Below are 48,417 nucleotides of genomic sequence, written 5' to 3'. Positions count from 1 at the left end.
CCGTGGGTCTTGGCGGGGCCCGGGGGGGCGCCCCCCGGGGGGGGGGGGGGGGGGCGGGGGGGGGGGGGCCCCCCCCCCCCCCCCGCGCCGCCGGCAATGGCTGCATTTACCACCGACTCGAACTGGATGGCTGCTGCCTCGTCGATCACCGTGCCCATGTCCATGGCGGGATCCAGCGGGTCGCCATACTTCACTTCCTGCGTCCTGGCCACGAGCAACTCGACAAAGCGGTCGGCCACGGATTCCTGCACCAGCATCCGTTTCACCGCCGTGCAGCGCTGGCCGGAATTCTTGTACGACCCGCCCGCAGCGAGCGTGGCGGCTTCCTCCAGATCGGCGTCCTCCATCACGATAATCGGATCGTTGCCGCCCAGCTCAAGCACCTGGCGCTTGTAGGCGGCCTTGCCAGCAATGTACTTGCCGATCGACACGCCGCCGGTGAAGGTGACAAGATCCACGTACTGGCTGGTCAGCAGTTCGTCGGCGATCTCGCGGGGGTCGCCGGTGACGACCGACAGCATCTGCGGCGGCAGGCCGGCCTCATAGAGGATATCGGCCAGCGCGAACGCGGCCAGCGGCGTCTTCTCGCTCGGCTTGAGGACCATGCGGTTATTGGTAGCCACCGCCGGCGCGACTTTATGAATGACCTGGTTGAGAGGGTGATTGAATGGCGTGATGGCCGAGATGGCGCCCAGCAGCGGTTCCTTGAGCGTATAGACCTTGCGGCTCTTGCCATGGGGCGTGAGATCGCACGAAAAGACCTGTCCGTCGTCAACCAGCGCCTGGTTGGCCGCGAACAGCAGCACGTCCGAAGCGCGGCCGACCTCGTAGAGCGTGTCCTTGAGCGACAGACCCGATTCCAGCGTGATCAGGGTCGCGATCTCTTCCTTGCGCTGCGCGATGATTTCGCCGGCGCGCATCAGGATGCGATAGCGCTCGTAGCGGGTCAGGGTCGAGCGGTACTGGTGGGCGATGCGCAGGGCCCGGCGCACGTCTTCAAGGTTGGCCTTCGGCACCGTGGCAATCACTTCCCCGGTGTAAGGATAGGTCACGTCGATCACGCGATCGCGATAGACCTTTTCGCCGGCAATGCGCAGCGCTTCATGGCGGATGCCGGGGGTGGCAGGCATGTTCATCTTTGTCTCCTTTTGATCTCGGTCGGCAGGCTTGATGTCCCCCGCCACTGCGCGAAGAGCGGGTCGGGACAGCAGGCAGGCATGCTGGGAAGGCGCCGTCAGGCGGCGTAATTCAACGCGAGGTCGAGAGCGTCGAAGTTGCGCAGGCGGCGGGCCGGCTTCAGTCCGACCATCACACGGTTGCACAGCAGCGGCACGACTTGCTCCGACATCCCGCCATGGGAGCGCAGCGGCGCATCCAGGCCGGACAGGTCGTGCCGGGACTTCGATGTGCCGATCACCACGTTCCGTCGCGAGACCGCGACGATGTCGCCGATGCGGTCGGGCGGCAGCCCGAAGCGCTCGGCGGCCTCCTGGCGTGTGAGCACGCTGTCCATGCCCTCGATGTCCGCGATCCGCGGAATCCAGCGCGCGGCGCTCTCGGCGTCCGGCGCATAGATGGTGGCGAACGAGCCCAATGCGCCGTGGTGGACCACATAGGGGTCGGTAATGGGCAGGATCACGCGCGCCGCGCCCTCCCCGTACCAGCCGTCAAGCTGGTCCTGCAGGTAGATGACGTTGGGCTCGCCGGTCGCGCCGTGCTTGTCGTTCATGCCGTGGTCGGCGGTCAGCACGATGGTGGCGCCCAGCGCGTCGAGCTGGCTCAGGTAGCCGTCCATCATCTGGTAGAACGCGTTGGCGGCCTTGCTGCCCGGGGCCGCCTTGTGCTGAACGTAGTCCGTGGTGGACAGATACATCAGGTCAGGCCGCTCGCGCTCCATGAGTTTGACGCCGGCGGCAAAGACGAATTCGGACAGCTCGGCACTGTAGACCGACGGTACTGGCATGCCCACCATTTCCACGACACCGGTGATGCCGTTTTCCTCCTGCGTGACCTGGTCGGCCTTCTCCGACGAAAAGCAAATGCCGCGCATGCCATGGCCGAGCAGCTTGCGCAGCTTGTCCTTGGCGGTGACCACTGCCACTTTCGCCCCGGCGTTCGCAAAGGCCGCCAGCACAGTGCCGGCGCGCAGGTACTTCGGATCGTTCATCATCACTTCGGCGCCCAGTTCGCGATCGAAGAAGTAATTGCCGCAGATGCCGTGGACCGACGGCAGTGCACCAGTGACGATGGACAGGTTGTTGGGGTTGGTGAATGAGGGAATCACGCAGTCGCCCAGCAGGCTCGTCCCGTGCTGCATGACGGACTGCAGGAAAGGCGCTACGCCTGCTTCGGTGGCGGCGTGGAGGTATTCCGGCGCGCAGCCGTCCACGCATACCACGACCACCGGGCGGTTCATCCAGCGGTAAGTCCTGCCATTGACTTCAATGCTTTCTGCCTTCGTCGTTCCCATTTCCAATCCCCTTGATGATGAGCCTCAGCTCATGGTTCCTTGTTACTGCCCGGATGCACCTTGCGGTGCGCCTTGAGCATGCGTACACGGCTGGCGGCCACGTGCGCGCGCAATGCGGCACCGGCGCGCCGGGCATCGCCCGAAACGATGGCGTCCATGATCGTGCGGTGTTCGTCGGCGGACACATCGAGCCCGCCGCCCTGGGTCAGCGCCTGCATGCGAAACAGGTGCAGTTCCTTGACCAGGCGGCGGTAGGTCTCGGTCAGCTTGTTGCTGCCCGCGTGTTCCAGCAGAAGTTCATGGAACCGCAGGTTCAGCGACGCGTACTCGGCCGCTTCCTTCTTGTTGGCGACCTCCTCCATGGCGCCCACCAGCTGCTTCAGTTCGCTCACCAGCGTGGCGTTGATGCGCTGCGCCACACGCTTGCCGATGATTTCCTCCAGGGCCTCGCGCAGTTCGTAGATTTCATCGGCCTCCTCGACCGAAATCTCGCGCACGAAGACCCCGCGGTTTTTCTCGTTGCGGACCAGCCCGGCTTCCTCCAGCGCCCGCAGCGCTTCGCGAATCGGACCCCGGCTCGTGCCATAGCGGGCAGCGATGTCGCTCTCGTTGATGCGCGTGCCCGGCGGCAATTCGCCGGTCATGATCAGGCGTTCGATCTCCTCCTGCACCAGCATTGGCAGCGAGCTTGAACGCAACAATTGGATGGCGTCGGTCATTCCCATGGCTCCATTAAAGTTTGCACATTGTAAATTGTCAACAGTTTTCAATCTTACGTTGACAGTCATCATCCTACGTTCTACATTGGTTTCATCTTACCGTAGGGCGTGTTACGGCACACTGCGGAAGGCAACAGGGCAGACACAGATCTGGCTAACAGGAAGGAGACAGAGCATGAAGATTTCCCTCGCCATGGCGCTTTGCGCCTCCGCGCTGGTAGTTCACGCGGGCAGCGCCTGCGCGCAGCAAAAGACCACGCTCACGGTCTATACCGCGCTGGAAACGGACGCGATGAAGCTCTACAAGGACGGTTTCGAGAAAGCCAACCCGGATATCGAAGTGCGCTGGGTACGCGATTCCACCGGAATCGTGACCGCCCGCCTGCTGGCCGAAAAGGCCAATCCGCAGGCTGACGTGGTTGCCGGACTGGCCGCCAGCAGCCTCGTGCTGCTGTCACAGGAAGGCATGCTGCAGGGCTACGAGCCCAAGGGCTTCCAGCAGCTGACCCCGAACTATTCCGATACCGCCCGGCCGCCGCAGTGGGTCGGCATGGACGTCTGGGCGGCCACGATCTGCTTCAACCGCGCAGAGGCGCAGAAGCTGGGCTTGCCCAAGCCGGAAAGCTGGAAGGACCTGGCCAAGCCGGTCTATAAGGGCCGCATCACGATGCCGCATCCGGCTTCCAGCGGCACCGGATACCTCGATGTGGCGGCCTGGCTGCAGATGTGGGGAGAAGCCGATGGCTGGAAGTACATGGACGGCCTGCACGAGAATATCGCCCAGTATGTGCATTCCGGTTCGAAGCCGTGCAAGCAGGCGGCTACGGGCGAATTCCCGATTGGCATCTCGTTCGAATTCCGGGGTCACCAGGTGCGCAAGTCCGGGGCCCCGGTCGACCTGATCTTCCCGACCGAGGGCCTGGGCTGGGACATCGAAGCCACCAGCATCATGAAGACAACCAGGAAGCTGCCGGAGGCAAAGCGCTTCGCCGACTGGATGGCCAGTCGAGACGCAAACCAGATCAGCGCCAACTGGTGGGCCGTAGTGGCCTACCCCGGCGTAGCCAAGCCATTGGACGGCATTCCTCCGAACTATGAGAGCCGCTTCGCCCGCAACGACTTCCAATGGGCGGCAAAGAATCGTTCGCGCATCCTGGCCGAGTGGAGCAAGCGCTACGACAGCAAGGCGGAAGCCAAGTAAGCCTCGTCCGCGGGCGCCTGGCGCGCCCCTTTTTCCACCACCGTAGTCATCACCACATTGTGGGGACACACATGGAAATGACCAGCGCCAAGTTCGTCGCCACGCGCGCCGGCCGCGTGCCCGCCCTCGAGATCCTGGGCGTGCGCAAGGAATTCGAAACATTCACCGCCCTGCGGCATATCGACCTGACCGTCTACCAGGGCGAGATGCTGTGCTTCCTCGGGCCGTCGGGGTGCGGCAAGACCACGCTGCTGCGCATCATCGCCGGGCTGGAGACGCAGACCGCCGGCACTATCCTCCAGCTCGGGCGCGACATTTCCTCCCTGCCTCCCGCCCGGCGCGACTATGGCATCGTGTTCCAGTCGTATGCCCTGTTCCCCAACCTGACGATTGCCGATAACGTGGCCTACGGTCTCGCTAACCGTCGCACCAATCGGACCGAGATTGCGCAGCGGGTGCAGGAACTGCTCGACCTGGTAGGCCTGCCGGCCTCCGGCCGCAAGTATCCCAGCCAGCTTTCCGGCGGCCAGCAGCAGCGCGTCGCGCTGGCCCGGGCGCTGGCAACCCGCCCCGGACTGCTGCTGCTCGACGAACCGCTGTCGGCGCTCGATGCCCTCGAACGCGTGCGCCTGCGCGGCGAGATCCGGCGCCTGCAGCAACAGGTGGGCGTGACCACCATCATGGTCACGCACGACCAGGAAGAGGCACTGTCCATGGCCGACCGGATCGTGGTCATGAACCACGGGGTCATCGAGCAGGTCGGCACACCGCTGGAGGTCTACGAACGCCCGGCCACGCCCTTTGTGGCGGACTTTGTCGGACGCGTGAACGTGCTGGCCGGCACTGCGCTGGGTGACCGGCGCTATCGCGTGGGCACGCTGGAGCTGACTTGCGAGGGCTGCAGCCGCGAGTTCGAGCCAGGCACGGCAATCAACCTCTACCTTCGCCCCGAGGACCGCCATATCGGCCAGTTCGGAGTCGACACACCGAACCAGCTGACCGTCAATATCGAAAAGGTCGAGTTCCTGGGCGACACCTGCATGGCCGAGGTGAGCTGCGAGCAGTTGGCGGGACAGCCGCTCTGCCTTCAGTTCACACTTGACCAGTTCCACGACCACGGCATCCGGGCCGGCCAGCCCCTGCGCATCGCGCTGCGCGCGAGCCGCATCCAGGCCTTCGCCGCGAGCGGAGCAAAACGATGAAAGAGATCGCGCTTCCTCAGACGCCCGAACCCACCCAGGCGGGCCGGCTGGCACGGTGGAACTGGGACGAAATCATCGCCCGTGCGGTGCTGGCCTGCGTGCTGCTGGCGCTGCTCTTCTTCCTGCTGGCACCGATGTGCGCCATCCTGGCCAATGCCGTATTCGATCGTGACGGCCATTTTGTCGGGCTCGCCCACTTCGCTGCCTACATCAGGACACCGTCGCTGATGCAGTCGGCACGCAACTCGGTGGTGTTGGCAGCCAGCGTGGTCGGCATCTCGGTGCCCCTGGCTTTCATCTTCGCCTATGCCCTGACACGCAGCACCCTGCCAGCGCCGCTGAAGGCGGTCTTCCGGCTGGTGGCACTGATCCCGCTGCTGGCGCCGTCGCTGCTTTCCGCCATCTCGTTCGTGCAGTGGTTCGGCAACCAGGGCGTGCTCAAGCCGCTGCTTGGCGGGGCATCGATCTACGGTGCGCGGGGCATCATCATCGCGGAGGTCTACAACACCTTTCCCCATGCGCTCATGATTCTGGTCACGGCGCTGTCGCTGGCGGACGGACGCCTCTACGAAGCTGCCAGCGCCCTCGGTGCCAGTACCCGGCGCAAGTTCTTTACCGTGACCCTGCCCTCCTGCAAGTACGGCCTGATCAGCGCGGCGACGGTGACCTTCACCTACGTCATCTCCGACTTCGGCGCACCCAAGGTGATCGGCGGCGACTTCAACGTGCTTTCCATCGACGTCTTCAAGCAGGTGATCGGCCAGCAGAATTTTTCGATGGGTGCCGTGGTGGGTGTGCTGCTGCTGGTGCCATCGGTGCTCTCTTTCATGATCGATACCGTGGTGCGCCGCAAGCTGCGCGCCCAGCTTACCGCGCGCTCGGTGCCCTACGTGCCCAAACCCAACGCCTGGGCCGACGCACTGCTGGGCAGTTACTGCACGCTGGTTTGCGCACTGTTGCTGGCAGTGGTGGGCATGGCCGTCTATACCTCGCTGATCAAGCTGTGGCCCTACGACCTGACGCTCAGCCTCCAGAACTACCGCATCGTGCTGTTCGAGAGCGACATGGCAGGCGCCTACAAGAACAGCCTGGTGCTTGCCACCGCTACGGCGCTGACCGGCTCGCTCATTGTCTTCACCGGCGCCTACCTGATCGAGAAGACCCGCAATCTCGGGCTGATGCGGCCGGTCATGCATTTCCTGGCGGTGCTGTCGATGGCCGTGCCGGGACTGGTGCTTGGCCTGGGCTATGTGATCTTCTTCAACCACCCCGCGAACCCCCTCAACTTCCTCTACAACACGATGGCCCTGGTGATGCAGTCGACCATCATTCACTACTACACATCCAGCCACCTGACAGCCATTACCGCGCTCAAGCAGATCGATGATGAATTCGAAGCGGTATCGGCTTCGCTCAAGGTCCCGCAATGGCGCACCTTCCTGCGTGTCACGCTGCCGGTATGCCTGCCGGCGGTGCTCGATATCGCCCGGTATTACTTCGTGGTGTCGATGGCCACGCTGTCCTGCGTGATCTTCCTCTACACGCCTGAAACCATCCTTGCCTCCGTTGCCATCATGCATATGGACGATGCCGGCGACATCGGTCCCGCAGCAGCCCTTGCCAGCCTGATCGTGCTGACCTCCACCGCTATCTGCCTGATCTATGCCCTGTGCACCCGCGTGCTGCTGCGACGCACGCAGGGCTGGCGCGAGCTGGCCCGCCACTGAGCGCTCCCATCCGACCTACCAGTATGCCCACAGACCGACCGCCTGAAACCCAACGTCAGGAGACACCCGTGACCGCTTCGACCTGCCCTATTCTGCTCACTCCCGGCCCCCTCACCACCTCGGACCGTACCCGCGCTGCCATGCTGCGTGACTGGGGCTCGTGGGACTCTGACTTCAACGCCATTACCGCCCGCATTCGCCAGCGGGTGCTGGCCATCGTCCACGGCGACGGCACGCACGAATGCGTACCCATGCAAGGTAGCGGAACGTTTTCCGTGGAGGCCGCCATCGGCACGCTGGTGCCGCGCGACGGCCATGTGCTCGTGCCCGTGAATGGCGCCTACTGCCTGCGCATCGCCAGGATATGCAAGACGCTTGGCCGGCGCCTGTCCACCATCGAGTATGCCGAGGACCGCCCCATGCGGGCCGCGGACATCGACCGCCTGCTGGCCGCGGACCGCTCCATCACCCACGTCGCGGTCGTGCACTGCGAGACCGGCACCGGCGTGCTCAACCCGCTCGATGAAATCGCCCAGGTCGTGGCAAAGCACGGGCGCGGATTGATCGTCGATGCGATGAGCTCGTTCGGCGCGATCGATATCGACGCGCGCACCACCCCGTTTGACGCCGTCATTGCCGCCTCCGGTAAATGCCTGGAGGGGGTGCCGGGCATGGGCTTCGTCATCGCCCGCCGCAGCGCGCTGGAATGCTGCGAAGGCAACAGCCACTCCCTGTCGCTCGACCTCTATGATCAGTGGAAATACATGGAAAGAACCACGCAGTGGCGCTTCACGCCGCCGACGCACGTGGTCGCGGCGCTTGACCAGGCGCTCCAGCAATATGTCGAAGAAGGCGGGCTCCCGGCGCGCGGCGCGCGTTACGCCCGCAACTGCCAGTTGCTGGTGGACGGCATGGAGGCGCTTGGCCTGAAGCCCTATCTGGAGCGCGAGGTGCAGTCACCGATCATCGTCACATTCCATGCGCCGACCGACCCCCGCTACGACTTCAAGACCTTCTATGAGGCCGTCAAGCAGCGCGGCTACATCCTGTATCCGGGCAAGCTGACCGAGATCGAAACCTTCCGCGTAGGGTGCATCGGCCATTTCGGAGACGCCGGCATCCCCGGTGCGGTGAAGGCCATCGCCGAAGTCCTGGCCGGGATGGGCATCGAGATCGGGCCGACCGTTGCCGCGTGACGGTTGAGCCGGGACGATTCGAAAGATCTTCGTGCCATGACATGGCAGAGCGCCGCCGGGGATTGTCCCCGGCAGCGTCTCCGATGCCTTACGACCAAGCTTGGGGGTGCCAAGCGCTCTGGCATGGCCAACGCCACCCTGTTTTGCGGCAGGCTCGTACAGGCCGCAGAAACGCATTCCTGCAGTCCGGCTCCCCATCTCACGCGTCGTTCATTTCCGGCCTGAAGACCTTGCGCACGATAGCAGCAAAGGGCTCGGCCAGTACGGTGCGAAAGCTCTTCTCGGCCGGATATGCGATCGCCACGGCCTGGGTGGCCACCGCCTCTCGTAGCGGACGGCAGACCAGCCGACGGCCATCCTGAGTGCGATCATGAGTGGGCCGCGTGGTCAGCAGGGAAACTCCAAGACCGTTGGCGACCAGCGACCGTACCAACTCAAGAGACGACGCCTCGTACGCAATCACCGGCGTCACACCGGCATCGCGGAACAGCGACAGAAAGTACTCCCGACTGTGCGGCAGATTGATGAGGACCAATGGTTCGCGGCCCAAAACCGAGAGCGTGAGGCGTGAGTTGGCCGCAAGGCGGTGGCGCCATGGCAGCAAGGCATAAGGCCTGAGGTTCACGACGGGCTCCAGCGTGACACCTGCGCGCGCAAGACCCAGGTCATACAGCAGGGCGACATCGATAGCGCCCCGCTCCAGCATGCGCGTAAGTTCTTCCGAGTCCCCTTCGTGCAGCTGTACTTCGATACGTGGATGCGCCAGCCGCAGCTGCGACAGGATGCCGGGCAACCAGCGTGGCGCCAGCGTGCTCAGGCATCCCACGCGCAGCAAGCCAGCCATATCGATGGCCCGCGGCCCCTCAAGTGCCATCGCCTGCATCAGCAGCGCGTGGGCCTCACGATGTCGGATAGCACCGGCAGCCGTTAGCGCCAGTCCCCGCGCATGCAGGCGGACGAAAAGCGACTCTCCCCACAAGGCTTCCAGCTCGGCAATTGCCTTGGAGACGGAAGGCTGCGAAACATTGAGCGATTCGGCCGCGCGGGCTGCGCCGCCGTATCGCGCCGCCGCGACGAAGTACTCAAGCTGCCTCAGGCTCAGATGGATCATTTTTTAGAATGCAGCGGATCATAAAAGAATATTTTTATTTTATTCAGAATTGCCCGAGCATGAGTGAAACATTGCCACCTGCGAGGAGCCATTTTGACCACCACACCCGCTTCACGGCCGCTTGACGGACTGCGTATCCTTGACTTCACCCGGGTCCTGGCCGGGCCGATAGCCACGGCCCTGCTGGCCGATCTGGGCGCTGAAGTCATCAAGATCGAACCGCCACAAGGGGACGACTATCGCACGATCGGCCCGATGAAAAACGGGGAGAGCGCGCTCTTCACGGTCATGAACCGCGGCAAGAAGAGCCTGGTGCTGGATCTGAAGACCTCCCAGGCCATACAGGTTGTCCGGGATCTGGCCGCTCGCGCCGATGTGGTCATCGAGAACTTTCGCCCCGGCGTTGCGGATCGGCTTGGGATCGGACCCGCTGTGCTGCGCGGCATCAACCCGGCGCTCGTCTACGTGAGCATCTCCGGTTTCGGCCATACCGGCCCCTTTGCCCATCGGCCTGCCTACGACATCGTGGTGCAGGCCATGAGCGGACTGATGGAGGCAACCGGTGACCCCGAAGGGCCGCCGACCCTTGTCGGGGAAGCCGTTTCGGACGTGGTCGCGGGCCTGTTTGCCTCCTGGAGCATGCTCGCAGCCTTGCTACAGGCGCGGCGTACCGGCGAGGGACAACACGTCGACGTGGCCATGTTCGACACGACGCTTTCATTTCTGGCCACGTCGGTCGCCCGGTATCTGTTCACCGGCCGCCCCGCTCGACGTGTCGGGAATCGCCACCCGCTGTCAGCCCCGTTCGGCGTGTATGGTGCCGCTGACGGCCATTTCGCGCTGGCGGTGCTCAACGAAAAGCTCTTCCTGACGCTGGCCCAGACGATGGGACAACCCGGCCTGACTCAGGATCCAAGGTTCGCCAGCGACGAATCGCGCTCGGCGCACGAAGCCGAGTTGCGCGAAATCATCGAGACATGGGCGACTGGATTGGGCACCGACGAGGTAATTCGGCGACTCGAACAAGCAGGCGTGCCCGCCGCGCCGATCTGGAATATCGAGCAGGCGCTGGAGTCTTCGCAGGCGCTCGCCCGCGGCCTGCTTACGCCTGTAGCGCATGACGCATTGCCCGGGCTTCGACTGCCAACACAGCCAGTGCGATTCAGCGGCGCCGCGCCCAATCGCGCGGAACGCGCCCCCCGGCTGGGAGAACACACCCAGGACGTCCTGGCTTCACTGGGCTTTGATGCCGCTCGGCTCGATCAACTGCAGGCGTCGGGCGCATTCGGGCCACTGAATTCCACTGCAAAGGAAATTTGAAATGACTTCCCTACGTTTGGGCATCTCTGCCGACGATCAGGCACTGGCCGACGCAATCGACCGCTACGCGCAGGAACAACTGGCACCACGCGCGCAAGACATTGACGAACTGGCATGCTCAGCCACCTGCCATGTCCCCGGGCTCGCCAGCCTGGGCGTGATGGGTATGAACATTCCAGAGCGCTTCGGCGGCCCCGGCGTTTCGCCGACAGCCATGCTGCTGTCACTCGTAGCGATCTCCAAGGCCTGCGCTGCAACGTCCTCGATGATAGGTGCCCACTATCTTGGCACGGATGCCATCCTCGTTGGCGGTAACGACGCCCAACGCGAACAGTGGCTCCCGGACTGCGCACGGGGCGTATCTCTTGCCGGTTTTGCACTGACCGAACCGCGCGGCGGATCTCACCCGGCCGACTTGCGCACCAAAGCCGTCCGCGATGGCGACGACTATGTCATCGATGGCGTGAAGCATTTCATTTCGAACGCGGGCGAAGCAAAGGTACTGGTGGTCTTTGCCAGGACGGACCCCGACGCGGGTGCTAGGGGTGTCAGCGCATTTATCGTGCCGACCGACACATTGGGTCTGCAGGTGTCCCCGCCGGAAAAGCTGATGGGCATCCGCGGCGCACATGCCTTTGAGGTATCTTTTGAAGCTGTCCGCATCCCGGCAGCCTATCGCCTCGGAGAGGAAGGCACCGGCTTCAAGACTGCCATGATGGTCCTGGATAACAGCCGTCTTGATGTCGCGGCAACGTCCCTTGGCATCGCGGAGGCCGCGCTCTGCGCCTCCATCCAGTGGAGCAAGGACCGCCATATTGGGGGCGAAGCGCTTGCGCAAAAGCAGGGAATCCAGTGGATGCTCGCCAACATGAAGCTCCAGCTGGAGGCTTCATGGGGTCTGACGATGCAGGCACTCGCGCTGCGCGAGGCTGGCAGACCTTTCACCCTGCAGTCGGCCATGGCGAAGCTGCACGCATCAGAAATGGTGGGCTTCGTTACCGATACCGCCCTGCAACTCCACGGCGGCTACGGCTTCACGCGCGAGTTGCCTTTGGAGCGCTATGTCCGCGATGCGCGCATCCTGCGCATCTACGAGGGCTCGTCCGAGATCCAGCGCAACATCATCGCGCGCACCGTACTAGCATGAGACCAATGCTGCGCGACGGGCTTTCTGACCTGCTGCATCAGGTCCGACGCTTATATCGGCCGTCTAGCGGGTCAACAAGATGAATTGCAAGTCTGCGGAGGTTGCGACCACGCAGGCATGCAATGAGAAAAGCGCGGCTCTCGGGGCATTAGGCACGTCGCGCAAATACGCTGGCCGAACTAGCTTCCGCGTGCCCCTTCATGACGGAATCGCCAGACTCGGCAAGGCACAAGGAGACAGCATGGCAGTAAAAATGGAGCGCCGGACCATCGAGTTCATTCCCCACGACGAACGGCATGGGACGCCGTTCGGCCAGTTCACACTATGGTTCGGCGCCAATCTGCAAATTACGGCGATCGTTGATGGCGCGCTTGCCGTCGTCTTTGGTGCCGACCCGCTCTGGGCCATTGCTGGCCTCCTGATCGGCAACCTGTTCGGGGGAATCATCATGGCGCTGCACTCGGCGCAGGGGCCCGGAATGGGCATTCCCCAGATGGTTTCGAGCCGCGCCCAGTTTGGCGTCTACGGTGCCTGCCTGCCATTGGTGCTCGTCATCCTGATGTATCTGGGGTTCGCTGCCACTGGGACGGTGCTGTCCGGCCAGGCGATCAACAAGATCGTCGGGGCCGACACGCCCGCGGTCGGCATCCTTATCTTCGGTGCGCTCACGATGCTGGTCGCGACCGTGGGTTACAGGCTTATTCATACACTTGGGCGGATCTCCAGCATTGTTGGCGCCATCGGCTTCACGTACCTGGCCATACGATTGTTTGCCACGGGCAACGTGCCGGCTCTGATTGGCGCAAAGCCGTTCGAATCGCCGACGTTCCTGCTCGCCGTCGGCTTGGGAGCGGGATGGCAACTCACCTTCGGACCCTATGTGGCCGACTACTCGAGATACCTGCCGCAGAATACAAAAATCAGCAGCACGTTCTGGTGTACGCTGCTTGGCAGTGTGCTCGGCTCGCAATGGTCGATGACCATTGGCGCACTGGTTGCCGCGGCCTGGGGGGCGGCGTTTCTCAAGTCGCAAGTGTCCTTCATCGGCGACCTGGCAGGAGGAGGCGCCGTTGCCTTGCTCTTCTACGCGGTGATTGTCACGGGCAAGCTGGCCGTCAACACGCTCAACGCGTATGGCGGTTTCATGACGATGCTGACGACGGTCACCGCATTCACTGGCACGCGGCGGGTTACCGGCGTCGTGCGCGCGCTGTTCGTCTTCAGCTTTGTTCTGGCATCGGTGCTCGTCGCGCTTCTCGCCTCGAAAGACTTTCTGGCAACGTTCCGCGACTTCGTCCTGCTGCTGTTGATGGCGTTCACGCCGTGGAGTGCCATCAATCTCATCGACTATTACCTGATCTCAAAGGAACGCATCGACATTCCTGCGCTATACGACCCAGACGGCCGCTATGGGCGCTGGAACTGGCCGGCACTGTTCTGCTACGCGGTGGGCGTGGCCGTGCAGATTCCGTTCCTGGCGCAGCATTTGTACACGGGCCCGCTAACCATCGTGCTGGGAGGCGCGGACATTTCGTGGCTCGTTGGACTGATCGCCACGGGTTTCGTGTATTACTTGCTTGCCAGGAAGTCGACGACGACGCCGGTCCGGACAATCTATCCCGCGCAAGCATATAGCCCCACCGAGCCTGGATCAGGCAGCGGCGGCTGACCCTGACGGCACGGGCAAGGTAATGGCCAGGAATGCGTGGCTAAGAACATCGCCCCGGTGCGCGACGTTCCCAAAGCCTCCTATCATAGAGAGCACCGCAGCAGAGATTCCCTGTGGACAAGTCGCACGCGTTGGTTTCACTTCGTGCCATGGATGAAGCCTGGGACCCGCGGTCGAAGCACTCTCTCTTGGGCCGGTCGTTCAAATCACCAATAAAGGAGTCCGTATGGCAACCTATAAAGTCGGCTACCTGATCGGAAGCCTGGCCAAGGCTTCCATCAATCGCACGCTGTCCAGGGCGCTGATCAAGCTGGCCCCGCCGGAGTTGGAGTTTGCCGAGATTTCGTTCAAGGAGCTTCCGCTCTACAGCTACGACTATGACGACAACTTCCCCCCGGCGGCCAAGGCATTCAAGCAGGCCATCGCCGATGTCGATGCGGTGCTGTTCATCACGCCCGAGTACAACCGCTCGATACCCGGTGGCCTCAAGAACGCCATTGACTGGGCCAGCCGTCCGTATGGGAAGAATTCATTCACGCACAAGCCCTCGGCCGTCATTGGCACGTCCCCGGGAGCCATCGGTACCGCGGTGGCGCAGCAGCACCTGCGCGGCCTGCTGAGTTTCTGCAATTCACCGCAGATGAACGCGCCGGAAGCCTACATCCAGTTCCGGCCCGGCCTGATCACCGAGGCGGGAGAGGTCACCGATGCCTCGACGGAAGAGTTCCTGCGTCATTACATGTCAGAGTTCCATGCCTTTGTCGTCAGGGTTCTGACGGTACTGCCGAGAACCGCCTAGCCCGACATTCCGGCTGGCCATCCAGGCTCACGTGGACGGCCGCGCTGCGCCGTCGGACTGAGGCTGCTCCAGTCCGATAGCGTGGTGGAGCAAGCGGCGGTTGCCGACCCCGTAGGTGCAGCGGCGCGCGGGGCAATACCAGCCGGTCATGTCGGCCGCGACGTGGCGGCCGAGCACGAGGCCATCGTCAGAGCCGTGGTCGCGCGCGATGCGGACCGGGCCTGCAAGCTGTGGGTGTTCTGCGGCGACGGCGAGATGGACGAGCCCGAGTCGCGCGGCGCGCTCGGCATGGCCGGGCGCGAACAACTCGACAACCTGGTCTTCGTCATCAACTGCAACCGGCAGCGCCTGGACGGACCGGTGCGCGGCAACGGCAAGATCATCCAGGAACTCGAATCGGAATTTCGCGGCGCGGCCGCCATGCTGGAGCAGGACTGGGGCGTGCAGGCGGACCTGTGGGGCTGCCCGAGCTTCACCGAGCTGGCGCGCGACGGCAATGCGGCGGTGCGCTGGAACCTGCTGCATCCGGACGAAACGCCGCGGCAATCGCACGTGGAGCGTTGCCTGGCCGAAACGCTGGGCCCGGTGATTGCCGCGACCGATTACGTGCGCATGCTGGCCGAGCAGATCCGCCCGTTCGTGCCGCGCGCCTATACCGTGCTGGGCACCGACGGCTACGGGCGCTCGGACACGCGCGAGAAGCTGCGCGATTTCTTCGAGGTGGACCGCCGCTGGATCACGCTGGCGGCCCTGAAGGCGCTGGCGGACGAAGGCAAGCTGGAACGCGGCGTGCTGCGCGAGGCCATCGGAAAATACGGGATCGATCCGGAGAAGCCCGATCCGTTGTTTGCCTGAGCGGCCGCTGGTGCCGCCGCGCCGCGCGGCTCAGGCGGCGGCGCCTTGCAACAGCCTGAGCGGCCCGGCCCCGGCCCCGGCAAATTCCGGGTCTTCCCACGGCGGCCGCGCCAGCGAGGCCTGGAGATACTGCACCAGCGTGCGCAGCTTGACCGAGCCGAAGCCACTGCGCGGATAGACGGCAAAGATGCCGTCGTCCACGGGCGGCAGCTCCGGCAGCACTTCCACCAGGCGGCCGGCACGCAGATCATCCCAGACGATGAAGCGTGGCAACACGGCCAGGCCCTGCCCGGCCAGCGCCGCGTCGCGCAGCACTTCGCCGTTATTGGCGGTGAACACGCCGCGCGGCGTGGTGCTGCGCAGGCCGGCCTTTGCCGACGGATCGGCGAAGGCCCACACCTGCCCCGGCGGTGAGTTGCTGTAGGCCAGGCAGGCGTGCTGCACGATATCGTCGAGCATGCGCGGCAGGCCCGCGCGCTCGGCATATGCGGGGCTGCAGCACAGCACGCGCCGGCTGACCGCGAGCTGGCGCGCGATCAGCGAACTTTCGCCGAGACGCGTGATGCGGATGGCCATGTCGTAGCGCTCGTGGCCCACATCGGCGAGCTTGCCGTCGAGTTCGAGAATCAGGTTCAGGCGTGGATGGTCGCGCGCAAAGGCCGCGATCAGCGGCGACAGCCAGCGCGTGCCGAAGGTCATCGGCGCCAGCACGCGTAATTCCCCACACAGCTCGCGCGCGGCGTCCGGGACCGCCTGCGCCGCATGGTCGAGCTGGCTCAGCGCGGCGCGCGCCTGCTCGTAGAAATAGCGGCCGCTCTCCGACGGCCGGATGCTGCGCGTGGAGCGCTGCAGCAGCGATACCCCCAGCTCGCGCTCCAGGTCGCTGATGCGCTTGCTGACCACGGATTTGGACAAACCCATGCGCCGTGCCGCGGCGCTGATGCCGCCAAGCTCGACCACATGGAGATAGGCCTGGATATCTTCGGTTCGCAATGACATCAATGTCCCCTCGCAGGTCCGCCGAGGCCGCCCGCCTTGGCGGCGCCCCATGATGGTGGACCTCTGTTGCTCGATACGACAGTCCAAGCATAGTATTGGGACGAATTCGCCTCTAGATGGCAAATGCGCGCATCAGAGTCCTGTTTCATGAACGATGAGGACACGGTTTGCAAGACCTGAACGATCTCTACCTCTATGTGCAGGCCGTCGACCATGGCGGCTTCGCGCCCGCCGGCCGCGCGCTGGGCATGCCGAAATCCCGCCTCAGCCGCCGCATGGCGATGCTGGAGGAACGACTTGGCGTGCGCCTGATCCAGCGCTCGACGCGCCGTTTCGCCGTAACGGAGATCGGGCGCATCTACTATGAGCACTGCAAGGCCATGCTGGTGCAGGCGGAGGCCGCGCAGGAAGCCATTGAACTCACGCGTGCCGAGCCGCGCGGCACGGTCCGCGTGACTTGCCCGGTCGCGCTGCTGCAGGCCCATGTGGGAACGATGCTGGGCGAGTTCATGGCGCGGCATCCGCAGGTGACCATCCATCTGGAGGCCACCAACCGGCGCGTCGATCCGGTGGCGGAAGCCATCGATGTCGCCATCCGCGTGCGACCGCCACCGCTCGAAGACAGCGACCTGGTCATCCGCCCGCTGGCGGAGCGCAGCCAGTGCCTGGTCGCCAGTCCGTCGCTGGTGCAGGCACTCGGCATGCCGCAGTTTCCCGCCGCGCTCCATGACTGGCCGAGCCTGGCCATCGGCACGCCACAGGCGGACCACGCCTGGCGGCTGTTCGGCCCCGACGGGGAGCAGGCCAACATCCATCACCGCCCGCGCTATGTCACCGGCGACATGGTGGCCGTGCGCAATGCGGCCGTCGCGGGCGTCGGGGTCTGCCAGCTGCCGGTGATGATGGTGCGCGACCAGCTCGGCGACGGCTCGCTGGTGAAGGTCCTGCCAGGGTGGGCGCCGCGGCGCGAGATTCTGCATGCCGTCTTTGCCTCGCGGCGCGGTCTGCTGCCGGCGGTCAGAATGCTGATCGACCACCTGGCCGAGCACTTCGGACAGATGGAGGAAGAGTAGCCGGCGGAATCCCCTCGTCCGGGCCGCAGATCAGGCGGCCTGTGTGGCCGGCAATCCGGCGAGATAGCTGTGGATCTGCGCGACCACGGCCGCGCCCTCGCCTACCGCCGCGGCGACACGCTTGGTCGACCCCGAACGCACGTCACCGATCGCGAATACGCCTGGCACGCTGGTCTGCAAGGGATACGGCACCGCCGACGCGCAGCCCAGCGCGCCCCCGCCCGTGCGCACGAAGCCCTTGTCGTCGGTCTCCACATTGCAGGTACGCAACCACGACGCATTGGGATCGGCACCGATGAACAGGAACAGGTGGCGCACCGGCAGCGACACCAGGGCGTCGCTTTCCGCGGGCGCGTGATAGCGCACGTCGGAAAGCCAGCCGTCCCCGTTGAGCGCACGGATTTCCGCATGGGTGTGGAGTTGTACGTTCGGCAGCCCGGCGATCCGGTCGATCAGGTAGCGCGACATGGTGGCAGCCAGCCCCTGTCCGCGCACCAGCATATGCACTTGTGCCGCATGCGTCGCCAGGTACACGGCGGCCTGTCCGGCGGAGTTGCCGCCGCCCACGAGCATCACCGGCTCGTTCTTGCACAGCTTGGCCTCCACGGGGGAGGCCCAGTAGTACACGCCGCATCCCTCGAAGCGCTCGAGCGCGGCAATCGCCGGCCGGCGGTATTGGGCGCCGGTGGCGATGACCACCGTGTGCGTCGGGATCATGCGGCCATCGGCCAGCTCCAGCCGGATCGGGTCCGAACCGCAATGCAGGGCCTTGACCTCGAGCGGAATGGCAATGTGGGCGCCGAACTTGAGCGCCTGCACGAATGCGCGCCCGGCCAGCGCCTGGCCGGAAATGCCGGTGGGAAAGCCAAGGTAGTTCTCGATGCGCGCGCTGGCACCGGCCTGGCCGCCCGGCGAGCGGCAATCGATCACGGCGACCGACAGGCCTTCGGACGCGGCATACACGGCCGTGGCCAGGCCGGCCGGACCCGCGCCCACCACCACCACGTCATAGACGTGCGCCGGGTCGAATTCAGGCAGCAGGCCAAGGCAAGAAGCCAGCTGGCCTTCGTCGGGTGCGCGTAACACGCGGCCGTCCGGGCAGATCACGAGCGGAAAGTCCGACGCCGGCGCGTTCGCGAACTCGCTCAGGCAGGTGCAATCGCGCTCGGTGTCCATGTCGATCACCGTGTACGGATGCCCGTTGCGGCGCAGGAACGCCTGCAGCGCCAGCAGCAATGGCTCCGTGCCGTGCCCGACCAGCACCGGACCGCTGCCGGATTCGATCAGCCCGACGCGGCGCAGGATCAGCGCGCGCATGATGCGCTCGCCCAGTTCGGCCTCCGCCACCAGCAGCGCGCGCAGGCGGTCGGGCGGAATGACGAATCCCTCGGAATCGTTCAGTGCGCGGCCGTCCACCAGCGACGGGCGGCCACTCAGGGTGCCGACTTCGGCCGAGAACATGCCCGGCCCGAGGTCGGTGATCAGGTTTTCGCGCCCGAGGCCGTCGCGGCGGACGATCTGGATGCAGCCACTGACCACCACGTACATGCCGCGGCCGGCCTGCCCGACCGAAAACAGGTGCTCGCCGGCGTGCCAGTGCTGCGTGGTGCCGAAATGGCGCATGCGAGCGACTTCCTCGGCGCTGAGCGTCGGGAACATCTGGTGCTGCCGCGATTCCAGCGTCGAATAGGGTGCGTCGAGGCCGGCTGCCGCCTCGGTGCCCGCCCCTTCAACGCCCGCCGTCAGTTCCGCCTGCGCCATGCTTGCCCCCGGTCATCCCTGGATTTGTCGGCTTGCGCCTGCAGCAGGCGCGGCCGACCCTCGCGCCTCATCGATAGTAGTCCGCAGCAGCGCGAAAGCGAGCGCGAGGGCGCGAGCGAGCCGCCTCGGGGCCGCCGGGAGTTGCGCATTCCGCCAGCTTGCGCTTGAATGTCCGCCTTGCCGGCTTCGGCCCACCGCACTACGACACGGACCCCTGATGAGCGCCACGCCCGAAACTCCTTCCCGCCAGCCGATACGGACCCTGACCCCGATCGAAGGGCGCGTACTCGGCGTCCTGCTGGAAAAGCAGCACACCGTGCCAGACACCTATCCGCTCTCGCTCAATGCGCTGACCGCGGGCTGCAACCAGAAGACGGCGCGTGCGCCGGTCATGAACGTCACGGAAGCGGAAGTGGTGGTCGCCATCGACGGCCTGAAAGGACTGAGCCTGGTGTTTGAAGGCAGCAGCAGCCGCGTGCCGCGCTTTGAACACAATATGGGCCGCGTGCTGGGCGTGCCGTCGCAATCGGCCGCGCTGCTCGCCATGCTGCTCCTGCGCGGTGCGCAGACGGCGGCGGAGCTGCGCCTGAACACGGTGCGACTGCATTCCTTCGCGGATATCTCGTCGGTCGAAGCCTTCCTTGACGAGCTGGCCGAACACGAACCGCCCTATGTCGTGAAGCTGGCGCGCGCACCGGGCGAGCGCGAGCATCGCTGGATGCACCTGCTCGGTGGCGAAGTCAGCGCGGAGAGCCTGGCCCCGAGCGGGCCAGCCACGGCCGAGGAATCGGTGGCGCCGTCCGAACTCGAACGGCTGCGCGCCGAGCAGCGCGAGCTTTCCAATCGCGTCCAGCGGCTGGAAGCCCTGGTCGAGCACATGGCCAGCCAGCTGGGCATCGACCCGGACGCGCTGGCCAGCTGACCGGCTTGGCCGCCGCCCCTTTCCTGCAGGCCGATGCGACCGCAGGTCGATTCAAGGTATGGGGGAAATTCCTGTCGGTTAATTGCGCAAACGGCTCGAACAGTGGTTTCCCGCTCAAGGGCTGCGGCGCCACGTACGCCAACACTTCGTGATGTGCGATGCCAGCACAGCCAGTTGCGCCACCGGCCTTGGTGTCGCCTAAGCTTTGCTCAAGACGACTTCAACCAGCCGGCGCTGGCTGCGCCGGACCCATATCATGGAAAAAACCGCTTTCGTCTTTGCCGGCGGCGGCAGCCTGGGGGCGATCCAGGTCGGCATGCTGCGGGAACTGGTAGCGGCGGGCCTGACCCCCGACCTCGTGATCGGCGCCTCCGCAGGGGCCATCAACGGGGCCTACTTCGCCTGCAACCCGGGGCGCGACGGGGCAGCGCGGCTCGAACAGCTGTGGCGCACGATCCGGCGCACGGAGATCATGCCGTGGTCCTGGCGCAGCGTACTGGGCATGCTGGGCGGCAGCCGCGGCTATCTGGTGGACGCCTACGGCTTGCGCACGCTGCTGAGCCGCAATTTTGGCGACGCGCGGCTGGAAGGCTCGGCGCTTCCACTACACGTCGTGGCCACCGACATGCAGAGCGGCGCGGAGGTCCTGCTTTCCAGCGGCGCGATCGTGGATGCGGTGCTGGCCAGTGCGGCCATTCCCGGCGTCTTCCCGCCCGTGCAGTTCGACGGTCGCACGCTGATCGATGGCGGCGTGGCGAACAATACGCCAGTGTCGACCGCGGTCCGGCTCGGGGCCACGCGCGTGATCGTGCTGCCGGCGGGCTTTACGTGCTCCGAGCGGCGGCCGCCGCGTGGCGCGCTGGAGCATGCCTTCAATGCGCTCTCGCTGCTCGTCGCGCGCCAGCTCGTCCATGATCTTCAGCACTGGAGCAGCCATGCGCATATCTCCGTGGTGCCGCCGCTTTGCCCGCTCGATATCTCGCCCTACGACTACTCGCGCTGCGGCGAGCTGATCGACCGCGCGGCAAGCACCACCGCGCAATGGCTGTCGCATGACGGGCTCGAAAGCGCGAATGTGCCAGGGGCACTCCATCCGCATACGCATGATGCGCAAGCGCCCAGCTGCAGTGCCGACATAACGCCGCCACGGCCGCCGCAGGCATCGTCCGGCGCGGAACACCACTTATAGCGCGGAGGGCACTCGCTCGACCTTCAGACTGAAGGGGGCCTCAGGGCAGGCGTGCCAGCAAGCGGTCGCGCAAGCTGGGCGGCAGCGCGAGCCGGCCCTTGCCGTCGACGGCGCCCGGGTCGAAGACCAGCACGCCGCGGTCCCAGTGCAGGCGCACGGGACCGGAGTTCGCGAACGTACGCTGGGCCAGCAGGACGTTGCGGCGGGCGCTGTACACGCGCACCAGCACCTTGTGCTCGGAAAGGTAGCAATACTCGGCCTCGTAGCGCGCCGAGGGGTCGGGCGTGGGCAGGCGCCGGCAGTTGTGGGCGTCCGCGCGCTCCCAGGCCCCGTTGCCGTAGAGGATCGCCGTCCACGTTGCCCCGAGTGCCAGCCCCCAACGCGTCCCGGTCGCGGCAAGCTGCATCGCCCGCCCGCGCCGTCCTTCGGCGCGGGAAAACACGAACCACACTGCGTGTGCCACCCCCACGACCAGCAGCAGTACCGCGACCCCGGCCAGATGGAAGTAAAAGGAGGATTCCGGCATGGCCGCCATGGCATGAGTCATGACCCGTCCCCAGACAAGCGTGAATGGAAACCCGAAGGGAAAATGCCTGGAGGACTGCGACGCGCGATGAGAAGCCATTACCCGGGACGCGGACCTCCGCGATTCATTCCGCACCCTCATATAAAGATCGCTTTAATTCTTTATATAATTATTTCGATGCGGAATTTAAATAATAATAATGCCGGCAATGGATTTTTAAATCCGGTGAATTACTGAATCCAAATGAACCCGGGTTATTCGCCGGCTCCGCCAACGAGCATGGCGTGGAATTCGCGGGCGGTCGGTGTGAATATCGCGGCCACCGCACTGGCCAGCGCGGCATCGCCGCTGCGGGCGGCATTTTCCAGCCTTTGCGCGAGCCGGTGGAAGCCCTGGCAGTCGGCAAGGTGCGCCGACGCTTTCACGCGATGCGCCACGCTGCGCAGGCTTTCCAGGCTGTCGCCTTCCGCTTGCAGCCTTTCGAGATCGGACTCTGTCGATGTCGCGAGCGCCTGCGCCAGTTCCGCGGCAAGCGCGGGATCGCCGAATGACTGGCGCGCAATGGCATCGGCCAGCCCCGCACGCTCCCTGCCTGAAATGGCCAGGTAGCCATGCCGGGCCAGCAGTCGGAAAACGGCTTCCTCGGTGACAGGCTCGGCCAGGGCATCATCGTAGAAGTCGCCCTGCGCCTGGCCTACACAGACCAGCAGTACACCATCCCGGCGCGCGCGCTGCAGCAGGCACGTGGCGACGAAGTCCGGAGCGGCCACGATCAGGCGCGGCACCGCAGCGGCAAGTACCGCGTCCGTCTCCGCGGCGGTCACGCATTGGGCGGACAAACCCGCGTCACCGAGCCACTGCGCCAGCCGCTCGCTCCAGGCGCTGCCCGACTGGGCCAGGATGAATGCGTCATGCATGGCAGTTCCTTCTTCACCCGATGGCGATATGGTGCCGCCGGGCGAAATCGATGACATCGACCAGCGAGCGCGCGCCCAGCTTTTCCATGATGCGGGTCTTGTGCGTACTGACGGTCTTGTTGGAAATGAACAGGACCTCGCCGATCTGCTTGTTTGACATGCCCTTGGCCAGCATCTGCAGTATCACCAGTTCCTTGTCGGACAGGCTGCCGAGGCGGCCCGCCTCGTCGCCCCCTTCAACGCGTCCAACAGCGGCGTCGGGCATGACCGAGTAGCCGGCCAGCACCGATTCCACGCAGCGGACAATCTCCGGCAGCTCCTGGGTCTTGCTGACAAAGCCGTTTGCGCCGGCCTGCCGGGCACGCGGGGCGAAGGTGTTCTGGTCCTGGCCCGAGATCACCAGGATACGCACGGTCGGCTGAATTGCCTTGAGCCGCGGGATAACGTCCAGGCCATTGATGCGTGGAATATCCAGATCCAGGATCACGACGTCGGGCGCATACTGGCGCACGATTTCGACGGCGGCCTGGCCATTGTCCGCCTCCAGAACGTGCGTCACGCCGAGGACCTGCGACAGGTGCGTCTTCAGCACGACACGCACCGCGGGGTGGTCGTCGACAATCAGGATTGTGGCCAAGGCAAGGGCTCCGTCTCAAATGGCATTGCCTGCAACGGCAGGCATTTATTGTCTGGCACACCATTGTGTTCAGCATTTTTCCGCATAGGCGCAGGAAATTTCCGAGTGCCGGTACGACTTTTCCCGATTCAACGAAACGCTAACAATTAAGCACTTTTAAGAGTTTGAGGTCCCCGGGACCCGTTGCCGACCGCATCATGATGCGCCCTAACGCGCCCACCGGGCAATGCAGGCGCGCAGTGCCTCCATGCGCACGGGCTTCGCCAGACAGGCGTCCATGCCCGCGTCGCGACACTGCCGCGCGATCTCGGTGCCCACCGAGGCTGTCAGCGCAACGATCGGCACATCGGCATTGGCTCCGGACCCGGACGCCCGGATCCGGGTCGCCAGTTCGAAGCCATCCATCCCGGGCATCTGGCAGTCCGTGAGCACCAGGGCGAAGGCGTGTTGCCCAAGCAGTTCCAGCGCCGCTTCGCCGTCCGACGCCACGGTGCAGTCCTGGCCCAGCTTTTCCAGCTGGCGCCGCATGATGACCTGGAACGGCAGATGGTCTTCTACCACCAGGATGGCCTTGCACTCGTCGAGTGGCGCGATCGACAACGGCCGCGGTGCAGCCGGATCTCCCGCCGCAAGCGCCGGTACGGGTTCGGCCACCGGCAAGGTCACGCACAGGGAGACCGTCGTGCCCGCGCCAGGCTCGCTGCTGAGTGTCAGCGTGCCGCCCATGTGCTGCGCCAGCCGCCGGCAGATCGCCAGGCCCAGCCCGCTGCCCCCGAAGCGTCGCGAGATGGTGCTGTCCGCCTGGGAGAACGGCGCGAACAGCAGCGCCTGCTGCTCGGGCGCGATGCCGACGCCCGTATCGGTCACACTGAGCGCCACGCGCTGGCGCTCGCCCTGGTCTTCCAGCAGCGCCAGCCGGACCCGGATCCCGCCGTGTGCCGTGAACTTGACGGCGTTGCCGACCAGGTTGAGCAAAATCTCCTTGAGCCGGGTGGGATCGCCGAGCAAGGCCGCAGCGACGTGCGGATCCGCATCGAACGTGAAAGCCAGCCCCTTGGCCGCGATCGCGGGCCGATGGACGGCCATGACGGATGCGACGAGCGCGCGCGGATCAACCGGCAGCGATTCCAGCTTCAGCTGGCCGGCCTCCAGCCGCGAATAGTCCAGGATGCCGCCGAGGATCTCCATCAGCAGGCCCGCGGCATTGTCGGCCAGCGCGACCTCCGAGGCTTGCTGCGCGCTCATCGGGCTGCCGCGCAGCAATTCCAGCGCACCGATCACGGCGGCCAGCGGGGTGCGGATCTCATGCGTCATGGTCGCCAGGAAGCGCGCCTTGGCCTGCGCCGCCTCTTCCGCGGTCGCGCGCGCTGCGGCCAGCGCGTCGAGCTGCCGATGTTCGTCGGTGGCGTCGCCGGCGTAGCCACTCCAGCGCAGTTGCCCCGATCCGGTCCGCACGGGCGCGCCGACGAACAGCCGCAGCCAGCGGATTTCGCCATCGACCACGATGCGCAGCTCGAACTGGGCTGCCGACTGCGCGGCCGCGGACTGGCGCAGGGCTTCGGCCATCTTGAGCCGGTCGTCAGGCAGCACGGACGCATACCGGCCGTCCACCACCGCGAGCAGCCGCTCGGCCGACCATCCGCGGTAGCGCTCGGCCTTGGCCGCGAAATACGAAAACCAATGCCGGCCGTCGGGATCGGCGCAAAGCTGGAACGACGCCACCGGCAAGGCATCGGAGATCTCGTCGAGCATGCGCTTGGCATCGAGCGCGGCGCGTTCCGCGGCCAGTTGCCCGGTGAGGTCGATGGTCGCCGAGACGACGCCCGCCACGGTGCCATCCGGCAGTCGCAGCGGCTGCGTGGCAAACAGGAGGTCGTGCCAGTCGCCGGCGGCGTCCTGTACGTGCAGGGCTTCCTCGACGCGCTGGCCGGACGCCTGGGCTCGCCCGACGGGCGACGCCACGGCCGCGATGATGTTGGCCGGCAAGTCGACCTCTGCGAGGGTCCTGCCCAGCATCTGCTCGCGGCCGATGCCAAGAAAGGACTCGAGCGCCGCGTTGACCACCATGTAACCGCCACGCTCGTCGCGCGCGGCAATCGGATAGGGCGCGGCATCGACAATGGCAGCCAGCACATCGCGCTGTTTGCCCAGCGCGCGCAGGCGACGGTAGAGGCGAGCCAGGCAGGCACCCAGCAGCACCAGGCAGGCCGCCAGCAGGCCAGTCAACGCAGTCGGCATCGCAAGCTCCATCGCTAAGGGGGACGCGCAGAACAATAATACCGCTCCACAGTGCCTTGCACGCCGCACCTGCAGGCTACTGGCAAGGTGCTCGGCATGGGAAGCCCACACCCTAATAGGAAGTTTCCGCACAGAAACTCAGACGATTCTGAAACTGCGGCGATGCAGGCATCCATAGAGTGTGCAGACAGAGATTGCGCCCGGCGACGTCCATGCCGTGCGGCGCGCTCCTTCATGCCCAGTTGCCTGCCTCCTCGATGCTGTCCGCCCTGCCCCCGCCGCTCCTCTGGCTGGCCGTGTGCCTGCCGGTGCTGCTCGCGTCCGCGCTGCTTGGCGCGCGGTTGCGCGTGCTGCGGCGCCGGCTTGCGCGCAGCCAGGCCTGCGCGGCAAGGCTGCGGCAGCGCCTGGCGCTTCATACCGCGGTGCTGGACAGCATCCCGCAGCCGGTCTACGTGCGCGACGCCGAGCAACGGCTCATCACCTGCAACCGCCGCTACGAGGAACTGGTCGGGGCCTCGCTGGCCTCGCTGCGCGGCCAGCCGCCGGACACACCGGGACAGCTTGCGGGCGTGATCGACGATATCGCCGAATTGTCGGAAGACTATCGTGACGTCATTGCCTCGGGCCGCCCGCTCAGCAAGGACCGCTGCCTGCATATCCAGGGCGCAAAGCGGCACGTGCTGAACTGGGTCGCGCCCTTGCCCGGCCCCGGCGCGGGCGAGACGGTGACGGCCCTGGCCGGCGGCTGGGTGGACCTGACCGAGCGCCACGACATGCTGGCGCAGCTGGCCGAAGCCAAGGCGCGCGCCGAAGCCGCCAGCCGTGCCAAGTCCACCTTCCTTGCTTCGGTCAGCCATGAGATCCGGACCCCGATGAACGCGGTGGCCGGCATGCTGGAGCTGGCGCTTAAACGGCCGGGCCTGCCGCCCGAGGATCAATGCATGCTGTCGACCGCGCATGATTCGGCGCTGGCATTGCTGGCCCTGATCGATGACATCCTCGACCTGTCGAAGATGGAGGCCGGCAAACTGAGCGTCCACGCAGTCCCGGCAAGCCTGCCGCAGTTGGTGGACGAGGTGCTGCAGATGCTCGGGCCGGTGGCCGCGCAGAAGCGATTGCCGCTGGTACCGGTCGTCGATACCGGCGTCGCGCCCGGGCACAAGGTAGATCCGCTTCGCTTCAGGCAGATCCTTGGCAACCTGGTTTCGAACGCCATCCGCTTTACCGATCATGGCGAGGTCCGCGTGCATCTGCGGGGCGGCCCGGTGAGCGCGGGCATGCAGGAAATCGAACTGACGGTGTCCGATACCGGCATCGGCATCGCGCGCGCCGACCAGGGCCGCCTGTTCCAGCCGTTCGAGCAGGCGCACGACCGCTCGCGCCCGCAATCCGGCGGCACCGGACTGGGCCTGGCCATCTGCCGACGCCTGGTCGCGGCCATGGGCGGCCAGATCCGACTGGAGAGCGCACCGGGCTCCGGCACGTGCGTGCAGGTCACCCTGCGGCTGCCAACGGCCTGCGCACCAGCCGCCGCCCCGGAACAGATCGTGCCGCCACCTGGCGCCGCAGCCACTAGTCCGCTGCATGTCCTGGTCGTCGACGACCATGCGCCCAACCGCCTGTTGCTGAAGTGGCAGTTCGAATACCTGGGCCACCGCGTCGAGACCGCCGCCGACGGCCACAAGGCCCTCGCACGGTTGGTCACTCCCGCGTCCGTGCAAGAGGATCCGTTCGATTTGATCCTTTGCGACTGCGCCATGCCGGTCATGGACGGCCTGGCGTTCGTCCGGGCACTGCGCGGGCGCAACGACGCACTGGCGCGCATTCCCGTGATCGGCTGCACCGCCAGCGCCGTACCCGAGGATCACCATGCCGCGCTGCAGGCGGGTATGGACGGCATTCTGGTCAAGCCGGTCGGATTGCAGGCACTGGGCGAAGCCGTGCGCACTTATGCCTGCGGCGCCGGCCCCGCGCCGGCATCCACGCCTGTGGCCCTTCCCCGGCCCTGCGGCGAGACGTCGCTGCCGTCTCCGGCCCCCAAAGCAGACCGATGGTGCGAGATCTGCGAGGCCATGAATGTGCAGTGCGACCGGTTCCGCCAGTCGTCTCCGTGACCGGCAAGCGGCCAGCCCGGCACAGGCCAGCAGGGAGAGGATCTTCCAACGGTGGTATCATGGACCCCACTTGCCATTCATCGATACCTGTCGGACTGAATGTGCTGGCCGCCAGACCACATCGGTCAACAGCGTGATCGAACATGCATTGGCGGTCTGTCGGGCGTACACCCGATTCCTCAGGGCGACCTAGCCCACCACCCTATCGACCGGCGGCACGTCCGCTCCGCAATCATCGCGCATGTACCTGGCGCGTCGGCTTGCGCAAGCACGGTCCTCTCACGCCAGTAATGCCGCCCGCGCCTGATGCACGGGACGCGACACTGGCTATTCATCCATGGCGCCCGCTTGCCGGGCAAGCACGCACGGTACATGGCCGTGCGCGACGCCGCCCAAGGCCGCGCCACTAGCAGGAGACAATTTGAATCTCAACATCACACCCTTCACCGTTTCGGTGTATCCCATCCAGCAGCAACCGGGTGTCTGGTTTGCGAACTACATGATCGCCGAGTACCGGAACGGCGCCGAGCGCATCGTGGCCAACGTCTCGATGCGGCACGCCACGCACCGCTCGGAAGCCGATGCCAGGAAGGCCGCCCGCCGCGCTGGCGAAACCGCAGTCGCGCGCATGCGCCAGCAGCGCTTGCCGCACCGGCAGGCATAGTCGTCAACGCAGGGCCGAGCGGACCGGCGCTATCGTGCCCGACCCGGTACGCCCCCGCCTACCGGCCTGAGTTCGCCATCCCAAGGCGCGGCATGCAGATCCAGGACAGAATCGCCCTCACGCGTCTTCTCATAGAGATGGTCCCGGACCGCCTGCCCGATTGCCAGGCGGCATAGTGTCTCGCTGTTCTGCGGGATCGTGTCCGGCGACAAACCGGTTGCCACCATCACGCCGAACGAACGCCTGCCATCTCCGACAAAGCTGGCGAACCTGACGCCGGTGGGATGTCCCGCCGCGGCAAAACAGGTGGCGACATGGTAGGCAATCCCTTTGCCTGCGCCCGGCAGCGTGCACAGGAAACTCGATGATTCCGCGACTTTGTTCATGGTTGTACTGGCGCTCCAGGCGGCCTCATGCCGCCGTTGTCCCAGTGACCTCATGGGCGCGATTGAGAATTCCCGTCGACGATACTCAGAGGGAAACGACGGATTGGCCGGGAATGGCGCCGTTGATGATGTCCTCGGCATAGCGAAGCACTGCGCGCCGTGCCGCCCCAACGTTGTCCCAGGGCGTTTCGTCAAGACGGAAGGTACGCGCCTTCTCGCCTTCTGGCTGTCCGCCTTCACGGCAGATCACGACGGCTGCGTTGAAGGATCGGTCTGGCTTCGGCTCCATCCAGGCCCGTTCCGCAGTATGTCTGTACACCAGAGGGTAAAGGTCATACCCCTTGTAAGTGGCAGTCGGAAAAGCATCCATGACTCGCTCCGGGGCGTTTGCGATGTATTGCCCACTCTACTCCTCTTGCAGGCTGCGAGTGCCTTTATTTCTCCCGGGATCGCAACTGTACGACAGTGCCGGAGAAAGGCTTTGCAATGCGAAGTCATTTGTGGCCACTCTCTGCCGATCCCGCAATGCGAATATGCAAGCCATATCGTGATGCGTGCTACAGTGAGCCTTCCCTAATGCAAGAGGCCAGTATGTCGCTCTGTGCAAATTGCCTGGCACTGATACCCGACACCCCCGGCGTCGCTGGCCACCCCGCACTGCGCATCGTGGACACCCAGCGGCGCAAGGTTCCGCGCTCGGTCACCGTCACCCTGAGTACATTCCGCTGCACGGACTGCGGCGCGATGTGGCGTTACCGCGAAGCGAAGGACGACGGGCCGCAAGGCTGGGCGCTGCTGGCAACGGAAACGGCGAGCCAAGGATCCTGAGCACGGCGCCGCGAACATCGTCAATCCGAAAACAGGCCGACGAATTCCTTGCGCAACCACTGGTTGGCGGGGTCCCGATGGTACCGGGCATGCCAGAAGAGATTGATCTGGATTTCCGGCAACTCGACCGGATGCGCAATATGCCGCAGTCCAAAGTAGGCGGCGCTGCGACGGGCAAAGGTCTCGGTAACCGTCGCGACGAGATCCGTGCTCGCAACAATGTCCGCCAGCGCGGCGAAATGCGGCACGCGCAAGCGAATCTTCCGCTGCACGCCCCGCTGGGCGAGGATTTCATCGACGCGCGCATGTCCCGTGCCCGCCGCCGTCACCACCACGTGCTCCGCTTGCTCGAAGTCGCCCTGGCTGACGTCGCGCTTGTCCAGTGGATGGCCGGGCCGGAACATGCACACGTAGCGCTGGCGGAATAGCCGACGCTGGAAGAATTCAGAACCCAGTTCAGGCAGCGGCCCCACCGCAAGGTCGATCTTGCCCAGGCTCATTTCCGATGCGAGATCGACGGCCGTGTTGCGCACGGTCGCTACCGCGACCCCCGGCGCGCGTTCCCGCAGCGCGCCCATCAGCCGCGGAATGAAGTGCACTTCGCCGATGTCGGTCATCGCAATCCGGAACGACCGGTCACTGCGCAACGGATCGAACGAGACTTTCTGGCTCAGCGCAACCTGTAAGGCTTCGAGTGCGTATGCCACCGGCTCCCCGAGGTCCTGAGCAAGCGGCGTCGGCAGCATGCCCTTGCTGCTGCGCACAAAGAGCTCGTCGTCGAACAGCCGGCGCAGCCGCGCCAGCGCATTGCTGACGGCCGGCTGGCTCAGGTTGAGCGCCCGCGCCGCTCCCGATACCGTGCGCTCGCGCAACAAGTGCTCGAACACCACCATCAGGTTCAGGTCCACATCCTTCAGTTCCACGGCGCGCCTTTATTGATTCGGTGAATATTCGATATTGCCGTGATTCTATTGGTTAATTTCACTCGTTGCACCATGATTCCCCCAGGCCACAAGACAGACCACTGCCGGAGACATCATGGAAGTCCTCGTCCAACCCCTGGGCAAACGCATCGACATTGCCGGTGGCGAAAATCTGCTGACCGCGCTGCAAAAGCACGACATTCCCATTTCGTATAGCTGTATGGCCGGTCGCTGCGGCACCTGCCGCTGCCGTGTGATCGACGGCGACATCCAGGAAGCCGGCGGCTATGAATTCCACCACGGCGATCACGCGACGCACCGCCATGTACTGGCATGCCAGTCGGTCGTCACCGGTCACTGCACCATCGAGATCCCCGAGCCCGACGAAGTGGTCGTGCATCCCGCGCGCATCGTCAAGGCGACCGTCACCGCACTGACCGAACTCACCCACGATATCCGGATGATCCGGCTGGCACCGTCCAAGCCGCTGTCGTTCTCGCCGGGCCAGTACGCGATGCTGCAGTTCACGCCGGACCATATCCGCCCTTACTCCATGGCGCGGCTGGCCAGCGACGGCGAACTGGAGTTCCATGTGCGCAGCGTGTCCGACGGCCGCGTCACCCGCTATATCCGCGACAAGCTCAAGGTCGGCGACACGGTTCGCGTCAGTGGCCCGCTGGGCACGTCGTACTTGCGCACCCGCAATGACGACCCGATCCTCTGCATCGCCGGCGGCACCGGGCTCGCACCCGTACTGTCGATCGTGCGCGGTGCGATCGCGGCGGAATTGCCGAACCCGATCCACCTCTACTTCGGCGTGCGCGCGCCGCGCGATGCCTATGGGCTCGACTGGCTGCGCGAACTCTCGCAACGGCATCCGCGGCTGCGCGTCGAGATCGTGTCGACACTGCCTGGCGATGACGCCGGATTGCGCACCGGCCTGGTCACCGAAGCCGTTGCCGCCGACCTCCCCGACCTGCAGGGCTGGCGTGCCTACCTGTGCGGCGCGCCGCCGATGGTCGACGCCGCCACGTTGCTACTGCGCAGCAAGGGCGTAGCGCCCGCGCACATCTACGCCGACGCCTTCTACGCAACCGGCACCTGACACCCCGCCACATCCAGATGGACACCACAACGATGGAGACGACATCCATGGCCAGCCCCCGCTCGCAAGACCGGCCTGTCTGGGCCGACGACGGCATCAGCCGCATCCCGTTCCGCGTCTACACGGACCAGCAGCTTTACCAGCGCGAACTGGAACGCGTCTTCTACCAGGGCCACTGGAACTACGTCGGCCTGGAAGCGGAAATCCCTAGTCCGGGCGACTTCAAGCGGACCACCATCGGCGAACGCTCGGTCATCCTCGTGCGCGACCAGGAAGGCGGGATCAACGTGGTCGAAAATGTCTGCGCCCATCGCGGCATGAAGTTCTGCCGCGAACGCAGCGGCAACCGCAAAGACTTCCATTGCCCCTACCACCAGTGGAACTACGACCTGAAAGGCAACCTGCAGGGCGTGCCGTTCCGCCGCGGCGTGAAGCAGGACGGCAAGGTCAATGGCGGCATGCCGGCCGACTTCAGGCCGCAGGACCATGGCCTCACGCAACTGAAGGTCGCCGCGCGCGGCGGCGTGGTGTTCGCCTCGTTCGACCATGACGTGGAGCCGCTGGAGGATTACCTCGGACCGGAAATCCTCTGTTACTTCGACCGCCTGTTCAACGGCCGCAAGCTGAAGGTCCTTGGCTACAACAAGCAGCGCATCCCGGGCAACTGGAAGCTGATGCAGGAGAACATCAAGGACCCGTACCACCCAGGGCTGCTGCACACGTGGTTCGTCACGTTCGGCCTCTGGCGCGCGGACAACAAGGCGCGCCTGGTCATGGACCCGCACTTGCGCCATGCCGCGATGGTCTCCACGCGCGGCCAGGGCGGCAAGGGTGAGGTCACGTCAGGCGTGACCAGCTTCAAGGACCAGATGACGCTGCAGGATGACCGCCTGCTCGACATCGTCCACGAGCCCTGGTGGGGCGACCCGACCGCCGTGATGATGACGGTCTTCCCGAGCGTGATCTTCCAGCAGCAGGTGAATTCCGTCTCGACGCGCCACATCCAGCCCAACGGCCCGGATTCGTTCGATTTCGTCTGGACGCATTTCGGCTTCGAGGACGACACCGAAGACATGACGCGCCGCCGCTTGCGGCAAGCCAATCTGTTCGGGCCAGCCGGCTTTGTCTCGGCCGACGACGGCGAAGTCATCGAATGCTCGCAAGAGGGCTTTTCGCAGAAGCCGTGGCACCGCGTCGTCGCGGAACTCGGCGGGACCACCGCGGAGAACACCGACCACATGGTCACCGAGACGCTGATCCGCGGCATGTACGCCTACTGGCGCAAAGTGATGGAGATCTGACGACATGGATTTCGCAACGTATCATGCGCTGCTGTCGCTGTACGCCGACTACGCCAGCGCCGTCGACCAGGGCGACTGGGACCGCTGGCCCGAGTTCTTTACCGACGACTGCCTCTACCGGGTCCAGCCGCGCGAGAACTTCGAGCGCGGCCTGCCGCTGGCGACCATGTCGCTGGAGAGCCAGGGCATGCTGCGCGATCGCGTCTTCGGCATCCGCGAAACGCTGTTCCACGATCCCTACTACCAGCGCCATATCACCGGCGTGCCGCTGGTCCGCGAAAGTACCGATGCGTATATCGTCGCCGAAGCGAATTACGCCGTACTGCGCACCAAGCCGGACCAGGTCAGCGAGGTCTTCAACACAGGCCGCTATCTCGACCGGATCGCGCGCACGCCGCAAGGCCTGCGCTTCGCCGTCCGCCAGTGCATCTTCGACAGCGAGATGATCCCCAACTCGCTGATCTACCCGATCTGATGACGACAACCGGAGACAACCCCATGACCGAAACCTGGATCGAGGCGGCCCCGCTCGCCAGCGTGCCGCAGGACGATGTGGTCGCCGTGCAGGTGCAGGACCGCGAGATCGCCCTCTATGGCGTCGACGGCGAGGTGTTCGCCACCGACAATCTCTGCACGCACGGCCACGCCCGGCTCTGCGACGGATTCCTCGATGGCCACGAGATCGAATGCCCGCTGCATCAGGGCAAGTTCGATGTACGGACCGGTGCGGCCATGTGCGCGCCGTTGACCGAGGCGGTGCGCGCCTATCCCGTCAGGATCGAGGACGGCAAGGTGTTTCTCGACCTGGGCTGACCCGCGCAGCCGGACCACGGCCCACGTGGTCCGGCTGCGCGGCGGCGCTACAATGCCCGCCACGCCCCCGAAATCAACCGCCATGCTGCCGGACAGCGAATCCCTTCTCCTGCTTGTCACCCGCCAGATGCCGTTCGGCAAACACAAGGGCACGCTGATTGCCGACCTGCCCGGCAACTACCTGAACTGGTTCGCGCGCGAGGGCTTTCCGCCCGGTGAAATCGGCCGTTTGCTGGCGTTGATGCACGAACTCGACCACAACGGACTGGCGGACCTGCTCAAGCCGCTGCGCGGGCGGCCCTGAAGCGCAGCGGGATGGATTTACATCCTGCGGTAAGAAAGCGCCGGCAGCCGGGCTGTCGCCGCCGCGCACCGCGCCTCCCGTGGCAAGAAGATCACCTGAACCGCAGGCACGCCTCATGCGAGAACGCGCGGATATGCGGCGGGATCGGAACCGCCGCTGACCTGTTCATCTTCGAAGGAGAGGCATCCATGCGTACAGGAAACCGCAACCTCATCGATATGGCCGTCGCGGCAATAGGCGGCGCCGCGCTGATGTACCTGCTCGATCCGGAGCTCGGTGCGCGGCGGCGGGCCATGCTTCGGGACAAGGCGGAGGCAAAAAGCCATGACCTGAGCGACTACGCGCAGGCCCAGGCGAAGCGCGCGCTCGATCACGCGCGTGGCTTCGCTGCACGGGCGGGAACCCGCGTGGCAGCAGGCGAAAAAGCGCGTTCGAGCGACTACGACATCGGCGAGCGGATCCGGACGCGGCTGGACGACGTGGTCAGCCATCCCCGTGCGATCGGCGTCGATGTGGCCCGCGGATCTGTCTGCCTGAGCGGCCATGTCCTCCGCCACGAGCACGACGCCGTGCTGACCGCCGTGTGGGCAGTGCCCGGCGTCGCGGACATTGAAGACGGACTGACCGTGCACGAGGAAGCCGGCAACATTGCGGCGCTGCAAGGCTAGCTTCGCCCTGATAGCGGCGTTCGGGCGGCAATGCGCGCGGGGCCGGGCCTACAACACCCGACCGAACCACCACAGCGACAGCAGCCCCGCGCAGGCCGCCAGCAACGCTCCCGCGGCCGCGAAGAACGCCGTCACCTCGACCTGGTCGCGCTTGTCGAATGCCAGCCTCGCATTGAGCGCGCGATACACCCGCTTCAACGACGCTGCATCTTCGAGCCGGAAGTATTCGGCCCCGGTCGCGTCGGCGACCTGCTTCAATACCTTCTCGTCCAGCCTGACGCGCGCCGACCAGCCCTCCGCCGACAGCACGACCCCCTCGGTCGTGCCGACGCCGACGGTATAGACCCGCACGCCATACATCGCCGCGAGCTGGGCGGCCTGCTCCGCCGCCGGCCCCGCGTTGTTTTCGCCATCGGAGAACAGGACGATCGCGCCCGAAGCATAGGAGCCCGGCACTGGCGGATTCTCGTCGCCGGACGCCCCCGGTTTCTTCACTTGCGGGACATCGCCGCCATTCATCAGTCGCTCGGCGTCGTCGGCGGCCTCCGGCAGCAGCGTCGTGAGCGCGATCAGCAGGCCATTGCCCAGGGCGGTGCCGCCCTGCGGCTTCAGCCCTTCAATGGCCGCGGCCACGTCGTCCTTGCTGCGGCTGGGCGCCTGTGCCAGCGCGGCCGTGCCCGCCATCGCCACCACGCCCACACTCACGCCCGCCGGCTGGGCGTCTAGCAGCACCCGGGCCGCCTGCTGGGCGGCGCGGATGCGGCTCGGATGCACATCCTGCGCGCGCATGCTGCCTGACAGGTCCATGACGAGGATGACGGTCTTGATGCGCGAGGGCAGCGTCATCACCGCCTGGGGACGGGCAATGGCAAAGATGAGTGCACTGAGGGCCAGCAGCGTCAGCACGGCCGACACGTGACGGCGCCAGCCCGTGCCACCCTTCATGGCCATGCCGATGGAGCGCATGGCCGGATGGTCGACCGTTGTTCGCCGCCGGCGCAGGTCGAGCCAGACGTAGCCCGCGCCGAGCACCAGCACCAGCGCCAGCAGCCACAGCATGCTGGGCCAGAGGAAGCTGAACAGCGGCAGCCGGTTGAGGGTCTCGGTCATGTCGCCCCCACGGGCACGCCCCTGGCCGCCCCCTGGCGGAAGCGGCGCTCGCGCATGAACTGCAGGAGCGCCAGGTCAATCGGCGCGTAGGTCGAGAGCGTCAGGCATTCCACGCCGGCGCGCGCGAACGCGAGGCGCAGTTCGGACTCGCGCGCCTGGGCGATCGCGGCGAAGCGTTTGCGAAACGCGGGATCGTGCGTATCGATGAACATCTGCTCGCCCGACTCCGCATCCTGCAGCACGACCAGCCCGAGGTCGGGCAACGCCATCTCCAGCGGATCGACCAGCCGCACCGCGACGACTTCATGGCGCCGGGCCAGCATGGCGAGCGACGTCTGCCATCCCTGGGCACTGATGAAATCCGACACGATGAACATCACCGAGCGCCGTTTGGCGACGGCGCGCGCGCGCTCCAGCAGGTCGCGCAGGCGGGTCTCGCCGGGGCACACGGCCGGGGTGGTGTGCATGCGGTCAAGCAGGTGCAGCAACTGGCGGCGGCCGGAGCGCGGCGGAATCATCGAGGCCTGCGCGTCGCTTGCCCCGCCGTCGAGCACGGCGCCGATGCGGTTGCCATAGCGCGTCAGCAGCAAGGCCATGACGGTGGTGAAGTCGCTCAGCAGGTCACGCTTGCGCACCGTGCCGGAACCGAACTCCACCGACCCGCTCAGGTCGAGCACGAACCACGCCGAGAGGTCGCGATCCTCCTGGAACTCGCGCACGTGCGGCACCTGCAGCCGCGCCGTCACGTTCCAGTCGATGTGACGGACGTCGTCGCCGGGACGGTATTCGCGCAGGTCGGCAAGATCCAGCCCGAAGCCGCGGAACAGCGTGCGGTAGTCGCCCTGCAGCAGCCCGTCGAGGCGCCGCACCACGGTCCACTCCAGCCGCCGCAGCAGCGTCTCGGCCTGCCGTGCGCCGACGCTCGCCAGCGCCGCGCCCGAACGCGCGGGCGCGGCGGCCGCCGGCGCGTCGCCGCGCGGACGCTTACCGAACAGCCGCGCGAACATGGGATTCGAGCGGGCGCTCCGGAACCGGCAGCGCCTGCAGGATGCGCGTGATGAGCTGGTCCGCCGTCGCGCCATCCGACATGGCCTCGTACGACAGCGACAGGCGGTGGCGCAGTACATCGGGCACGAGATCGATCACGTCTTCGGGCACGGCATAATTGCGGCCGCGTAGGAACGCCAGCGCCCGCGCGCCTTCCACCAGCCCGATGGTGGCCCGGGGGCTCGCGCCGAACGCGATATAGCGCCCCATGTCTTCCAGGCCGTAGTTGCCCGGCTTGCGCGTGGCCGCCACCAGGCGCACCGCGTACTGGACCAGCGACGGGTCCACGTAGACGCGGCGGCACTCCTCCTGCAAGGCCGCCAGGTGCTCCGGCGTGGCAATCGCACTCACGCTGATGCGGGCCCCGGTGACCCGATTGACGATGACGACCTCTTCCTCCTCGCTCGGATACCCGACCAGCACCTTCATCATGAAGCGATCGACCTGCGCCTCGGGCAATGGATAGGTGCCTTCGGTCTCGATCGGATTCTGCGTCGCCATGACCAGGAACGGCGTGGGCACGCGATGGGTCTCGCCGGCAATGGTGACCTGCTTTTCCTGCATGACTTCCAGCAGCGCGCTTTGCACCTTGGCCGGCGCGCGATTGATTTCGTCGGCCAGCAGCAGGTTGGCGAAGACCGGCCCGCGCACGGTCGAGAACTCGCCCGTGCCCTGGTTGTACATGCGCGTGCCGACCAGGTCCGCCGGCAGCAGGTCCGGCGTGAACTGGATGCGCTTGAAGGTTCCGCTCATGGTGCGGGCCAGCGTATTGACCGTCAGCGTCTTGGCCAGGCCGGGCACGCCCTCCACCAGCAGGTGGCCGCCGGCCAGCATGGCCACCAGCACGCGTTCGAGAAAGTGGTCTTGCCCGACCACCACGCGTTTCACCTCGTACAGCAGGCGCTCCATCAGGTCGGCGCTGTCTGTCGCGCCATGGGCTTGCTCGTTCATAGGCCTCCGCGTCTAGAAAGGTGAAGTTCCGATAGAAGCGCCGGCGCTTTCGATCGTGACGGCAAAGCCGATCCCGAGGAAGGTGCCGCTCTGGTTGGGGTTGAGGATGGCGGTGACGATGCCGACCACCTCGCCATCCATGTTCACCAGCGGGCCGCCCGAATTGCCGGGATTGGCGGCCGCGTCGAACTGGATCAGGTTGTCCAGGCTCTGCGTCTTGTCGGGCGACACGAACTGCCGGTCGAGTCCGGACACCACCCCGGCGGACACCGACGGCCCGATGCCGAACGGAAAGCCGACCGCCACGACCTCGGAGCCCGGCGCAAGGTTGCGGCTGGAGCCGAGTGTCGCAGCCGGCAAGTCGTCGGGAATGGATTTCGGCCTGACGAGGGCGAGGTCTTTCTCAGGGATCGCCTGCATCACCGTCGCCTCGGAAGTCTGGCCGTCGTAGAAGCGAATCTCCACGCGCTTGGCATCGGCAACCACGTGGTAGCTGGTCAGCACCAGTCCGCTTTCGGTCACGACCACGCCAGAGCCGATGTGACGCGCTTCGCGCTTGTCCTGCTTGTCCTTTGTCGCGTCCTTGTCGGCCTGCGGATCGCTCTTCGCGAGTTCGTCGGAGGGCGCCCGCCGGGATGGCGGCGAGGACTTCCGCCGGTTGGCCGGCGGATCACGCCGGGCACGCGGCACGGAGGCGGCTTCGGCCTCCGGCTGCGCCGGCGAGAAGCTGCGCACCTCCACCACGGATTCGCGGATGGCCTCGGCCGCGCGAGCGGTGCGCGATGGCAGGCTCTTGGTCTGCAGCGTATGCAGCACCGCAGCATCGATATCGGCCTGCGTCAGCACCCGCGGCGACGGGCGCGACAGCCACGCAAGGCCCAGCGCCGCCGCGACCATCACCGCGACCGCAGCCGAGAGCCATCCGTAGATCGTCACACGCTTCATCGCACGCTCCCGAGTCCCGTGCCGCCTTAAAAAATACAGTACCATCCTCTTAACCATGCGCCAAGGAGCAGGGCATGCAGTTTCTCTGGCCGCAAATGCTCTGGTTGCTGCTTGCGCTTCCGTTGCTGGCAGCCGCTTACCTGTACCTGATCGCGCGACGCAAGAAGTCTGCCCTGCTTTACGCCAGCCTTGCGTTGCCCCGCGCTGCGCTCGGCACCGGCCAACGCCTGCGGCGTCACATTCCCCCGCTGCTGTTCCTGTTTGCCCTGGGCGCCGCCCTGCTGGCCTGCGCCCGGCCGACCGCCACCCTCACGCTGCCGTCCGACACCATCACGCTGGTGCTGGCGATGGATGTTTCGCGCAGCATGGAGGCCACCGACGTGACGCCCACGCGCCTCAGCGCCGCGCAGCAGGCGGCGCGCGAACTGATCGTCGGGCTGCCGGGCAGCGTCCGGCTTGGCATCGTCTCGTTCGCCGCGACGGCTACCGTGGTCCTGCGTCCCACCAGCAACCGGCAGGACATGCTCGACGCGATCGACCGGTTCCAGCTCCAGCGCGGCACGGCGACCGGCAGCGGGCTGATCCAGGCGCTGGCCGTGCTGTTTCCGGACGATGGCATCGACCTCGAAGCGATCCTGTTCAACGACGACCCGCCCTTCGCTTCCGCGCGCCGCGCCACGCCACTCGATGAAGCCGCCGCGGCCGACGCCGCGCGCAAGCGCGCGCAGGACCGGCCGCCAGCGCAACCGGGTTCCTATCGGCACGGCGCGGTCATCCTGCTCAGCGATGGCCGCCGCACCACCGGACCCGACCCGATCGAGGCCGCGCGCATGGCCGCCCAGCGTGGCGTGCGTGTCTATACCGTAGGCTTCGGCACGCTGGGCGGCAATGCGCCCGAGACCAGCCTGTCCTACTACATGCAGCTCGACGAGCCCGCCTTGCGCGCGGTGGCCACGCTGACCGGGGCCGAGTACTTCCAGGCAGGATCGGCGGCGGACCTGAGCCAGGTGTACCGGCAACTGAGCGCGCGCTTCGCGATGGAGCGCCGCGAGACCGAAGTCGGCGCGCTGCTGGCCGCGGCGTCGGTCGTGCTGCTGGTCCTGGCTTGTGCACTCTCGATGTTGTGGTTCCGTCGTTGACGGGCATTGACGATATCGGCGGAGCCGCTGAGCGCACCTTGCTTCGCCTGTCAACGAGCGTCCACACCCCCCATCGGCGCACTCCCGAGGCCATCGTGTTGAGGTATGCTTTCGCCCTCCAAAACGATCTTCTCCAGAGGGACCCATGCGGCGCGTCGTGTTCAATCAGAAAGGTGGCGTGGGCAAGTCGACCATCGTATGCAACCTCGCCGCGATCAGCGCCCGTGAAGGCCTGCGCACGCTGGTCGTCGACCTCGACGCGCAGTGCAACTCGACCCAGTACCTGATGGGCGCAAAGGCCGCCGAGGCAAACCCGACGGCGGCGCACTTCTTCGAGTCGTCGCTGACCTACAGCTTCAAGCCGGTCGACCTGGGCAGCTTCATCCACGCCACGCCGTTCGAAAATCTTGATGTGATGCCCGCGCATCCTGACCTCGACGCGCTGCATGGCAAGCTGGAATCCCGCTACAAGATCTACAAGCTGCGCGATGCCCTGATCGAGCTGGAGTCAGTCTATGACGCGATCTACATCGACACGCCGCCGGCGCTCAACTTCTACACGCGGTCCGCGCTGATCGCGGTGGAGCGCTGCCTGATCCCGTTCGACTGCGACGACTTCTCGCGCCGGGCGCTGTACACGCTGCTCGACAACGTGAAGGAAATCCAGCAGGACCACAACGATGCCCTGCAGGTCGAAGGCATCGTCATCAACCAGTTCCAGCCGCGCGCGAGCCTGCCGGTCAAGCTGGTCGAGGAGCTGGTCGGTGAAGGGCTGCCGGTGCTGGCATCGCGGCTGTCGTCATCGGTGAAGATCCGCGAATCGCACCAGCACGCCACGCCCATGATCCACCTGGATCCGCGCCACAAGCTGTCGCAGGAGTACCTGGCGCTGCACAGCGAACTGGCTGGCTGAGGAATACGGCAGGTCCACCCGCTGGCGATAACCGCGTCAGTCCAGGGCCAGGCCGCCGTGCGCCAGCACTTGGCGGAATACCGCCAGCCGGGCGTCACCGGTCTCCGCCAGCCTGTGGCAGATGTGCACGTACTTGTCCATGTCGCTGTGTCCGCGCAGGGCTTCCTCGCACTCCTGCTCCGAGACTTCCAGGTGGACACCGGTCAGGATCGCGCGGCCCTTCCCGACCTGCGTGCTGACGATGGCCGGTGGCATGCCTTCCATATCCGCATAGACGGCCAGGACTTCCGTATCGGCAGCCGGCGCGCCGTCGAAATCGAAACGGCAGCCACCGTGATAGTGCGTGTAGACCGACATCGGTACCGAGGCCAGCCGCTCGGTGGTCCGCAGTTCGACCGCGGCCGTGGTGCGCGGCGTGCCGTCATAGAGGCGGCCGCCGGTCAGTTCGGGCAGCGAGCCAACCGCGACGGCATCGACGAAGCCCAGTTCGCGCGGACCGCAGATGGCCCCGCGGGTGCCGGCGTGGAACGCCAGTTCCCTGCATGCGTAGTACGCGCCCGCGCAAATACCCAGGTAGGTGCCGCCGTTCTCGACAAAACGCCGGATGCGCGCGTTGGGCGCGCCATTGAGTTTCGCGCAGTACGGCAGATCAGCCCCGCCCGGCATGACGAACATGACCGCGTCGTCGAACAGCGTCGGGTCGTGCCGGATGTCCGAGGCCATGACCGCACGCATTTCATAGGTACCGGACTGCAGCTGCTGGCCGATCGTGCGCATCAGGCAGGCGGTCCAGTCGGAGGCGCCGGCGTCGATATAGGTCAGGATGTGGGGCTTGGGCATCTTCGGGGGCGAGAGGTCGGTCCGTATTGGCACGCAGAACCGAGTGTATTCCACGGACGGGCGCCCGGCCGCATGCGCCTTACATATCGAGCGGCACGGCACTCGTGCACTTGATTTCGTCGAGGCACACGCTGGACTTCACGCCGCTCACGCCGGGGATGCGCATCAGCGTATCGAGCAGGAAGTCCGACAGCGACTTCAGGTCCTTGGCGACCACCTTCAGCACGTAGTCGATATCGCCCGTCACCGAGAAGCATTCCTGGATCTGCGCCAGCTCCGCCACCAGGCTCTTGAAGTTCGACAGGTCGCGGATATGGCCGCGCTCCATGGTCACGTGGATGAACGCGACCACGCCGAGCCCCAGGCTCGCCGCATCGAGCCGCGCCTCGTAGCACTTGATGATGCCGCTCTCTTCCAGGCGGCGGTGACGCCGCAACGTTTGTGCCGGCGACAGCGCAATCGCCTCGGACAATTCCAGGTTCGAAGCCCGTCCCTGTTGCTGCAAGACGCCCAGCAGGCGGCGGTCCGTACGGTCAAGCTCGATGGCAGGCACTTTTATTTCCCCTCAATATAATTTCACGAAATCAGATTTCTCGTTTCAGGGTTTCCCTGCGTGAGGAATGAAATCCAATTTTGCCGGCCAGAATATACACTGCATTCCAGATTGGCAATGCCAGCGAGGGGCCAGAGAGAGTTCCCGACATTGCCCGAACGCGCCGCAGGCCAGGATCGCGGCGCACTGTTCGCAATATTATTTCCCGGCCGCCTGGCCGACAAAGACAGCGCCCCATGAACTTCCGCACACCGTCCCTGCCGCGTCCGCATGTCCCCCATCCCGACGCCCGGCTGCGGACGCCCGCGTGTTGATCGCGGCGGCCTGCCCGATTTCCTTTGCCTCCGCGGCCGACGGCACTCCGTCCGGTGCGCGAGATCGAAACCCTTACCTTCCTCTCTGAGACACACCATGGCCGATCTCTTTGACAACCCGATGCAGCTGATGGGCTTCGAATTCGTCGAATTCGCCTCGCCGACCCCCAATGTGCTGGAGCCGCTGTTCGAAAGGATGGGCTTCACGCTGGTGGCGCGCCACCGCTCCAAGGACGTGGTGCTGTATCGCCAGGGCGAGGTCAACTTCATCGTCAACCGCGAGCCCCACAGCCACGCCGCCTACTTTGCCGCCGAGCATGGCCCGAGCGCCTGCGGCATGGCCTTCCGCGTGAAGGATTCGCACAAGGCCTACGCCCGCGCGCTGGAACTGGGCGCGCAGCCGGTCGAAATCCCGACCGGCCCGATGGAACTGCGCCTGCCCGCGATCAAGGGCATCGGCGGCGCGCCGCTGTACCTGATCGACCGCTTCGAGGAAGGCAAGTCGATCTATGACATCGACTTCGAGTTCATCGAAGGCGTGGACCGCCACCCCGAAGGCCACGGCCTGAAGCTGATCGACCACCTGACGCACAACGTCTACCGTGGCCGCATGGCCTACTGGGCGAGCTTCTACGAGAAGCTGTTCAACTTCCGCGAGATCCGTTACTTCGACATCAAGGGCGAGTACACCGGCCTGACCTCCAAGGCCATGACCGCGCCGGACGGCAAGATCCGCATCCCGCTGAACGAGGAATCGTCCAAGGGCGCCGGCCAGATCGAGGAATTCCTGATGGCCTTCAATGGCGAGGGCATCCAGCACATCGCCTTCCTGACGGACAACCTGATCGAAGTCATCGACAACCTGCAGCTCGCGGGCGTGGAACTGATGACGGCGCCGAACGACTACTACTACCAGGCCCTGGACACCCGCCTGCCCGGCCACGGCCAGCCGGTGGACCAGCTCAAGGCCCGCGGCATCCTGCTCGACGGCACCACCGAAGGCGGCAAGCCGCGCCTGCTGCTGCAGATCTTCTCCAAGACCGTGCTCGGCCCGGTGTTCTTCGAGTACATCCAGCGCAGCGGCGACGACGGCTTCGGCGAAGGCAACTTCAAGGCGCTGTTCGAATCGCTGGAACGCGACCAGATCGCACGCGGCACGCTGAAGGTCGAGGCCTGACCGGCACCGGCCCGTCCCCGTCGCCGGGCACGGCACCCCGTGCCCGGCGATCCCCAAGGCCCAGGCGTCCTACCCGCACAGCAAGAGACGCCAGGCCCCGCATGCCATTCCATAAGAGTGGGTAGAGGAAACAATCCATGGTTTCAAGCAACAATGACGGCACGCTCAAGCGTGGCCTGAAGAACCGGCACATCCAGCTGATCGCGCTCGGTGGCGCCATCGGCACCGGGCTGTTCCTGGGCATCGCCCAGACGATCAAGATGGCCGGCCCCTCGGTCCTGCTCGGCTATGCCGTCGCTGGCATCGTGGCCTTCTTCATCATGCGCCAGCTGGGCGAGATGGTGGTGGACGAGCCCGTCGCCGGCTCCTTCAGCTACTTCGCCAACAAGTACTGCGGCCACTTCGCCGGCTTCATGTCGGGCTGGAACTACTGGGTGCTGTACATCCTGGTGAGCATGGCCGAGCTGTCGGCGGTAGGCATCTACGTGCAGTACTGGTGGCCCGGCATCCCGACCTGGATCTCGGCGCTGGCCTTCTTCCTGATCATCAACGCCATCAACCTGTCGAGCGTGAAGTCGTTCGGCGAGATGGAGTTCTGGTTCTCGATCGTCAAGGTGGCTGCCATCGTCGGCATGATCGGCTTCGGCGGCTACCTGCTGATGTCGGGCAATGCCGGTCCGCAGGCCAGCATCACCAACCTGTGGCAGCACGGCGGCTTCTTCCCGAATGGCCTGGGCGGACTGGTCATGGCCATGGCGGTGATCATGTTCTCGTTCGGCGGCCTGGAACTCGTCGGCATCACGGCGGCGGAAGCGGACCAGCCGGAAAAGAGCATCCCCAAGGCGACCAACCAGGTCATCTACCGCATCCTGATCTTCTACGTTGGCGCGCTGGCGGTACTGCTGTCGCTGTACCCGTGGGAAAACGTCGTCACCGGCGGCAGCCCGTTCGTGCTGATCTTCCATGCGCTGAACAGCAACTGGGTGGCCAATGTGCTGAACGTGGTGGTGCTGACGGCCGCGCTGTCGGTCTACAACAGCGGTGTGTACTGCAACAGCCGCATGCTGTTCGGCCTGGCCCAGCAGGGCAATGCGCCGAAGTCGCTGCTCAAGGTCAGCAAGCGCGGCATTCCGCTGACGGCGCTGGGCGTGTCGGCGGCCGCTACCGGCCTGTGCGTGCTGATCAACTACTTCATGCCGGGCAAGGCCTTCGAACTGCTGATGGGCCTGGTGGTCTCGGCCCTGATCATCAACTGGGCCATGATCAGCATCATCCACCTGAAGTTCCGCGCCGATAAGCGCAAGGCCCGCCAGGAAACGCGCTTCAAGAGCTTTGGCTACCCGCTCACCAACTACCTGTGCCTGGCGTTCCTGGGCGGCATCCTGTACGTGATGTACCTGACCGACGGCCTGCGCATCTCGGTGTACCTGATCCCGGTGTGGCTGGCCGTGCTGGGCATCAGCTACCGCCTGCGCCAGAAGAACGCGGTGCCCGCCCTGCAGGGCAGCGTCTCGGCCCAGTAAGGCAAGATCCCGGCGGCGCCGCATCGCGCGCCGCCGGTTACACTTCAGCCTGTGCGTCCGGGCCTGAAATCCTGTTCCGCACGCGCTCCAGCCCCGTCCCAGAATCCAGAGAATCCCATGTTTGCACATATCGAAGCCTTTCCCGGCGACCCGATCCTCTCGCTCAACGAAGACTTCCAGAAAGACCCGCGCACCGAGAAAGTCAACCTGAGCATCGGCATCTACTTCGACGACAACGGCCGCCTGCCGGTGATGGAAGCCGTCGAAAAGGCTGAAGCCGCGCTGCTGGCCGACATGGGCCCGCGCCCCTACCTGCCGATGTCGGGCCTGGTGGCCTACCGCAACGCCGTGCAGGCACTGGTGTTCGGCGAAGACAGCCCGGCGCGCGCCGCCGGCCGCATCGCCACGCTGCAGACGCTGGGCGGATCGGGCGCACTGCGCGTGGGTGCCGATTTCCTCAAGCGCTACTTCCCGCAGTCGCAGGTATGGATCAGCGACCCGAGCTGGGAAAACCACCGCGTGGTGTTCGAGCGCGCGGGCTTCACCGTCAACACCTACCCGTACTATGACGATGCCACCGGCGGCCTGAAGTTCGACGCCATGGTCGACGCCATCGGCAAGCTGCCCAAGCAGAGCATCGTGCTGCTGCACGCGTGCTGCCACAACCCGACCGGCGTGGACCTGAACCAGGACCAGTGGCGCCAGCTCGCCGGCGTGCTGAAGGCGAAGGAACTGCTGCCGTTCGTCGACATGGCCTACCAGGGCTTTGGCGAAGGCCTGGAGGACGACGCGTTCGCCATCCGCGAACTGGAGCGCCAGGGCGTGCCGTGCCTGGTGGCCAACTCGTTCTCGAAGAACTTCTCGCTGTATGGCGAGCGCTGCGGCGGCCTGAGCGTGGTGTGCAACAGCGCCGCCGAAGCCGCCAACGTGCTGGGCCAGCTGACCGGCGCCGTGCGTGCCAACTACAGCAACCCGCCCACGCACGGCGCGCGCGTGGTGGCCAAGGTGCTGACCACGCCCGAACTGCGCACGCTGTGGGAGAAGGAACTCGCCGAGATGTGCGGCCGCATTGCCCGCATGCGCGAGGCGATTCACCACAACCTGCGCGACCATGTCAGCGGCGAGGCGCTGTCGCGCTACCTGACCCAGCGCGGCATGTTCACCTACACCGGGCTGAACGCGGAACAAGCCGACCGCCTGCGCGAACAGCATGGCGTGTATCTGCTGCGCTCCGGCCGCATGTGTGTGGCCGGTCTCAACGAGCGCAATGTGACGGTGGTGGCCAAGGCCATCGCCGCCGTGCTCGGCGGCAAATAAGTCGCTTCCGCGCCGGCCGCTCGTCCATGGGGACATCCGACGAGCGGCCGCAGCCGAGGTAATTCCTACACCGCCCCGGCAATTCTGACACCCTAACCGCGCCAGCAGACCCCCGCGCACCCGGTGCCCCCGACCATGGGCACCGATCTTGCTGCCCTTGGCCCTGACAGCGAAGCCCCTCCTGCCCTGCTTCGCGAACAGCCCAAGGACCGCGCATGCCCCGCCTCCATCCTGACGGCCCCGACCGTCCCACCCGCCGCCGCTTCCTCCAGTCCGCCGCGCTGAGCGCTTCCGCAGCCGCCTTGCCTACGGTCCAGGCAGCCGGCCCGCCCGCTCTGCAAGATGCGCCGACTGCACCCTTGTCCGTGCCGGCCCGACCCGTCCGCCTCCATATCAACGGCAGGGAACATGCGCTCTCGCTGGAGCCGCGCGTGACGCTGCTCGATGCGCTGCGCGAGACCATCGGCCTGACCGGCGCCAAGAAGGGTTGCGACCATGGCCAGTGCGGCGCCTGCACGGTGCTCAGCGACGGCCGGCGCATCAACGCCTGCCTCACGCTCGCCGTGATGCAGGAGGGCCGGCATATCATCACTATCGAAGGCCTGTCCGACGGCCATGCGCTGCACCCGATGCAGGCGGCCTTCGTCGCGCGCGATGCGCTGCAGTGCGGCTTCTGCACGCCGGGCCAGATCTGCTCGGCCGTCGGCATGCTGGCCGAGGCGCGGGCCGGCGCGGCCAGTACGGTGCGGCCGCCGCCGGCGGCGTTGCCGCCCGCGCTGAACGACGCCGAGATCCGCGAGCGCATGAGCGGCAATATCTGCCGCTGCGGCGCCTACCAGAACATCGTCGCCGCCGTGCAGGACGCCGCCGGCGCCACGCGCCGCGCGTGAGGCGCCACGATGATCCCGTTCACCTACCACCGCGCCACCACCGTTGAAGAAGCGCTGCAGCTCGGGCGCCAGCCGGGCACGCGCTACATCGGCGGCGGCACCAACCTGCTCGACCTGGCCAAGGCCGGCGTCGAGCAGCCGCTGCACCTGGTCGATGTCGGCTGGCTTCCGCTCGCAACGATCGAGTCGCTGCCCGATGGCGGCGTGCGCATCGGCGCCACGGCCAGCAACACCGACACCGCCAACCACACACTGATCCGCGAGCGCTACCCGCTGCTGTCGCAGGCACTGCTGGCCGGAGCTTCGGGCCAGTTGCGCAATATGGCGACGGTCGGCGGCAACCTGATGCAGCGCACGCGCTGCCATTATTTCTACGACACCGGCTTCAGCGCCTGCAACAAGCGGGCGCCCGGCTCGGGTTGCGGGGCGCTGCAAGGCGTGCATCGCACGCACGCCATCCTTGGCGCAAGCGAGCAATGCGTAGCCGTGAATCCGTCCGACATGAGCGTGGCGCTGGCCGCGTTGGAGGCCGTGGTGGTAGTGCGCGGCGAGGCTGGCGAGCGCCGCATCGCGCTGGCCGATTTCCACCGCCTGCCGGGCACCGCGCCGCAGTTCGACACGACGCTGAAGCCCGGGGAAATGATCATCGCGGTGGACCTGCCGCCATCGCGTCTCGCGGCGCATTGCCATTACCTCAAGGTCCGTGACCGCGCCAGCTACGCGTTCGCGCTGGTGTCGGTGGCCGCCGCGCTGGAGCTCGACGGCGGCACGGTACGCACCGCGCGGCTGGCGCTCGGCGGCGTCGCGCACAAGCCCTGGCGCGTCCCGGCGGCCGAGCAGGTCCTGGTCGGAAGACCGATCGATGCGGGCAGCGCCGGCGAGGCGGCCCGGCTGCTGCTGGACGGCGCCCGGCC

At 65.9% G+C, this 48,417-nt stretch carries 46 protein-coding genes and 1 pseudogene (1 of these 47 only partly in view); 28 read left to right on the top strand and 19 right to left on the bottom strand.

The genetic code is table 11. The features are described from left to right. From AC3FKG_RS13505 to AC3FKG_RS13495, 3 genes are all read right to left on the bottom strand, one after another. The coding region (locus AC3FKG_RS13505; protein WP_488743323.1) for an aldehyde dehydrogenase family protein at positions 1–1,136 on the bottom strand (1,136 nt) is incomplete at its 3' end. Positions 1,137–1,234: 98 nt separating this feature from the next. Continuing rightward, entirely contained in the window at positions 1,235–2,470 is a 1,236-nt protein-coding gene (phnA, locus tag AC3FKG_RS13500) for a phosphonoacetate hydrolase (protein WP_483714029.1), read from the bottom strand. 29 nt (positions 2,471–2,499) lie between these two features. Beyond that, positions 2,500–3,189: a phosphonate utilization associated transcriptional regulator gene (locus tag AC3FKG_RS13495; RefSeq protein ID WP_483714028.1), complete on the bottom strand. Its 690-nt coding sequence runs from the start codon at positions 3,187–3,189 to the stop codon at positions 2,500–2,502. Positions 3,190–3,364: 175 nt separating this feature from the next. Here AC3FKG_RS13495 and AC3FKG_RS13490 point away from each other — a divergent pair, with 175 nt between their 5' ends. The 4 genes from AC3FKG_RS13490 to AC3FKG_RS13475 all read left to right on the top strand — a co-directional run bounded on the left by AC3FKG_RS13490 (position 3,365) and on the right by AC3FKG_RS13475 (position 8,515). Continuing rightward, positions 3,365–4,390: a putative 2-aminoethylphosphonate ABC transporter substrate-binding protein gene (locus tag AC3FKG_RS13490; RefSeq protein WP_488743322.1), complete on the top strand. Its 1,026-nt coding sequence runs from the start codon at positions 3,365–3,367 to the stop codon at positions 4,388–4,390. 71 nt (positions 4,391–4,461) lie between these two features. Next, a complete protein-coding gene (locus AC3FKG_RS13485) occupies positions 4,462–5,592 on the top strand; it encodes a putative 2-aminoethylphosphonate ABC transporter ATP-binding protein (RefSeq protein ID WP_483714027.1) in 1,131 nt (376 codons plus the stop codon). Then, entirely contained in the window at positions 5,589–7,319 is a 1,731-nt protein-coding gene (locus tag AC3FKG_RS13480) for a putative 2-aminoethylphosphonate ABC transporter permease subunit (protein WP_483714026.1), read from the top strand. The genes AC3FKG_RS13485 and AC3FKG_RS13480 overlap by 4 nt, the downstream gene beginning before the upstream one ends. A 68-nt stretch (positions 7,320–7,387) precedes the next feature. Then, on the top strand, positions 7,388–8,515 hold the full coding sequence (locus AC3FKG_RS13475; protein ID WP_488743321.1) for a 2-aminoethylphosphonate--pyruvate transaminase: 1,128 nt from the start codon (positions 7,388–7,390) through the stop codon (positions 8,513–8,515). Between the two features lie 199 nt (positions 8,516–8,714). Here AC3FKG_RS13475 and AC3FKG_RS13470 read toward each other — a convergent pair whose 3' ends face one another. Continuing rightward, positions 8,715–9,626, bottom strand: a complete 912-nt coding sequence (locus AC3FKG_RS13470) for a LysR substrate-binding domain-containing protein (RefSeq protein ID WP_483714024.1) — start codon at positions 9,624–9,626, stop codon at positions 8,715–8,717. A 93-nt stretch (positions 9,627–9,719) separates the two neighbouring features. On the opposite strand from AC3FKG_RS13470, the gene AC3FKG_RS13465 reads away from it, so the two are divergent. The 5 genes and pseudogenes from AC3FKG_RS13465 to AC3FKG_RS13445 form a co-directional block, all read left to right on the top strand. Then, entirely contained in the window at positions 9,720–10,946 is a 1,227-nt protein-coding gene (locus AC3FKG_RS13465; protein WP_483714023.1) for a CaiB/BaiF CoA transferase family protein, read from the top strand. Position 10,947: 1 nt separating this feature from the next. Beyond that, on the top strand, positions 10,948–12,093 hold the full coding sequence (locus AC3FKG_RS13460) for an acyl-CoA dehydrogenase family protein (RefSeq protein WP_483714022.1): 1,146 nt from the start codon (positions 10,948–10,950) through the stop codon (positions 12,091–12,093). 241 nt (positions 12,094–12,334) lie between these two features. Beyond that, positions 12,335–13,762 carry a purine-cytosine permease family protein gene (locus tag AC3FKG_RS13455; RefSeq protein WP_483714020.1) on the top strand — a complete coding sequence of 476 codons (1,428 nt, stop codon included), beginning with the start codon at positions 12,335–12,337 and terminating at the stop codon, positions 13,760–13,762. A 226-nt stretch (positions 13,763–13,988) separates the two neighbouring features. After that, positions 13,989–14,561: an NADPH-dependent FMN reductase gene (locus tag AC3FKG_RS13450; protein WP_483714019.1), complete on the top strand. Its 573-nt coding sequence runs from the start codon at positions 13,989–13,991 to the stop codon at positions 14,559–14,561. A 324-nt stretch (positions 14,562–14,885) separates the two neighbouring features. Beyond that, positions 14,886–15,416: pseudogene (locus tag AC3FKG_RS13445) on the top strand (transketolase-like TK C-terminal-containing protein); the annotation flags it as partial. Positions 15,417–15,446: 30 nt separating this feature from the next. Here AC3FKG_RS13445 and AC3FKG_RS13440 read toward each other — a convergent pair. Beyond that, positions 15,447–16,415 (bottom strand): LysR family transcriptional regulator, encoded by a 969-nt coding sequence (locus tag AC3FKG_RS13440; protein ID WP_488743320.1) that lies wholly within the window; start codon positions 16,413–16,415, stop codon positions 15,447–15,449. A gap of 167 nt (positions 16,416–16,582) precedes the next feature. On the opposite strand from AC3FKG_RS13440, the gene AC3FKG_RS13435 reads away from it, so the two are divergent. After that, positions 16,583–17,488, top strand: coding sequence for a LysR family transcriptional regulator (locus AC3FKG_RS13435; RefSeq protein ID WP_488743319.1), 906 nt, complete (start codon positions 16,583–16,585; stop codon positions 17,486–17,488). Positions 17,489–17,518: 30 nt separating this feature from the next. Here AC3FKG_RS13435 and AC3FKG_RS13430 read toward each other — a convergent pair whose 3' ends face one another. After that, the gene (locus tag AC3FKG_RS13430; RefSeq protein ID WP_488743318.1) at positions 17,519–19,249 is read right to left on the bottom strand and encodes an FAD-dependent oxidoreductase; all 1,731 of its coding nucleotides are present in this window, start codon (positions 19,247–19,249) and stop codon (positions 17,519–17,521) included. A gap of 217 nt (positions 19,250–19,466) precedes the next feature. On the opposite strand from AC3FKG_RS13430, the gene AC3FKG_RS13425 reads away from it, so the two are divergent. Both AC3FKG_RS13425 and AC3FKG_RS13420 read left to right on the top strand, forming a co-directional pair. Beyond that, on the top strand, positions 19,467–20,171 hold the full coding sequence (locus AC3FKG_RS13425; protein ID WP_483714014.1) for a YceH family protein: 705 nt from the start codon (positions 19,467–19,469) through the stop codon (positions 20,169–20,171). A gap of 256 nt (positions 20,172–20,427) precedes the next feature. After that, a complete protein-coding gene (locus AC3FKG_RS13420) occupies positions 20,428–21,360 on the top strand; it encodes a patatin-like phospholipase family protein (protein ID WP_483714013.1) in 933 nt (310 codons plus the stop codon). A 40-nt stretch (positions 21,361–21,400) separates the two neighbouring features. Here the strand turns inward: AC3FKG_RS13420 and AC3FKG_RS13415 are convergent, their stop codons facing one another. The 4 genes from AC3FKG_RS13415 to AC3FKG_RS13400 form a co-directional block, all read right to left on the bottom strand. Continuing rightward, positions 21,401–21,907, bottom strand: a complete 507-nt coding sequence (locus AC3FKG_RS13415; RefSeq protein ID WP_488743317.1) for a hypothetical protein — start codon at positions 21,905–21,907, stop codon at positions 21,401–21,403. Between the two features lie 233 nt (positions 21,908–22,140). Then, complete coding sequence (locus AC3FKG_RS13410; protein ID WP_483714011.1) at positions 22,141–22,803, bottom strand: Hpt domain-containing protein; 663 nt, start codon at positions 22,801–22,803, stop codon at positions 22,141–22,143. A 13-nt stretch (positions 22,804–22,816) separates the two neighbouring features. Beyond that, positions 22,817–23,440: a response regulator gene (locus AC3FKG_RS13405; protein WP_483714009.1), complete on the bottom strand. Its 624-nt coding sequence runs from the start codon at positions 23,438–23,440 to the stop codon at positions 22,817–22,819. A gap of 207 nt (positions 23,441–23,647) precedes the next feature. Then, positions 23,648–25,678, bottom strand: coding sequence for a hybrid sensor histidine kinase/response regulator (locus tag AC3FKG_RS13400; RefSeq protein WP_488743316.1), 2,031 nt, complete (start codon positions 25,676–25,678; stop codon positions 23,648–23,650). Positions 25,679–25,890: 212 nt separating this feature from the next. Here AC3FKG_RS13400 and AC3FKG_RS13395 point away from each other — a divergent pair, with 212 nt between their 5' ends. Both AC3FKG_RS13395 and AC3FKG_RS13390 read left to right on the top strand, forming a co-directional pair. Then, positions 25,891–27,792, top strand: a complete 1,902-nt coding sequence (locus AC3FKG_RS13395) for an ATP-binding protein (RefSeq protein WP_488743315.1) — start codon at positions 25,891–25,893, stop codon at positions 27,790–27,792. 421 nt (positions 27,793–28,213) lie between these two features. Then, on the top strand, positions 28,214–28,456 hold the full coding sequence (locus tag AC3FKG_RS13390) for an isochorismatase (RefSeq protein WP_483714006.1): 243 nt from the start codon (positions 28,214–28,216) through the stop codon (positions 28,454–28,456). Between the two features lie 29 nt (positions 28,457–28,485). On the opposite strand, the gene AC3FKG_RS13385 is transcribed toward AC3FKG_RS13390, so the two are convergent. Together AC3FKG_RS13385 and AC3FKG_RS13380 are read right to left on the bottom strand one after the other, a co-directional pair. Beyond that, positions 28,486–28,842, bottom strand: a complete 357-nt coding sequence (locus AC3FKG_RS13385) for a hypothetical protein (protein ID WP_483714005.1) — start codon at positions 28,840–28,842, stop codon at positions 28,486–28,488. 85 nt (positions 28,843–28,927) lie between these two features. Further along, positions 28,928–29,212: a hypothetical protein gene (locus tag AC3FKG_RS13380; protein WP_483714003.1), complete on the bottom strand. Its 285-nt coding sequence runs from the start codon at positions 29,210–29,212 to the stop codon at positions 28,928–28,930. Between the two features lie 221 nt (positions 29,213–29,433). On the opposite strand from AC3FKG_RS13380, the gene AC3FKG_RS13375 reads away from it, so the two are divergent. Beyond that, a complete protein-coding gene (locus tag AC3FKG_RS13375; protein WP_483714002.1) occupies positions 29,434–29,670 on the top strand; it encodes a hypothetical protein in 237 nt (78 codons plus the stop codon). A 20-nt stretch (positions 29,671–29,690) separates the two neighbouring features. On the opposite strand, the gene AC3FKG_RS13370 is transcribed toward AC3FKG_RS13375, so the two are convergent. Further along, positions 29,691–30,593 (bottom strand): LysR family transcriptional regulator, encoded by a 903-nt coding sequence (locus AC3FKG_RS13370; protein WP_483714001.1) that lies wholly within the window; start codon positions 30,591–30,593, stop codon positions 29,691–29,693. 115 nt (positions 30,594–30,708) lie between these two features. Between AC3FKG_RS13370 and AC3FKG_RS13365 the strand changes: the two genes are divergently transcribed. From AC3FKG_RS13365 to AC3FKG_RS13340, 6 genes are all read left to right on the top strand, one after another. Further along, positions 30,709–31,698, top strand: coding sequence for a 2Fe-2S iron-sulfur cluster-binding protein (locus AC3FKG_RS13365; RefSeq protein ID WP_488743314.1), 990 nt, complete (start codon positions 30,709–30,711; stop codon positions 31,696–31,698). 47 nt (positions 31,699–31,745) lie between these two features. Further along, complete coding sequence (locus AC3FKG_RS13360) at positions 31,746–32,999, top strand: aromatic ring-hydroxylating dioxygenase subunit alpha (protein WP_488743313.1); 1,254 nt, start codon at positions 31,746–31,748, stop codon at positions 32,997–32,999. A 4-nt stretch (positions 33,000–33,003) separates the two neighbouring features. Beyond that, positions 33,004–33,474 carry an aromatic-ring-hydroxylating dioxygenase subunit beta gene (locus AC3FKG_RS13355; RefSeq protein WP_483713997.1) on the top strand — a complete coding sequence of 157 codons (471 nt, stop codon included), beginning with the start codon at positions 33,004–33,006 and terminating at the stop codon, positions 33,472–33,474. Positions 33,475–33,497: 23 nt separating this feature from the next. Then, positions 33,498–33,812, top strand: coding sequence for a non-heme iron oxygenase ferredoxin subunit (locus AC3FKG_RS13350; RefSeq protein ID WP_483713996.1), 315 nt, complete (start codon positions 33,498–33,500; stop codon positions 33,810–33,812). A gap of 82 nt (positions 33,813–33,894) precedes the next feature. Further along, positions 33,895–34,116 (top strand): DUF3820 family protein, encoded by a 222-nt coding sequence (locus AC3FKG_RS13345; protein WP_483714488.1) that lies wholly within the window; start codon positions 33,895–33,897, stop codon positions 34,114–34,116. Between the two features lie 218 nt (positions 34,117–34,334). Then, a complete protein-coding gene (locus AC3FKG_RS13340) occupies positions 34,335–34,784 on the top strand; it encodes a BON domain-containing protein (RefSeq protein WP_483714487.1) in 450 nt (149 codons plus the stop codon). A gap of 48 nt (positions 34,785–34,832) precedes the next feature. Here AC3FKG_RS13340 and AC3FKG_RS13335 read toward each other — a convergent pair whose 3' ends face one another. The 4 genes from AC3FKG_RS13335 to AC3FKG_RS13320 are packed head-to-tail and all read right to left on the bottom strand — an operon-like array spanning position 34,833 to position 38,837. After that, positions 34,833–35,894, bottom strand: a complete 1,062-nt coding sequence (locus AC3FKG_RS13335; RefSeq protein ID WP_483713995.1) for a VWA domain-containing protein — start codon at positions 35,892–35,894, stop codon at positions 34,833–34,835. Beyond that, positions 35,891–36,901: a DUF58 domain-containing protein gene (locus tag AC3FKG_RS13330; RefSeq protein ID WP_483713994.1), complete on the bottom strand. Its 1,011-nt coding sequence runs from the start codon at positions 36,899–36,901 to the stop codon at positions 35,891–35,893. Before AC3FKG_RS13330 ends, AC3FKG_RS13335 begins: the two co-directional genes overlap by 4 nt. After that, complete coding sequence (locus AC3FKG_RS13325) at positions 36,879–37,892, bottom strand: AAA family ATPase (protein ID WP_483713993.1); 1,014 nt, start codon at positions 37,890–37,892, stop codon at positions 36,879–36,881. The genes AC3FKG_RS13330 and AC3FKG_RS13325 overlap by 23 nt, the downstream gene beginning before the upstream one ends. 12 nt (positions 37,893–37,904) lie before the next feature. Then, positions 37,905–38,837: a S1C family serine protease gene (locus tag AC3FKG_RS13320; RefSeq protein ID WP_488743312.1), complete on the bottom strand. Its 933-nt coding sequence runs from the start codon at positions 38,835–38,837 to the stop codon at positions 37,905–37,907. Between the two features lie 74 nt (positions 38,838–38,911). On the opposite strand from AC3FKG_RS13320, the gene AC3FKG_RS13315 reads away from it, so the two are divergent. Together AC3FKG_RS13315 and AC3FKG_RS13310 are read left to right on the top strand one after the other, a co-directional pair. Then, positions 38,912–39,976 carry a VWA domain-containing protein gene (locus AC3FKG_RS13315; RefSeq protein ID WP_483713990.1) on the top strand — a complete coding sequence of 355 codons (1,065 nt, stop codon included), beginning with the start codon at positions 38,912–38,914 and terminating at the stop codon, positions 39,974–39,976. 145 nt (positions 39,977–40,121) lie between these two features. Next, positions 40,122–40,889: a ParA family protein gene (locus AC3FKG_RS13310; protein ID WP_483713989.1), complete on the top strand. Its 768-nt coding sequence runs from the start codon at positions 40,122–40,124 to the stop codon at positions 40,887–40,889. Between the two features lie 36 nt (positions 40,890–40,925). Here the strand turns inward: AC3FKG_RS13310 and AC3FKG_RS13305 are convergent, their stop codons facing one another. After that, a complete protein-coding gene (locus tag AC3FKG_RS13305) occupies positions 40,926–41,729 on the bottom strand; it encodes a BPL-N domain-containing protein (protein ID WP_483713988.1) in 804 nt (267 codons plus the stop codon). A gap of 79 nt (positions 41,730–41,808) precedes the next feature. Then, positions 41,809–42,282, bottom strand: a complete 474-nt coding sequence (locus AC3FKG_RS13300; RefSeq protein WP_483713987.1) for an Lrp/AsnC family transcriptional regulator — start codon at positions 42,280–42,282, stop codon at positions 41,809–41,811. A gap of 411 nt (positions 42,283–42,693) precedes the next feature. Here AC3FKG_RS13300 and hppD point away from each other — a divergent pair, with 411 nt between their 5' ends. The 5 genes from hppD to AC3FKG_RS13275 form a co-directional block, all read left to right on the top strand. Beyond that, positions 42,694–43,773: a 4-hydroxyphenylpyruvate dioxygenase gene (gene hppD / locus AC3FKG_RS13295; RefSeq protein ID WP_483713986.1), complete on the top strand. Its 1,080-nt coding sequence runs from the start codon at positions 42,694–42,696 to the stop codon at positions 43,771–43,773. A gap of 137 nt (positions 43,774–43,910) precedes the next feature. Further along, the gene (locus tag AC3FKG_RS13290) at positions 43,911–45,296 is read left to right on the top strand and encodes an amino acid permease (RefSeq protein WP_483713984.1); all 1,386 of its coding nucleotides are present in this window, start codon (positions 43,911–43,913) and stop codon (positions 45,294–45,296) included. 117 nt (positions 45,297–45,413) lie between these two features. Beyond that, positions 45,414–46,613, top strand: a complete 1,200-nt coding sequence (locus tag AC3FKG_RS13285; protein WP_488743311.1) for an amino acid aminotransferase — start codon at positions 45,414–45,416, stop codon at positions 46,611–46,613. A gap of 215 nt (positions 46,614–46,828) precedes the next feature. Continuing rightward, positions 46,829–47,503 carry a (2Fe-2S)-binding protein gene (locus AC3FKG_RS13280; RefSeq protein ID WP_488743310.1) on the top strand — a complete coding sequence of 225 codons (675 nt, stop codon included), beginning with the start codon at positions 46,829–46,831 and terminating at the stop codon, positions 47,501–47,503. Between the two features lie 9 nt (positions 47,504–47,512). Continuing rightward, positions 47,513–48,417: the 5' portion of an FAD binding domain-containing protein gene (locus AC3FKG_RS13275; protein WP_488743309.1), read on the top strand. Its footprint extends 85 nt past the window's final position; only the first 905 of its 990 coding nucleotides appear in the window; its start codon is at positions 47,513–47,515; the stop codon falls past the right edge of the window.

This window comes from Cupriavidus sp. 22TCCZM04-2, assembly GCF_057798895.1.
Note: the sequence above shows the minus strand (reverse complement) of the source record. Positions and strands in the feature narration are given on the sequence as shown.

Bases quoted from the DNA above. Each gene is read 5' to 3' on its own strand.
- AC3FKG_RS13460 (WP_483714022.1), top strand. From the start codon at position 10,948: ATGACTTCCCTACGTTTGGGCATCTCTGCCGACGATCAGGCACTGGCC.
- AC3FKG_RS13345 (WP_483714488.1), top strand. From the start codon at position 33,895: ATGCTGCCGGACAGCGAATCCCTTCTCCTGCTTGTCACCCGCCAGATG.
- AC3FKG_RS13485 (WP_483714027.1), top strand. From the start codon at position 4,462: ATGGAAATGACCAGCGCCAAGTTCGTCGCCACGCGCGCCGGCCGCGTG.
- AC3FKG_RS13290 (WP_483713984.1), top strand. From the start codon at position 43,911: ATGGTTTCAAGCAACAATGACGGCACGCTCAAGCGTGGCCTGAAGAAC.
- AC3FKG_RS13285 (WP_488743311.1), top strand. From the start codon at position 45,414: ATGTTTGCACATATCGAAGCCTTTCCCGGCGACCCGATCCTCTCGCTC.
- AC3FKG_RS13340 (WP_483714487.1), top strand. From the start codon at position 34,335: ATGGCCGTCGCGGCAATAGGCGGCGCCGCGCTGATGTACCTGCTCGAT.
- AC3FKG_RS13305 (WP_483713988.1), bottom strand. From the start codon at position 41,729: ATGCCCAAGCCCCACATCCTGACCTATATCGACGCCGGCGCCTCCGAC.
- AC3FKG_RS13335 (WP_483713995.1), bottom strand. From the start codon at position 35,894: ATGACCGAGACCCTCAACCGGCTGCCGCTGTTCAGCTTCCTCTGGCCC.
- AC3FKG_RS13365 (WP_488743314.1), top strand. From the start codon at position 30,709: ATGGAAGTCCTCGTCCAACCCCTGGGCAAACGCATCGACATTGCCGGT.
- phnA (WP_483714029.1), bottom strand. From the start codon at position 2,470: ATGGGAACGACGAAGGCAGAAAGCATTGAAGTCAATGGCAGGACTTAC.
- AC3FKG_RS13360 (WP_488743313.1), top strand. From the start codon at position 31,746: ATGGCCAGCCCCCGCTCGCAAGACCGGCCTGTCTGGGCCGACGACGGC.
- AC3FKG_RS13440 (WP_488743320.1), bottom strand. From the start codon at position 16,415: ATGTCATTGCGAACCGAAGATATCCAGGCCTATCTCCATGTGGTCGAG.
- AC3FKG_RS13410 (WP_483714011.1), bottom strand. From the start codon at position 22,803: ATGCATGACGCATTCATCCTGGCCCAGTCGGGCAGCGCCTGGAGCGAG.
- AC3FKG_RS13375 (WP_483714002.1), top strand. From the start codon at position 29,434: ATGTCGCTCTGTGCAAATTGCCTGGCACTGATACCCGACACCCCCGGC.
- AC3FKG_RS13310 (WP_483713989.1), top strand. From the start codon at position 40,122: ATGCGGCGCGTCGTGTTCAATCAGAAAGGTGGCGTGGGCAAGTCGACC.
- AC3FKG_RS13355 (WP_483713997.1), top strand. From the start codon at position 33,004: ATGGATTTCGCAACGTATCATGCGCTGCTGTCGCTGTACGCCGACTAC.
- AC3FKG_RS13450 (WP_483714019.1), top strand. From the start codon at position 13,989: ATGGCAACCTATAAAGTCGGCTACCTGATCGGAAGCCTGGCCAAGGCT.
- AC3FKG_RS13350 (WP_483713996.1), top strand. From the start codon at position 33,498: ATGACCGAAACCTGGATCGAGGCGGCCCCGCTCGCCAGCGTGCCGCAG.
- AC3FKG_RS13430 (WP_488743318.1), bottom strand. From the start codon at position 19,249: ATGGCGCAGGCGGAACTGACGGCGGGCGTTGAAGGGGCGGGCACCGAG.
- hppD (WP_483713986.1), top strand. From the start codon at position 42,694: ATGGCCGATCTCTTTGACAACCCGATGCAGCTGATGGGCTTCGAATTC.
- AC3FKG_RS13495 (WP_483714028.1), bottom strand. From the start codon at position 3,189: ATGACCGACGCCATCCAATTGTTGCGTTCAAGCTCGCTGCCAATGCTG.
- AC3FKG_RS13415 (WP_488743317.1), bottom strand. From the start codon at position 21,907: ATGACTCATGCCATGGCGGCCATGCCGGAATCCTCCTTTTACTTCCAT.
- AC3FKG_RS13425 (WP_483714014.1), top strand. From the start codon at position 19,467: ATGAGCGCCACGCCCGAAACTCCTTCCCGCCAGCCGATACGGACCCTG.
- AC3FKG_RS13280 (WP_488743310.1), top strand. From the start codon at position 46,829: ATGCCCCGCCTCCATCCTGACGGCCCCGACCGTCCCACCCGCCGCCGC.
- AC3FKG_RS13315 (WP_483713990.1), top strand. From the start codon at position 38,912: ATGCAGTTTCTCTGGCCGCAAATGCTCTGGTTGCTGCTTGCGCTTCCG.
- AC3FKG_RS13470 (WP_483714024.1), bottom strand. From the start codon at position 9,626: ATGATCCATCTGAGCCTGAGGCAGCTTGAGTACTTCGTCGCGGCGGCG.
- AC3FKG_RS13330 (WP_483713994.1), bottom strand. From the start codon at position 36,901: ATGTTCGCGCGGCTGTTCGGTAAGCGTCCGCGCGGCGACGCGCCGGCG.
- AC3FKG_RS13320 (WP_488743312.1), bottom strand. From the start codon at position 38,837: ATGAAGCGTGTGACGATCTACGGATGGCTCTCGGCTGCGGTCGCGGTG.
- AC3FKG_RS13325 (WP_483713993.1), bottom strand. From the start codon at position 37,892: ATGAACGAGCAAGCCCATGGCGCGACAGACAGCGCCGACCTGATGGAG.
- AC3FKG_RS13395 (WP_488743315.1), top strand. From the start codon at position 25,891: ATGCCGTGCGGCGCGCTCCTTCATGCCCAGTTGCCTGCCTCCTCGATG.
- AC3FKG_RS13400 (WP_488743316.1), bottom strand. From the start codon at position 25,678: ATGCCGACTGCGTTGACTGGCCTGCTGGCGGCCTGCCTGGTGCTGCTG.
- AC3FKG_RS13480 (WP_483714026.1), top strand. From the start codon at position 5,589: ATGAAAGAGATCGCGCTTCCTCAGACGCCCGAACCCACCCAGGCGGGC.
- AC3FKG_RS13420 (WP_483714013.1), top strand. From the start codon at position 20,428: ATGGAAAAAACCGCTTTCGTCTTTGCCGGCGGCGGCAGCCTGGGGGCG.
- AC3FKG_RS13490 (WP_488743322.1), top strand. From the start codon at position 3,365: ATGAAGATTTCCCTCGCCATGGCGCTTTGCGCCTCCGCGCTGGTAGTT.
- AC3FKG_RS13455 (WP_483714020.1), top strand. From the start codon at position 12,335: ATGGCAGTAAAAATGGAGCGCCGGACCATCGAGTTCATTCCCCACGAC.
- AC3FKG_RS13380 (WP_483714003.1), bottom strand. From the start codon at position 29,212: ATGGATGCTTTTCCGACTGCCACTTACAAGGGGTATGACCTTTACCCT.
- AC3FKG_RS13385 (WP_483714005.1), bottom strand. From the start codon at position 28,842: ATGAACAAAGTCGCGGAATCATCGAGTTTCCTGTGCACGCTGCCGGGC.